The 40,701-nt window shown below is 34.7% G+C and carries 42 protein-coding genes, 2 pseudogenes and 1 riboswitch; of the genes and pseudogenes, 10 read left to right on the top strand and 34 right to left on the bottom strand.

Annotation, left to right across the window (positions count from 1 at the left end):
• The 4 genes and pseudogenes from BAU23_RS04870 to BAU23_RS30115 all read right to left on the bottom strand — a co-directional run.
• Positions 1 to 198: pseudogene (locus BAU23_RS04870) on the bottom strand (type 2 isopentenyl-diphosphate Delta-isomerase); the annotation flags it as partial.
• A gap of 12 nt (positions 199 to 210) precedes the next feature.
• Positions 211 to 1,359, bottom strand: a complete 1,149-nt coding sequence (gene rpsA, locus BAU23_RS04865; protein ID WP_000229578.1) for a 30S ribosomal protein S1 — start codon at positions 1,357 to 1,359, stop codon at positions 211 to 213.
• A gap of 330 nt (positions 1,360 to 1,689) precedes the next feature.
• A complete protein-coding gene (cmk, locus tag BAU23_RS04860) occupies positions 1,690 to 2,367 on the bottom strand; it encodes a (d)CMP kinase (RefSeq protein WP_000361260.1) in 678 nt (225 codons plus the stop codon).
• Between the two features lie 130 nt (positions 2,368 to 2,497).
• Entirely contained in the window at positions 2,498 to 2,671 is a 174-nt protein-coding gene (locus BAU23_RS30115) for a YpfB family protein (protein WP_000738046.1), read from the bottom strand.
• A 180-nt stretch (positions 2,672 to 2,851) separates the two neighbouring features.
• On the opposite strand from BAU23_RS30115, the gene ansA reads away from it, so the two are divergent.
• On the top strand, positions 2,852 to 3,826 hold the full coding sequence (gene ansA / locus BAU23_RS04855) for an asparaginase (protein WP_000822015.1): 975 nt from the start codon (positions 2,852 to 2,854) through the stop codon (positions 3,824 to 3,826).
• A 36-nt stretch (positions 3,827 to 3,862) separates the two neighbouring features.
• Here ansA and BAU23_RS04850 read toward each other — a convergent pair whose 3' ends face one another.
• From BAU23_RS04850 to BAU23_RS04795, 12 genes and pseudogenes are all read right to left on the bottom strand, one after another.
• The gene (locus BAU23_RS04850) at positions 3,863 to 4,843 is read right to left on the bottom strand and encodes a YpdA family putative bacillithiol disulfide reductase (RefSeq protein WP_001168498.1); all 981 of its coding nucleotides are present in this window, start codon (positions 4,841 to 4,843) and stop codon (positions 3,863 to 3,865) included.
• A gap of 109 nt (positions 4,844 to 4,952) precedes the next feature.
• Positions 4,953 to 5,483 carry a peptidoglycan recognition protein family protein gene (locus BAU23_RS04845; protein ID WP_001240649.1) on the bottom strand — a complete coding sequence of 177 codons (531 nt, stop codon included), beginning with the start codon at positions 5,481 to 5,483 and terminating at the stop codon, positions 4,953 to 4,955.
• A gap of 77 nt (positions 5,484 to 5,560) precedes the next feature.
• Positions 5,561 to 5,797 (bottom strand): DUF3961 domain-containing protein, encoded by a 237-nt coding sequence (locus tag BAU23_RS04840; protein WP_071733675.1) that lies wholly within the window; start codon positions 5,795 to 5,797, stop codon positions 5,561 to 5,563.
• Positions 5,798 to 5,892: 95 nt separating this feature from the next.
• Positions 5,893 to 6,101: pseudogene (locus tag BAU23_RS04835) on the bottom strand (hypothetical protein).
• Between the two features lie 80 nt (positions 6,102 to 6,181).
• Complete coding sequence (gene gudB / locus BAU23_RS04830; protein ID WP_000225168.1) at positions 6,182 to 7,468, bottom strand: NAD-specific glutamate dehydrogenase; 1,287 nt, start codon at positions 7,466 to 7,468, stop codon at positions 6,182 to 6,184.
• Positions 7,469 to 7,793: 325 nt separating this feature from the next.
• Positions 7,794 to 8,402 carry a genetic competence negative regulator gene (locus BAU23_RS04825; protein ID WP_001235405.1) on the bottom strand — a complete coding sequence of 203 codons (609 nt, stop codon included), beginning with the start codon at positions 8,400 to 8,402 and terminating at the stop codon, positions 7,794 to 7,796.
• Positions 8,403 to 8,479: 77 nt separating this feature from the next.
• Positions 8,480 to 9,355, bottom strand: coding sequence for a MerR family transcriptional regulator (locus tag BAU23_RS04820; RefSeq protein ID WP_001143289.1), 876 nt, complete (start codon positions 9,353 to 9,355; stop codon positions 8,480 to 8,482).
• Complete coding sequence (locus BAU23_RS04815) at positions 9,355 to 10,131, bottom strand: metallophosphoesterase (protein ID WP_071733672.1); 777 nt, start codon at positions 10,129 to 10,131, stop codon at positions 9,355 to 9,357. The genes BAU23_RS04820 and BAU23_RS04815 overlap by 1 nt, the downstream gene beginning before the upstream one ends.
• 83 nt (positions 10,132 to 10,214) lie before the next feature.
• Positions 10,215 to 10,685 carry a LysM peptidoglycan-binding domain-containing protein gene (locus BAU23_RS04810; protein ID WP_001231537.1) on the bottom strand — a complete coding sequence of 157 codons (471 nt, stop codon included), beginning with the start codon at positions 10,683 to 10,685 and terminating at the stop codon, positions 10,215 to 10,217.
• 22 nt (positions 10,686 to 10,707) lie between these two features.
• Entirely contained in the window at positions 10,708 to 11,271 is a 564-nt protein-coding gene (locus BAU23_RS04805; protein WP_001025786.1) for a CPBP family intramembrane glutamic endopeptidase, read from the bottom strand.
• Positions 11,271 to 12,800, bottom strand: a complete 1,530-nt coding sequence (locus tag BAU23_RS04800) for a RecQ family ATP-dependent DNA helicase (protein ID WP_000762983.1) — start codon at positions 12,798 to 12,800, stop codon at positions 11,271 to 11,273. The genes BAU23_RS04805 and BAU23_RS04800 overlap by 1 nt, the downstream gene beginning before the upstream one ends.
• A complete protein-coding gene (locus tag BAU23_RS04795; protein ID WP_016129020.1) occupies positions 12,790 to 13,851 on the bottom strand; it encodes a YpbB family protein in 1,062 nt (353 codons plus the stop codon). The genes BAU23_RS04800 and BAU23_RS04795 overlap by 11 nt, the downstream gene beginning before the upstream one ends.
• A gap of 281 nt (positions 13,852 to 14,132) precedes the next feature.
• On the opposite strand from BAU23_RS04795, the gene BAU23_RS04785 reads away from it, so the two are divergent.
• Positions 14,133 to 14,381, top strand: coding sequence for a ferredoxin (locus tag BAU23_RS04785; protein ID WP_001151994.1), 249 nt, complete (start codon positions 14,133 to 14,135; stop codon positions 14,379 to 14,381).
• A 274-nt stretch (positions 14,382 to 14,655) separates the two neighbouring features.
• Here the strand turns inward: BAU23_RS04785 and BAU23_RS04780 are convergent, their stop codons facing one another.
• Positions 14,656 to 15,234: an ECF transporter S component gene (locus BAU23_RS04780; protein WP_000810848.1), complete on the bottom strand. Its 579-nt coding sequence runs from the start codon at positions 15,232 to 15,234 to the stop codon at positions 14,656 to 14,658.
• Positions 15,235 to 15,398: 164 nt separating this feature from the next.
• A riboswitch (FMN riboswitch) is annotated at positions 15,399 to 15,538 on the bottom strand.
• Between the two features lie 400 nt (positions 15,539 to 15,938).
• Here BAU23_RS04780 and BAU23_RS04775 point away from each other — a divergent pair.
• The gene (locus tag BAU23_RS04775; RefSeq protein ID WP_000710840.1) at positions 15,939 to 16,625 is read left to right on the top strand and encodes a hypothetical protein; all 687 of its coding nucleotides are present in this window, start codon (positions 15,939 to 15,941) and stop codon (positions 16,623 to 16,625) included.
• Between the two features lie 170 nt (positions 16,626 to 16,795).
• Here BAU23_RS04775 and BAU23_RS04770 read toward each other — a convergent pair whose 3' ends face one another.
• The 14 genes from BAU23_RS04770 to BAU23_RS04705 form a co-directional block, all read right to left on the bottom strand.
• Positions 16,796 to 17,410 carry a peptidoglycan DD-metalloendopeptidase family protein gene (locus BAU23_RS04770; protein WP_000645529.1) on the bottom strand — a complete coding sequence of 205 codons (615 nt, stop codon included), beginning with the start codon at positions 17,408 to 17,410 and terminating at the stop codon, positions 16,796 to 16,798.
• An 84-nt stretch (positions 17,411 to 17,494) separates the two neighbouring features.
• Positions 17,495 to 18,076 (bottom strand): cob(I)yrinic acid a,c-diamide adenosyltransferase, encoded by a 582-nt coding sequence (locus BAU23_RS04765; protein WP_000781249.1) that lies wholly within the window; start codon positions 18,074 to 18,076, stop codon positions 17,495 to 17,497.
• Between the two features lie 135 nt (positions 18,077 to 18,211).
• Entirely contained in the window at positions 18,212 to 19,987 is a 1,776-nt protein-coding gene (gene resE, locus BAU23_RS04760) for a sensor histidine kinase ResE (RefSeq protein WP_080119866.1), read from the bottom strand.
• Positions 19,987 to 20,703: a DNA-binding response regulator ResD gene (gene resD, locus BAU23_RS04755; protein WP_000426861.1), complete on the bottom strand. Its 717-nt coding sequence runs from the start codon at positions 20,701 to 20,703 to the stop codon at positions 19,987 to 19,989. The genes resE and resD overlap by 1 nt, the downstream gene beginning before the upstream one ends.
• 301 nt (positions 20,704 to 21,004) lie before the next feature.
• Entirely contained in the window at positions 21,005 to 22,162 is a 1,158-nt protein-coding gene (resC, locus tag BAU23_RS04750) for a cytochrome c biogenesis protein ResC (protein WP_000250068.1), read from the bottom strand.
• A gap of 14 nt (positions 22,163 to 22,176) precedes the next feature.
• Positions 22,177 to 23,802, bottom strand: coding sequence for a cytochrome c biogenesis protein ResB (gene resB, locus BAU23_RS04745; RefSeq protein WP_000910542.1), 1,626 nt, complete (start codon positions 23,800 to 23,802; stop codon positions 22,177 to 22,179).
• Positions 23,803 to 23,923: 121 nt separating this feature from the next.
• Entirely contained in the window at positions 23,924 to 24,445 is a 522-nt protein-coding gene (resA, locus tag BAU23_RS04740) for a thiol-disulfide oxidoreductase ResA (RefSeq protein WP_000742204.1), read from the bottom strand.
• A 106-nt stretch (positions 24,446 to 24,551) separates the two neighbouring features.
• Positions 24,552 to 25,280, bottom strand: coding sequence for a 23S rRNA pseudouridine(2605) synthase RluB (rluB, locus tag BAU23_RS04735; protein WP_000440549.1), 729 nt, complete (start codon positions 25,278 to 25,280; stop codon positions 24,552 to 24,554).
• 289 nt (positions 25,281 to 25,569) lie between these two features.
• The gene (gene spmB / locus BAU23_RS04730) at positions 25,570 to 26,100 is read right to left on the bottom strand and encodes a spore maturation protein SpmB (protein ID WP_000029515.1); all 531 of its coding nucleotides are present in this window, start codon (positions 26,098 to 26,100) and stop codon (positions 25,570 to 25,572) included.
• On the bottom strand, positions 26,097 to 26,693 hold the full coding sequence (spmA, locus tag BAU23_RS04725; protein WP_000247803.1) for a spore maturation protein SpmA: 597 nt from the start codon (positions 26,691 to 26,693) through the stop codon (positions 26,097 to 26,099). Before spmA ends, spmB begins: the two co-directional genes overlap by 4 nt.
• Entirely contained in the window at positions 26,686 to 27,810 is a 1,125-nt protein-coding gene (locus BAU23_RS04720) for a D-alanyl-D-alanine carboxypeptidase family protein (RefSeq protein WP_001252604.1), read from the bottom strand. The genes spmA and BAU23_RS04720 overlap by 8 nt, the downstream gene beginning before the upstream one ends.
• A 112-nt stretch (positions 27,811 to 27,922) precedes the next feature.
• Positions 27,923 to 28,837, bottom strand: coding sequence for a superoxide dismutase (locus BAU23_RS04715; protein ID WP_016129018.1), 915 nt, complete (start codon positions 28,835 to 28,837; stop codon positions 27,923 to 27,925).
• 106 nt (positions 28,838 to 28,943) lie between these two features.
• Entirely contained in the window at positions 28,944 to 29,435 is a 492-nt protein-coding gene (locus BAU23_RS04710) for a YpuI family protein (RefSeq protein WP_016129017.1), read from the bottom strand.
• Between the two features lie 22 nt (positions 29,436 to 29,457).
• Entirely contained in the window at positions 29,458 to 29,847 is a 390-nt protein-coding gene (locus tag BAU23_RS04705; protein WP_016129016.1) for a hypothetical protein, read from the bottom strand.
• 186 nt (positions 29,848 to 30,033) lie between these two features.
• On the opposite strand from BAU23_RS04705, the gene mprF reads away from it, so the two are divergent.
• On the top strand, positions 30,034 to 32,619 hold the full coding sequence (mprF, locus tag BAU23_RS04700; RefSeq protein ID WP_000010885.1) for a bifunctional lysylphosphatidylglycerol flippase/synthetase MprF: 2,586 nt from the start codon (positions 30,034 to 30,036) through the stop codon (positions 32,617 to 32,619).
• Positions 32,620 to 32,623: 4 nt separating this feature from the next.
• On the opposite strand, the gene BAU23_RS04695 is transcribed toward mprF, so the two are convergent.
• The gene (locus tag BAU23_RS04695; protein ID WP_000232585.1) at positions 32,624 to 33,418 is read right to left on the bottom strand and encodes a hypothetical protein; all 795 of its coding nucleotides are present in this window, start codon (positions 33,416 to 33,418) and stop codon (positions 32,624 to 32,626) included.
• A 175-nt stretch (positions 33,419 to 33,593) separates the two neighbouring features.
• Here BAU23_RS04695 and deoD point away from each other — a divergent pair, with 175 nt between their 5' ends.
• From deoD to BAU23_RS04675, 4 genes are all read left to right on the top strand, one after another.
• Positions 33,594 to 34,301, top strand: a complete 708-nt coding sequence (gene deoD, locus BAU23_RS04690; protein ID WP_000110707.1) for a purine-nucleoside phosphorylase — start codon at positions 33,594 to 33,596, stop codon at positions 34,299 to 34,301.
• Positions 34,302 to 34,502: 201 nt separating this feature from the next.
• Positions 34,503 to 36,320: a sensor histidine kinase gene (locus BAU23_RS04685; RefSeq protein WP_016129015.1), complete on the top strand. Its 1,818-nt coding sequence runs from the start codon at positions 34,503 to 34,505 to the stop codon at positions 36,318 to 36,320.
• Between the two features lie 107 nt (positions 36,321 to 36,427).
• Positions 36,428 to 36,958, top strand: a complete 531-nt coding sequence (locus BAU23_RS04680; RefSeq protein WP_000806230.1) for a tyrosine-type recombinase/integrase — start codon at positions 36,428 to 36,430, stop codon at positions 36,956 to 36,958.
• Between the two features lie 121 nt (positions 36,959 to 37,079).
• The gene (locus tag BAU23_RS04675) at positions 37,080 to 37,274 is read left to right on the top strand and encodes a DUF3924 family protein (RefSeq protein WP_001094855.1); all 195 of its coding nucleotides are present in this window, start codon (positions 37,080 to 37,082) and stop codon (positions 37,272 to 37,274) included.
• Positions 37,275 to 37,418: 144 nt separating this feature from the next.
• On the opposite strand, the gene BAU23_RS30780 is transcribed toward BAU23_RS04675, so the two are convergent.
• Both BAU23_RS30780 and BAU23_RS04670 read right to left on the bottom strand, forming a co-directional pair.
• Positions 37,419 to 37,544, bottom strand: a complete 126-nt coding sequence (locus BAU23_RS30780) for a hypothetical protein (protein ID WP_001117482.1) — start codon at positions 37,542 to 37,544, stop codon at positions 37,419 to 37,421.
• Positions 37,545 to 37,586: 42 nt separating this feature from the next.
• A complete protein-coding gene (locus BAU23_RS04670) occupies positions 37,587 to 38,432 on the bottom strand; it encodes a DUF72 domain-containing protein (RefSeq protein ID WP_016129014.1) in 846 nt (281 codons plus the stop codon).
• 161 nt (positions 38,433 to 38,593) lie between these two features.
• Between BAU23_RS04670 and BAU23_RS04665 the strand changes: the two genes are divergently transcribed.
• Both BAU23_RS04665 and BAU23_RS04660 read left to right on the top strand, forming a co-directional pair.
• The gene (locus BAU23_RS04665) at positions 38,594 to 39,844 is read left to right on the top strand and encodes an ATP-binding protein (RefSeq protein WP_000937266.1); all 1,251 of its coding nucleotides are present in this window, start codon (positions 38,594 to 38,596) and stop codon (positions 39,842 to 39,844) included.
• A gap of 309 nt (positions 39,845 to 40,153) precedes the next feature.
• A partial coding sequence (locus BAU23_RS04660; RefSeq protein WP_116733273.1) for a collagen-like repeat preface domain-containing protein occupies positions 40,154 to 40,701 on the top strand: 548 nt, incomplete at its 3' end.

The following is a 40,701-nucleotide window of genomic DNA, read 5'->3' as shown; positions in this document are numbered from 1 at the left end:
ACCACCAGTCATCGCATTGATAAAAATCGGCGAACTTAGTGAAAGTTCGCCGATTTTTGTTTCACATGTTATAGTGTCATAACTTGAATTTGGCAAGCTTTGATGCACAAAATCAATATCATGAAAGCCATGCGTACGAGACTGACCAGTAGAAAGAGCATATTCAATATGATCTAATTTACGTTTTGCCCTTACCACTTGTACCCCTCTTTATTTCTTTAATTTTTTCAGTTGTTCACCAATAATATCACTTAACTGGAAAGTAGCCGAATCAGCATTTGGCTCATATTGGCTATAATCTTCTGTTACATTATTTTCTTCAAGCGTTTCTTTTATGCTTAAAGAAATACGTTTTTCTGCTACATGGACTTCAAGCACTTTCACTTTTACTTCTTGTCCCATTTCCAATACTTCATTTGGATTTTTCACGTGACGATTTGCAATTTGAGATACATGTACAAGCCCTTCAACACCAGGTAAAATTTCAACAAACGCACCGAATGTAACAAGGCGTTTTACTACTCCCTCACGAATATCTCCAGCTTTTATTTCGCCAGCAACATTTTCCCAAGGTCCTGGCTGAGCTGCTTTAATTGATAAAGAAATACGTTGTGTATCGGCATCAACAGATAGCACCTTTACTTTTACCTTTTGACCTTGCTCTAATACCTCAGAAGGTTGTTCTACACGTTCATGTGAAATTTGTGAAATGTGAACTAAACCATCCACACCACCAACGTTAACGAAAGCACCAAAATCCGTTAATCGTTGTACTGTCCCTTCAACAACATCTCCTTCTTTTAACGAAGAGATGGCTTCTTTTTTCTTAGAATCTAGTTCTAGTTCTACTACGGCTTTATGCGAAAGGATTACACGATTTTTTTCACGGTCTAATTCAACAATTTTCACCGCTAATGTTTTCCCTTTATAGTCAGCAAAGTCTTCTACATAATGTACTTCTACAAGTGAAGCTGGGATAAAACCACGAACACCAAGGTCCACAACTAATCCACCATTCACGATATCTTTTACAGTAACATCAAATACATAACCAGAATTAAATTTCTCTTGTAATTCTACCCACGCTTTTTCTGCGTCAACAGCACGTTTAGATAAAACAAGATCATCTTCTTCTAATTTAATAATTTTTAATTCAAGTGTTTGATCTAATTCTACAACATCGCTTGCTTTTTCAATATGAACGTTAGCTAATTCACTAATTGGAATTACGCCATCTGTTTTGTATCCAACATTTACAAGAACTTGTTTCTCTTCAACTTTCGTTACAGAACCTGTAACAACGTCACCAACTTGTAATTCTTTTGAATTCATAACTTCTTCATTCATTTTCTCTACCATGGAAATACCTCCCTACAGAATTGACAAAGCATTTTTATGTATATACGAAATGAAAACAAATGTTTTCATTTGCATGTTTAAGAATTTATCATCACATATTCTGTTTCAATACAGTTCACAAGAAACTATATTAAATCTATATAAATAGTATACAGCAAAATCATCTTGAAGAAAGTATGATTTGAAATATAATAGCGAATATATTCTGACAGTTTTTTTCCTCTGTAACTAACTTCTTACAAATTAGCCCATTTGTCAAGAAAAGAGACTTATAATTCACGTATCCTTTACATTTCAAAAAAAATAAAGAAAGAGGATAGTCCTCTTTCTTTATTTCGCAAATACTCCTGAAACAATACCCATAATTTTTTGGACAACTTCTTCAATTGATAAAGAAGTTGTATCTAATTCCAATGCATCATCAGCTTTTTTCAAAGGAGAAACTTCACGTTCTGAATCTAATTTATCACGCCTAGCAATTTCTTCTTTTAACTGCTCTAAATTAGAATCGAAACCTTTATTCATATTTTCTAAATGTCTTCTTTCTGCTCTTTCTTCTACAGAAGCAAGCATAAAGATTTTCACTTCAGCATCTGGTAGTACATGTGTACCAATATCACGACCATCCATTACTACGCCGCCCTTTTCAGCTAATTCTTGTTGACGACGTACCATTTCTTCACGAACAAGACGATGCTTTGCTACAATAGATACGCGATTCGTCACATCAGGTGTACGAATCACTTCAGAAACATCTTGTCCATTTAAAAATACAAGTTGTGTATTTTCCCCTTGTTGAAATTCAATATTCACATTTTTTACAACTTCCATTAACTTTTCTTCATTTTCAATATCCACTTTTTGTTCAAGGGCTGCATATGTAATAGCACGGTACATTGCGCCTGTATCAATGTAAACATATGAAAGTTTTTTTGCAACAACTTTTGCAACTGTACTTTTCCCAGCAGCTGCTGGACCATCTATAGCAATCGAAATTCGTTTATCCATTGTAACACCTCATTTTTCACTTATAAAACAAAACGAAAAGCAGGTATTCTCCCCCTGCTTCTTCCCATTTGCTTCACGTCATTAAATCCTCAATTATTGTAGCATAATCCACCATAGAAGAAAATGAAAACTACTTATTCACCTGTAAGATTTCCGCCCTATTTTTCGTGACGACACCTTCGTAATAAACAATTTTCGATAAATATTTCACTGATGATTTATGTATAAATAACAATTGCACAACACAAAGACAAATGAATTGTATTACTAATATACGAATAAAAATTTTCTCCATCTTTTTCAACGTAATTGCTACCTCCTATCCTATATTTACACATTTCGTTTCGTGATTTTATGCATCGTACATATAGTAGCTAACTTTATTGTCATTTTCGAGGCATACTTTTATACATTTCCATTGTCGAATTTACTCAAAACATGTTATGTTCTAAATGTATTTTTCAACTTGAAAGGGGTATAAGCATTGAAAAGAATCCTAGTTTTACACACAGGCGGAACAATTGCAATGGAGGAAGATAAAGAAACTGGGGTCGTACAACCAGGTGAAAAAAATCCTCTTTTAAAATTCATTCCTGATTTAGAAGGCGATGTTGATTTAATCGTTGAAGATGTCTTCCATCTACCATCTCCTCATATGACACCGAGCGAAATGTTACAATTACAAGTCATCATTGATGAAAGAGTAAAACAAGACAACATTCATGGCGTAGTCATTACGCATGGTACGGATACATTAGAAGAAACAGCCTATTTCTTAGATTTAACAGTGCAAGCAACTATTCCAATCGTTGTAACAGGCGCAATGCGTTCTAGTAATGAATTAGGTGCTGATGGTCTATATAACTTCTTATCGGCTGTAAAAGTAGCTAGCTGTAGTGAAGCTGCTGAAAAAGGTGTTTTAGTCGTATTAAACGACGAAATCCATTGCGCTACAAATGTAACGAAAACACATACAAGTAACGTGGCAACATTCCAGAGTCCACAGTATGGACCAATTGGTATGGTAACAAAGCGCGGCGTTGTATTCCATCACGCTTTAGTACATCATGAAACATATTCAGTAAATAAGGTTTCTAAAAACGTAGTTGTTCTAAAAGCATACGCTGGTATGGACGATACATTGTTAGCAGCAATTGAAAACCTTCCAGTAGACGGGATTGTTATTGAAGCACTTGGACAAGGTAATTTACCTCCAAGAACACTTCCTAGTCTAGAACGATTAATCAACAAAGGAATTCCTGTTGTATTAGTGTCTCGCTGTTTCAACGGCATCGTGCAAGATGTATATTCGTATGAAGGCGGGGGCAAACAATTAAAAGATATGGGTATTGTATTCACATACGGTTTAAATGCTCAAAAAGCACGTATTAAATTATTAGTTGCATTAGAGAATACAAATTCTCATGAAACAATCCAAAATATGTTTATGCACAATTAAAAAGAAGCTGTCGAAGTTTATTTCGACAGCTTCTTTTTATATTTCCCTTGATGCAATGGTTTGCGCAATCGCATCCCCATGAAATCTACCGTTCTCGATAAATATTTCATTTGCATTATTCCCAGCAGCAATTACACCTGCAATGAAAATATTTTCAGCGTTTGTTTCCATTGTATCCTCTGTATAAATCGGACGCCCTGTTTCTTCATCAATCCGAACACCCATCTTCGTTAAGAAGCTATGATCAGGATGGTAACCAGTCATCGCAAATACAAAATCATTTTGGATTGTATATGCCTCATCATCAACTGTATACGTTAATGTATGTTCAGTAATTTCTTTCACATGAGACTGGAAATGCATTTGAATTGTGCCGTTTCGTACTAATGCCTCAAACTCCGGCAGAATCCATGGCTTTATGCTTGATGAATACTCACTTCCGCGATATAGTACCGTTACACGCGCACCTGCTTTAACAAGTTCTAACGCGGCATCTACACTCGAGTTTTTCCCACCTATAACTACCACGTCTCGATCAAAATAAGGATGTCCCTCTTTAAAATAGTGCGCTACTTTCTCAAGTTTCTCACCTGGAACATTCATATAATTTGGATTGTCATAATATCCAGTTGCTATAACAATATATTTCGCGATATATATTTCTTTACTTCCGTCACGCTTTGTCGTCTCAACCCGAAAAACTTCTCCATCTTTTTGAACTTTCTCCACTCGTTCAAATGCATTTACACGTACAGATTTACGCTTTACTACTTCACGATAATACGCGAGCGCTTGGTTACGAAATGGCTTACGATTTTCTGTAATAAATGCAACTTCACCAATTTCTAATTTTTCACTAGATGAGAAAAATGTTTGATGAGTTGGATAATTATAAATTGCATTTACAATGTTTCCTTTTTCAATTACTAACGGATTTATCCCTACTTTTTGCAACGAAATTGCTGCTGCTAATCCGCACGGACCGCCTCCAATTATGATAGCTGTTTCTTTCTGCATACTCAGCTCACTCCTAGTCTTCTACCAATACACTATTTATAAAAACAAGAAAAAACCTACTTACAGCAGTAGGCACCTATCTTTATTGTATTCATTTTTCATATATTTGTCATCTAAACGAAACATACATCCGATAGACATCTGCTAAAAACTGCTGAAATTTAATGCCTTGTTTCCCTAATACATTCTCAGGATCAATCTTTCTAGCTGGATCAAGTGTTTTATGTGATACGATATCTTTTTTCGGATTCAAACCGAAGTTTTGGCATAAATACGCATGATACCACGTAAAACGAGTATATGCTTCCCAAAAGTTAACCTCACCGCCATAACAAAGTTCTACCCCAATGGCAGCCTTATTCGCATCATAACCATATAAGTCATTATCCGTCGGCACACCATATCTAACATGATACGCAACTTCATTTATAGGAACAATTTCCAATATCGTTTTGTCATCTATAAATGTATGCGCCGAAGCTTTCGGTTGTATTTCATTAAAGTAATCTCGATTCCCTATCGCATTGCTACCAGGATTCCCCGTATCATGACTTACAATAAACCTTACTTTAGAAAGAGGAATTCCCGGTCGTGAACTTCCATATCCAATATAGTTACGCTCTATAGGAAACATCGCCATTACTACCAACTCCCGCTGTAGAAAATTACCTTACTTCCTTATATGTATTCGGTAGCAATGTCCTTATAGCATATTTCTTATGCGAAGATAAAATCGAAAATATTTGATGTGAATACCATAAATAATAAAATACTTACAGCCACTCCATAAAAACCGTAAAACCAAACACAATCTTCTTTCGTATCTAAACCGAAAAATTTATTTACCGATTGTAATAATGTGCCACGCTTACTTTGTTTTTTTCGTAATACTTCCACTCGTTCTACAACATCTGCTGGCATCATAAATCTTTGGTCTACTGTCATTTTCATCATTTATCTCTCCTTAAAATCATTTCCGTTTTGCTTATCTAAGGAAAGTATAGCACGTTTGTTCGTGTAGAACAAGCGTTCTTTTTTTATTTTTTATTCTATTTTTCAACAAGCCAAGTAATAATTGTGAATATAAACGCGATAATTGGTCCAACTACAAATGCACCAAATATTAAAACAATAATCCTTCGCCGAACACCCGAACGATACTTGTCTTTCGGGCTCTCTTAACTCTTGCAAGTTCACCCTCTAACACCTTAACCTTTTCTTCTAATTGGTCTACCCGTTCCATCATTTCATTCCCCATATACAACACCTCATTTAATACTTCAACAAAAAAACGCGATTCCCTCGAAAGGAAATCACGCTTTCTCAAAACATTATATATTATACCCAACCTCTGAAGCGACTAGCCTCAGCCATTTTACGAACACCAATCATGTATGCAGCTAAGCGCATGTTCACTTTACGAACTTGTGATGTTTCATAGATTGAATCGAATGATTTTACCATTACTTTTTCTAAACGTTGTTCTACTTCTTCCTCAGTCCAGTAGTAACCTTGGTTATTTTGTACCCACTCAAAGTAAGATACTGTAACGCCACCAGCACTTGCTAATACGTCTGGAACAAGTAAAATACCACGATCTGTTAAGATTTTTGTTGCTTCTAATGTAGTTGGGCCATTTGCAGCTTCAACCACAATCTTCGCTTTAATCTTATCAGCATTTTCTTCTGTAATTTGGTTCTCAATTGCAGCAGGAACTAAAATGTCACAATCAAGTTCTAACAGTTCTGTATTTGAAATTGTATTATTAAATAGTTTTGTTACAGTACCGAAGCTATCGCGACGATCTAGTAAATAGTCAATATCTAATCCATTTGGATCATGTAGTGCACCGTAAGCATCTGAAATTGCAATTACTTTCGCGCCTGCATCATGCATAAATTTAGCTAAGAAGCTACCTGCGTTACCGAATCCTTGAACAACAACGCGTGCACCTTTAATATCAATGTCACGTTTTTTCGCAGCTTCACGAATACAAATTGTTACACCTTTTGCAGTCGCTGTTTCACGTCCGTGTGATCCACCTAATACAAGTGGTTTACCTGTAATAAATCCTGGTGAATTAAATTCATCGATACGGCTATACTCATCCATCATCCATGCCATAATTTGTGAGTTTGTAAATACATCTGGAGCCGGAATATCTTTTGTCGGACCAACAATTTGGCTAATTGCTCGTACATAACCGCGGCTTAATCTTTCTAATTCACGGAAAGACATTTCACGTGGGTCACAAATGATTCCACCTTTACCTCCACCATATGGTAAATCAACAATACCACATTTTAAACTCATCCAAATAGAAAGTGCTTTCACTTCATTTTCTGTTACGTTTGGATGGAAGCGAATTCCACCTTTCGTTGGACCAACAGCATCATTATGTTGTGCACGATATCCTGTAAATATTTTAACAGTCCCGTCATCCATACGAACTGGAATTTTCACTGTCATCATACGAATTGGTTCTTTCAATAATTCATATACTTCGTTTGGATAACCCAATTTTTCTAATGCTTCATTAATTACAATTTGTGTTGAATTTAACAATTCAAAATGTTGTTCCCCTTGTTGTTGTGTTTTCGTTTGAGTTCCCTTTTCGGCTACCATAGTAAGTAAACCCCCTGTAATTTCACTTGTTTAGTAAACCTTCATTGCCTAGTATACACCGTTAAATTTGGAATGCAATAGAAAACGCTAACAAATATATACAAACTATTTTGTGTTGCAAGCGTTTTCACTATTATTATAGTCCTTTTATTGCTTTTAGAAAAGTAAAATACTTAAATATTTAAATATTTTTTATTTTCATCAAAAAATACTGATCCAATCTTCAAATACAGGTCGGCTAGTCTTGTTGCCTAAACTTCGCTTTATAGATTTTAGATTTTCCAATCTTCAGCTGAATAAAAATAAAACCTCAAGCTAAGTTACATTAGCTGAGGTTTTGCTTTTTCACAAAGTAATTGTATATTTGTTCAATTGCTTGAGAATCCATTAATTCTTTACCATATTCCATTATGCGGTAAATTGTTGCTGTTGACGGATTACCGTATTCCGCTAAAATAGCTATAAAATCTGCCTTTAATAATTGAAATTGCTCTTCTTCTTCTATCCAAAGATAAAAACGATTATCCCATGTATACAACTTCCCATCAGTTACACCAAGGTTATATAAGCGATTTGACAAATTAATTACATCATCTAATGTAGCAAACTCGTAAAGTATATGTTCACTTTCATCAAGAGTCACTTGCATTTCAATAAACTCGTCACGGAACTCATCTTCTGTGTCCACTTCTTGATTTTCTTTCGTTACAATTACAACCATACCTTGAGCTTGTAGAGAAAATACTTCCACAGCAATCGGACCATCCGCTTCAAACCCTAATTCTTTATTTGCTTCTTGCATCATATCACGGAATAGTTGCTGTACTTTCGGTGCATTTCTCCACAAATCTTCTTTCGTTAATCCTCGTTCTGATAAATCATCAAATGTTAGGAAAATTTTGATCTTATTGTAATTTAAACGTTCCAGTCTCATCTCATACCCTCCCTACGTAACCATTGCATCTAATTTTTATTATATGAAATAGAAAATAGATGGTTCTTTTCGAACAACTATTCTGACATTCTTAACCATCCATCCCATTCTTCTTTCGTGTTACCAATAAGGATATTTTGAAGATTTAATTGATCCCCAATGCTTTTTCTTCCTATAAAACCAACAAAGAGATTTTTATTTTTTGCTTGCAACAAATCAATAAATCTTACTGCCTCTTCAAGTTCTCGCTCATCATCAAAAGATATAAACAAATACTTAGGTTGCAATTGTTCAATAGCTTGTAAAATACCTTCTTCATCTAAACTTGTCCCCATATACATTGCTTGATATCCTTTTATTCGTAAATACGTCGCGAAAATAAATCCTTTTAATATATTATTTTCTAAAACGAAAACTTTGTTAACGGAAGAATACACTGATGCATTATGATAAATCATTCCTAGACGTGTTTGTAAGAATGATACAACATATTTGAATTGTGACATTGTAATCTCATTATTATTTTTTAAAATTAACAACTTGTTTGCCACTTGAAGAATGATACTTATAACAACCTTTTCCGTTGAATATATACTAAAAACCTCGTTTAATAATACAGAAGTTGTAATTTCATCAAATTCTAACAAAGCTTGTAGTATATCGTCCACTAAAACAACTTCTTTATCAGTAATTTTTTCTATTTGAATGTTGTTCTGCAACCGATTCTCTTCTAATAACTGAACGGCTTGTCCAATCATCATCCCCCCAGAAACTTTGTTCATTAACCATTTCAAAATATGAATATGCTCTTCTGTATACAAACGATGCCCCGCATGATTTCTCTTTGGGGCAATAATATGATAACGTCTTTCCCATGCGCGGAGTGTACTCGGTTGAATTCCGAGTATATTCGAAACAGCTTTTATATTATAGTTTCCATTTGAAGTTGGCATTATTTCCCTCCACACAACGTAATGATATGTGTTTGAGAAGGTGCCCGAAAACGAAGAGGAAACAATGTTGTTCCATACCCATTACTAACAAAGAGTGTCATATTAAAATGCTTATATATACCACCCTTTAAATGTTTTTCAGATGGAAACAACCGAATTTGTCCTCCATGTGTATGTCCACTTAACACAAGCGAAATTTGTTCTTTACCGGACATTTTCTTTATTATATCAGGGTTGTGACTAATTAAAATGCGAAAACCTTCTTCTTTACAATCAGCCAATGCTAAATCTAAACGATCTCGTTCTAATCCAACATCATCGATACCGAGCAAGCAAATTTTCTCACCCACTTCAGACTCAAATACAACTCTTGTATTATCTAATACCTTCACATTATTCTCTAACAATAAAGCATCTAATTCGTGATATTCAATTTCATAATCATTATTTCCCCATACAAAATATACAGGGGCTACTTCTCTTAATTTTTGAATATTTAAAGAGATTTGCGATAAAGGTACTCCTTTTTCAGCTAAATCACCGCCAATAATTACGATATCTGCTTTCCCTTTTACTCGTTCAATTAGCGAGCTAGAAATGAACCTTCTATGAATATCCGAAATAAAAAAAATATTAACTTTTTGAAAACTTTCCGGAAATTCTTCGAATACTAATGTATGTTCCAGCACAGTATTACGCATCGCTTCTTTATACATTCCAAGAAGACATACAAAACCAATGCATATGAGAGTACATAATAATATAATCCATGTCATATATTTTTTACTCTCCCTCCTCGTAAAGTATAGTCCTTCATTTTATATGCAGCTATTATATATCACTCATTTAACTAGCTCTCTTACTTCGCAGACTTATCTTTTATAGGAATTTTTAATTCTTGTCCTACTCTCACTTCGTCTTCTTGTAAATCATTATATTTTTTAATTACTTCCATCCCGTTTTCATCTGAGAAATATTGCTTCGCTATACTTTCTAAACTTTCTCCATCTTTCACAATATGAGTTGCTACTTTCTCAGACTGCTTTTGAGATTCAGTCTTAGCTGAATCAAAGAAAATTACTTCAAACGCACTTTTCCCAGCATTATTACTATCACTTTTCACCTGTGTATATTTATCTGTATACCATAGAATACTAATAGGTAACAATATGAATAAAAATGTTAAAACTCGGACGAAAATATGATTCATTTTAAATTTTGGTTTTTTCTCTTTATTTCTACGAATTTCACTACGCGGCGGTAAACCTTCATCTTCTTCCACTCGCTCAACTTCTAACTCCTCTTCAAAATCAGGAATTCGTTTTCTCATGTTGTTCACCACCACCTTCCATTTATTTTCTTAATTGGAGTCCCATTATAAAATCAACAAGAAAGTGTGCAAAGATTGTAATAAACAAATTTCCTGTCCACTCGAATACATAACCAAAAACAAAGCTAATAAAGCAGACGAAACAAAACAAAAAAGGCTTCGTTATATACCGAATATGTAACACGGCAAAAATTAAACTCGCTATTACAATTCCAAAATGAGTCTGCACTACACCTCTAAATAAAAACTCTTCCGCAAAGCCAATAATAAACGTGATAACGAGTAAATGCATGACAGAGATTCCTTGAAACATTCTATCGTTAATGCCACCATCATCAAACCAAGATTCTGGAAACACTCGCATTGCAACATAATCTAATAACACAATACATATCGCTAATAAGCCACCTAGTACAAGTATAGAAATCGGTTCCCATTTCCACAAACTATAAACTTCTCTTTTATCTTGAAATAATATGTATGCTAATAAACAACCGATACCAATAATAATTAGTTGTGTTATGTATAGATTCAGTCTTATTTCCCTCGGACTCATATCTTCAACATTTTGCCTTTGAATGTTCATCATTCCTCCATCTTCCCTAGGCCGAAAAGCTTTTGTAACTCTGTTTCCCAATTATAGTCGAAAACTGACTGTTGCGCTCGTCTTTTTTTATAATCTATTTTTGTAATACCACAGTAATCACAACAGTTTTCTATCTCTTTTTCCTTTCTATAACCGAACTGTTGTAATAAATATTCACGCCTACATCCTTGAACTTGTATCCATGACTTCATATTTTCTAGCTCACTATATTTATTACGCAGTCTTACTTCCACTTCCGCTATTAATCTGTGCATTATTTCATCTGACAAGCTCTCTAGCAGAAGATTTCGCTGTTGTATGATTCCAAGATGTTCGAGATGATAACGGATAAAACGCCAATATTGTTCATTAAATCTTGCTGCATTATAACAAATTTCTTCTACATCTTCTATTGGTAATACTTTCGTTTGAAACATTCTTTCTTGTAGTAACGAAAATAAAAATTGTATTTGTGATTTACTTGGCAATTCATCTTCAATGATTGAAATTGGTAAATCATGATCCAATGGACTACATAACAAAATAGCTATACTCGGTTCACCATCCCTCCCCGCTCTTCCAATTTCTTGTAAATAGGAGGCTACATTTGTCGGATATTGAAAATGAATAATATATCTTGTATTCGCCTTATTGACCCCCATCCCAAAAGCACTTGTACATATTACAATTTGCAACTGGTCATTCATAAACTGTTGTTGAATTAACATACGCTCTTCATGTTCCATACCACCATGATAAAAAGCTACACCTGTAATTCCTTTTCCTCTTAAATACTCGGTTAAACGCTCTGTCCAGGCCCTACTTGAGCAATAAACAATACCAGGCCCTTGCAAATACATTATATGCTCAAAAAGCGCCTCTTTTTTTTCTTCTATCGTTTCCACAAATTGCACTTCCATCGCAATATTTGGACGATCAATTGAATACACATGCTCAGCGATATTTTTTAGATTTAAACTTTCCGCTATATCTCGCAGTACATCCTTTGTAGCAGTTGCTGTTAATGCTAGTACATTTGGAGATCCGATACTCTCAATTACTTTATCTAATTTTTTATAATCTGGCCGGAAATCATATCCCCATTGTGAAATACAATGCGCTTCATCTACGACAAATAATGAAATATGTATTTTTTTCAATTCTCTTATTAGAAGTTCCGACTGCAACATCTCTGGTGATACGAAAACAAATTTATAAAAAGATAGCTTTTTCATCGCTTCTCTTTTTTCACTTAACGTCCGAAAACTATTAAATGCAATAACTCGATTTTTCACGACATACTTTAATTGCGTAACTTGGTCTTCCATTAAAGATAATAATGGTGATACAACAAGCACCGTCCCCTCTTGCAGAAGCCCTGGAAGTTGATAACACATTGACTTTCCCCTTCCAGTCGGAAGCATTGCTACAACATCTTTTCCTTCCAATAAGTCCGTAATAACTCCTTTTTGCCCCGGACGAAATTCAGAATATCCAAACCACTTATATAAATATTCCTCAAGCTTCATTAATACCCTCCATCCGTGCCAATACAAGACGGACTTCAAAATAAGAGATCCCCTCTCCAACCGCTTGCTTCAACACACGCAATTTACGTGTTTGTAATGCTTCAATTACTTTTGATACTTTTTCTATTTTTTCTTTTTCCATAAACATCTCAATAGAAAATTCTTTTTCTCGTAAAGCAATCTCCACAAAATGATCTTCTATCGTGGCAACCTTTAAATTCCGAATTGTCGCTATTTCTTCTAAAGAGCGTCCTTGTCTCCAAAAATTATATGTTTTTTTCGTTGATAAGCTAAATAAATCAGCTTTCTCATTTGGATAAGAAATAATTTCAACTAATAATGGAAATTCATTTTCTTTATTGCGAACTTCTTGAATAAGGAAATGAATTGTACCCCAAAATAAAAAGTACACTCGAAATACATCTTGTTTCGTAATCTCCGCTAATTGTTGTAAAGTACACCCGATACGTTCATAGCCAGTTAACCGATATGTTATGATTGTCGCTTCTACTGAATTATTTTTTTGTAAAAGAGTATCCATCTCCTTCCACAATCTTTTAGCCAATTCATTTCTCGTATATGGTATTCCCGTGAGAAAACGTTTTACCCACATCATTATTTCTGTATCCTGTTGAATTGGAATAAATTTCGCATTCGCCTGTTGTATATTCGAAATGGTTTGAACGATTAATGATAATCTCTTCCAAAACGTTTCACCTATTTCACCATAGTGTAAACCATGTAAATACGTCGGAAAGGCAAATTCATCTTCCCATTTGTTTAATTGCATGATACCCGCAGTCGTTAACACGTATGTATTATCATCTATAGATTGAACTAAATCCGTCTGTAACAACTTGGCAACTTCTTGATCATAATCAGCTCTATTTAATGATTTATAAATCCCAAACAAAAAAGAAATTTGAAACATATTCCCATCTTGTAATGTTTGCGACGATCTCTTTCCTTTTAACAAATAATAAATCGAAGAAACGGTTCTTTCACCATTCAATTGTTTTAAACAATATAATAAAGTATATTGTAGCTGCATTACCGCTTCCACCTTTCAGTCTAACTTCATTCCTTTTTCAATACGATCGCATTTAACTTATCATATTCACACTACATGCTTGTATATATTCTATTGTATCAAACGAAATAACATTTAAGTATTTTGAAAATCTTATGAAATTATTCAAAAACAAGTTGACACCCTAATTGATAAGCATTATCATTATAATTTTATGTTGAAAAGTTTTAAAAACCGTTTTACAATAAGGTTATAATTTTTTGACGAACTTTTCACATACATATTATTAGGAGGGAAAAAAGATGGCAAAATATACAATCGTTGATAAAGATACTTGTATTGCATGTGGTGCTTGTGGCGCTGCTGCACCAGACATTTATGACTATGATGATGAAGGTATTGCATTTGTAACATTAGACGATAACCAAGGTATTGTTGAAATTCCAGATGTATTAATTGAAGATATGATGGATGCATTCGAAGGCTGTCCAACTGACTCAATTAAAGTTGCTGACGAATCATTTGATGGCGACTCTTTAAAATTCGAATAGTCTTTTATTAACTTCAAAAAATGCCCCTCATATGGATGAGGGGTATTTTTTGTTTTCTATTTTCATTCTATTTAATAAAAAACCATTAGTAGTCCATACTACTAATGGTTTTTTTATCCCGCTATTTGCGGGCAGTAAGACCCCTACCTCAAAATTCAACGAAAGCAAAGAAGTTAGGTGAGGGGCGGGCTGCCCGTAAATGCCCGATTGGTGAAGGCTAATAATCAGTGGGAGATGAACAAAGCCCCCACTGATTAAAGTTTCACTTTATATTTTATGCATTATTCATTTTTGCAAACACCCATACTTTCAGGCGTGAGAACAACGCTACAAATACAATTGTCACTACAATTCCTTTAATCAAATTAAATGGTAAGATTGCCGTTACAACAGTTGTTTTTATAGCATCACTAGACATAGCTGGTGAATTTAAAAACCAAGTGTAAGCTGGGAATATGATGATGTAGTTTAATACACTCATGATTAACGCCATTGTAATTGTCCCTAGCATTAATCCTGTAGTTAAACTCTTTACAGTACGATACTTTCTAAATAAGAAAGCTGCTGGTCCAATAAATAAACATCCTGCAATAAAGTTTGCAATTTCTCCAACTGGCACTCCCGTTAAGCTTCCTTGAATCCCGTAATGTAAAATATTTTTTATCGCTTCTACAATTACTCCTGCAATCGGTCCAAAAATAATCGCCGCAATTAAAGCTGGCACATCACTAAAATCAATTTTTAAAAATGGCGGAAGCCCTGGGAATGGAAAATCCAACATCATTAGTAAATACGCAATACTACTTAGCATCGCTACACTCACCATCTGCACTACACTGTTTTTTTGTTTCATCTTTCTCTCTCCTTTTCCATCGATCTTCTCATGGAAAGTGGAAAGGTTCTGCTATGCCTATTTTTTCATAGAACGAAAAAACCCCTTTGCGATTTACACAAAGGGAGAGTTTTAAGGCACATCAAACAGACGTTCAAATACTTATCTTTTTTGAACGCTTGAACCTCCATCTTCTCCCATCCAGACTATACTGTCGGCTTTGGAATCACACCAAATCCTGCCTTAACGGCTCGCGGGCTTAGAACGAAATTATTAACTGTTCATCACCGCCGGTCGGGATTTTCACCCTGCCCCGAAGATAGACCGATATTCTATTTTCCACTTCATTATACAACAACATGATCGTATTGTGAACAAAAAAAGTGTAACTTATTAAAAATAAGTTATTAACTTTATATAACAAAAAATACAATCAATATATTTTACAATATAACCCATATTTTTTATCCCGCATTAACGGGCAGTAAGACTCCCACCTCGAAATTCGGCGAATGCGAGGAAGTTAGGCAGGAGTCGGGCTGCCCGTAAAAGCCCGATTGGTTCAACTAATAATCAGTGGGGGATGGAAAAAACCCCCACTGATTAAAGTTTCACTTTATAATTCGGTATTTCTCTTATGAATCCCCCTAGTCATATATCGTTAAAAGTGATAAGATGTTGAATTGTTAAGATAAGAACATTTTCTGAGTTATGGAGGAAATGTCATGAAGAAAGATAAAAGACACTCTATTCGAGAAGCAATGAAAAAGAACTTAAGAAAAGAATACTTTTATTTGAAAAAAGAATTACTTTTCTACTGTCCAATTGATCTAGGCACATTCTCAAGAGAGACATACTACGCTACTTTTGACCAAGATGGCATAAGTATTTATCAGTACGATAAAAAAACAGAAAGTAAATTAAAATTGTGTGAGCGTCATCCATGGAAGAGTTGGAATAAGGTAAAAGTTGATCACTATTTAACAACTTCTCAATTTATTTTCCAAGGTGAGCGAAACTGGATTTTATCCCTTTTCCAAAAAGGAAAAGAAGCTCAAAAAATAATTGAAGAACATACATCTTTACAAATTGAAGTTGTTTCCCGTCCTTTTTCCAAGAAACTTCCTGGTTTCCGTTCTAATACACCATTGAATAAATACATCGGTAGCATTTGTTACACTGCACTTATTGCATTTTTATTAAAATGGATGATTCCATTTCAAGCACCACAAATCGCCCTGTATTCTCTTTCAATTGGCTTTATGCTTCTTGGTTTACTTTGTCTTACAATTGGTCTAATCGAACCAAGTATCGTACTATTTCGGACAAAAGAGAAAACAAGAACAAAAGTCTTTTACTTATATAGCTACTTAGCTATTTCTGGATTTATATGTGTCTTTATTTTTTGGTAAAAGAAACCGTCCCAAAAGATTTTTTGGGACGGTTTTTCATTAGGAATAGGTTACTCTTATCTTCGTATGTTATTGCTAAGTCAACATTTCTTGTCGAAACGTCGATATAAATTCATTTACTATCATATTCTTAAAAATCTATTCAAAAGTTATACTTCGGGAAGTTTCCTTTACTTAACGTATAGTTGTTGGTTCGGATAGATTCGCTCTTGTTGTAATCCATTTTTCACTTTGATTTCCTCAACTGTCATACTAAATCTCCGAGCAATACTAACTAAAGTATCACCTTTTTGTACAACATATAATGATGATGACACGACTTGATTTCTTTGTTCATTTAAAACAAGCAACGGATTCATCGCATTCCTTTTCTCCATCGTCCATCTTCCTTGATGCACTTCTAAATGCAAATGCGCTCCTCGCGATTCTCCTGTATTCCCTACCTCTCCAATTCGCTCTCCTTTTGAAATATTATCCCCTTGAACTACATATCTCTTATTTAAATGCGCATAAACAGCCTCATATTCTCCATGTTTAATAAACACAACATTTCCATAACTACTTGAAAAATAAGACTTTGTCACCTTACCATTTTGAATAGCTGCAACAGGCGTTCCAATGGACGCAGCTATATCAATACCATAGTGTTTCCCATGTCTTGTCCCAAAATAATCACTTACCTGCCCATCAACAGGCCATATCCACTGATTCTCTTCAGCGTAAACATGTAATTGAGATGAAAATAATATACTCAATATCACCACGCCACATTTTAACGCTTTCATATACATCCTCCGTTTTCTAATAACCGTCATACCTTCTCTATTGTGGGATATTACAGAAGAAAGTATACAAAAAAAGGAAGTGAATTACTCCACTTCCTTCTCTTTTTTATTGCGAAAAACAAGTGCACTGCGGTTATATTCCACATCTTTCACTTGTAAACGCGCATTTATTACTCTAGCTACCGCAAACAAATAATCAGATAACCTATTTACATACTTTAGAACAATGTCATTGGTTTCTCCTTCTTTTTGCAATGACACTATACAACGTTCTGCTCTTCTTATAACTGTACGTGCAATGTGTATTGCAGCTGATCCCTCGCTACCACCTGGTAAAATAAAACGTTCTAATGGCGGCGCTTCTTCTGTATAAGAATCAATTCTTCTCTCTAAATACTCGACCATCTCTATCGTTACTTTATAGGGGATTTTCTTCTCTACTATTGCTAAATCTCCTCCACAATCAAATAGTTCATGTTGAATATTTTCAAGCTCGTTATAAATGTCACGAAAACATTCCTCTTGCAATTTTGACAGCGCGTATCCGATATGAGAATTCGCCTCATCAATTGTGCCATAAGCTTCTACACGTATATGATCTTTATCCACTCGGCCACCTATTACACTCGTTTCCCCTTTATCTCCTGTTTTTGTATAAAGTTTCATTTCATTATGACACCTCTCTTTTTCATACTGATTATTAAAGAAAAAAACTCTACCATTCTTTATTTAATTGAACTTACAAAAAAATAAAAAACAGTAGAGCTTTTATTCATTATCACTTTTAAAAAACATATATATCTAAATTATACGATTTGGTAAATATACAGAGAATGTAGTTCCTTCTCCAACGACACTCGATACAGAAATCTTTCCATCATGACCTTGAACAATATTTTTAGCAATCGCAAGTCCGAGTCCAGTTCCAACCTTTTTCCCACGCGTTCTCGCTTTGTCAGCTTTATAGAACCGATCGAACAAGAACGGAATATCTTCTTCTGGAATACCCGCACCTGAATCCTGCACTTCAAAAGTAAGGCCACTATTTTCTGTATTAATTACAAGTGTAACATGTCCACCCGCATTTGTATGACGGATTGCATTATCAATTAAATTCGTCAATACCTGCTCCATACGATCTGCATCAAACGGATATTGTTCAATTGGGCTTTGGAAATCAACTGTTAATTGAACTTCTTTATCCTTTGCAATCCCTTGGAATTTACGGCCAATTTTTTCGACAAATGGATGAATATCTACTTCACCAATATGTAACTCTACGTGACCACTTTCCATACGAGCTAAATCTAATAATTCATTTACAAGCTTACCTAAACGAACGGATTCATCATAAATGATTTGAACAAACTCATTAATTTCCTCTTTCGTTTGCACAATATCATCTAAAATCGCTTCACTATACCCTTGAAGCATGACCATCGGTGTACGAAGTTCATGTGATACATTCGCGATAAAGTCTTGACGCATCTTCTCAAGACGACGTTCTTCCGTCATATCACGCAACACTGCTACAGCCCCACGAATTTTCGTTTGATTGTAAAGCGGCGTCATAAGAACTACGTAGTTACCTTTTTGCAAATTAATTTCAACAACTTGTTGTTGCTCACTTTCTACAACAAGATGGAATAACTCAACAAGTTCAGAAGGTAGTTTTTTACTTAGCTCTATCTCTTTTTCTTCTTGCCACACTTGTAAGAAATGTTCGGCCGGTGGATTAATAACTACGACTGCCCCTTCTTGATTTAACGTAATAACCCCATCTGCCATACTACTCAAAATACTAGCTAACTGTTCTTTTTCTTGCTGCAAAGCATTCATATTAAACTTCAACTGTTTCCCCATTTGATTTAAGGCCGTTGCAAGCTCACCAATTTCATCCTGAGAAACCATAGGAGCCTTTGCATCAAACTTCCCACGTGCCACCTCAAAAGCAACCTCACGCATTTTACGAAGCGGTGCTGTAATTCGAGTAGATAAGAAGAACGCAAAGAAGGTTGTTAATATAATCGCAATCCCAGCCGATAAGAAAATAAAATCAGTCGTTCTCTCCATACCTTGTATCGGCACTTGTAATGATTCATATACGAACACTGCACTTTGATTTTTTGATTGCACCGGTTTTCCGACGATCATAATATCATTTTCAGTATTTTTATTCTTCCTGCTATTAGAAGCTTTTCTAATGTTATTTTTAATTTCTTTTTTGTCTTTAAATACAGCAGCTAATTCTTTATCTTCTTTTAAATCATCTATTGTTAGAGTAACTAACCCTTCTTGTTTCGGAGAAGAGGAAATCTCCTTACCATCTTCTACAATAATGATTCTTGAAAGTGGATCAGAGAATTTGTACGCGATATTCTCAATCGTTTTTACATCGGCACCTTCTTCAATTAGCTCTGAAACACTAGTTGCAACTTTTTGAAGCCTAGCTTCACTCATATCAACATAATATGTTCTAAAAAACTGCGAAAGTAAAATCGCAACAAATCCAAGAACAAACGAAACGAGAAGTAATATGGTCATCCATAACTTCCCTACTACACTTCTCCAAAGCATCAGTCGTTCACAACCTCAAACTTGTAACCAACGCCCCAAACGGTAACAATCATCTTCGCAGCATCTGGTGATTTTTTACTTAACTTCTCACGTAAACGCTTTACATGCGTATCAACTGTACGTAAATCTCCGAAGAATTCGTATTGCCATACTTCTTTTAACAATTGCTCACGGTCAAACACTTTATCTGGAGCTTTCGCTAAAAATAATAGTAATTCATACTCTTTCGGTGTTAAATTCACTTCATTACCATCTGCTGTAACACGGTGTGCATCATTATCAATTGTTAAATGAGGGAACACAGTAACATCTTTTGTCGTTGTATCTTGTGTAAAGAATGTTGTTGGTACAGCACGGCGTAATACTGCTTTCACACGAAGCACTACTTCACGAGGGCTAAATGGTTTCACGATATAATCATCAGTTCCTACCTCAAACCCTTGTACCCGATTCACTTCTTCACCTTTTGCTGTCAGCATAATAATTGGTGTCGCTTTCTTCTCACGAACCCCTTTGCACACTTCGATACCATCTTTACCAGGCATCATAAGATCTAACAAGATTAAATCATAATCATTTTGTAAGGCCATTTCTAAAGCTGTATCACCATTATCTGCTTCTTCAATTGTGTATTGCTCTCTTTCTAAATACATTTTCAATAAGCGACGAATACGATCCTCATCGTCTACAATTAATATTCTTGATTCATTTTCCATTTCTACCCGCTACGCATTTTAGCGCAACGGTTCACACCTACCCTTCTACAATATAATGTTGCACTTATTCTCATTTAACAAAATATTTTTTGAACGTTTCACTTTCCATATTATGCTTCACAAGAATAATAAAGTTTGTTCATTTTTTTTCCAAAACTATGTATTTTTTTTGAACAGTCTATTTGGTCCTCGACATCATTTTACAAAATCGACCGCTACTTTGTCATGTTTTTCTCAAAAAAGAAGAAAAGTTGACAAAAATAAAATAGGAAAGTGACATACACTCTCCTATTTTATTTCTCTATGCATATGAATGTAAACCCGCAATAATTAAGTTTACTACAATAAAGTTAAACATAATGATTGCAAAACCAATTACTGCAAGCCAAGCAGACTTTTCTCCATGCCATCCTTTAGATAAACGTAAATGTAATACCGCAGCATAAAAGAGCCATGTAATAAGTGCCCAAACTTCTTTGGGATCCCAACCCCAAAAGCGCGTCCAAGCAATTTGAGCCCAGATCATTGCAAAGATTAACGCTCCTAACGTAAACACTGGGAACCCTATCGCAATAGAACGATATCCGATTTCATCTAGTAAATCACTATTCGTATTCTTTACTAACGGCTGAAGTGCCGCTGATACTCGCTTACGCAAAACAAGTCTTAATACAATATAAAGTAGTGTTCCGACTAACACTGACCAAATAACAGTATTTAATTTTTTCGCATTTACAATTGCAGGGACTTCAACTGTTGGCTCTAATTTATTTTCTGTCATTAATTTCCCTTCATGCGGTCCAACTAAAGCCGGAAGATTGTACTTCATCTCCACTTGTTGTTCATTTTTATCAATCCATTGAAAATTCGCTTCATATTTCATACTAGAGAATACCGTTGTGATTGCAATAAATCCAACTGTACAAACAAGCGTATATACTACTGTCTCTAACCAAAAAGTTCGCTTACTTCTTGTCGATTGATCTACATTCTTCAGTAAGTACATTACGCCCGTAATAAAACTAATTGCTAAAATCGCTTGTCCTGCTGCCGCCGTCGTCACGTGAATATGTAACCAATTACTTTTTAAAGATGGAATAAGCGGAGATATTTCCCTTGGAAACATACTCGCATAAGCAATTAATAAAAGAGCAACTGGTAATGCAAATAATCCGATTATACTTACACGGTACATAAAATACATGACAATAAATGCTCCGACAAGCATCATGCCGAAAAATGTACCGAATTCAAAAAAGTTACTAACTGGCGCATGCCCTGATGCAATCCATCTTGTAACAAAATATACTGTTTGTGCAATAAACCCTAAAATTGTAATCGTTATTCCTATATTTGCCCATTTATTACCCTTTTCTTTAATTGCTCCTCCAAAAAATAAAGTTGCAATTAAATATAAGATGAACGCAGCGAACAGAAAATTACTACTTATTTGCACCATATCGTTTCCCCACCTTAACTAATTTTTTTATCATTCATTTTATCGTTTGGTTGTGGAATCGCTGTTCCTTCTAGTACTCTTTCAATATCTTTCTTTAAACTGAACCAATTTTTATTCGTATGGCCTGCAATCCACCATTCATCATTAACACGTTGTATCCAAATACGGCGATGATTCCAATACATACCTTGAATCACACCAACCATAAATATAAATCCACCTATACCAAGAATCCAAAGTGTTAAATCTTTCCTTACAGTAAGCGCTGTTGCATTTTGCATTTCCACACCTGCAAAGGACATTTTATACTTATTATTTCCATCAGGTTCTATATTTTGCTGAATTCCAACAAAACTCACTTCACCATCTGGTGTTTCTGGCGTAAACATTTTAAACACAAATGCAGGATTGTTTGGTAATTTCGTTTTTGTATTTGGTCTTCCATTCTCATCAAAATAAAAATCTGGGAAATAGCTTAATAATTCTAGAGAATACCCATTTCCTAAATCGTATTTTTCTGTAGGGTCTGCTAAATTCACTTTAATTGGTCCCCACTTTTGATTATTATCTTTGTTTTGCAAATGGAAGGACATGCTTTTAAATTCACTTTCTTTGTAATCCACCTGATAAACAGCAAATTGATCAAATTTCAGTGGTTCATTCACTCGAATTTCCGCTTCTTTTACTTTTTCCAGTTTCGGTTTTTGTCCTGCTATATTCTCGCCGACTGCTTTATACAATACAGCATTTGTTTGGAAATTTTTCGCAATCATTTTATCACCTACACGGTCAATTGCTTCATCAAAAACTTCCTTGTCCTTACTTTTATCGTAAACTTCCTTTATAAATTTCTCGTTTTTTAAATAGTATTGACCATGCGTTCCCGGTATTTCTTTCGTTTCGCCATCACGTAACCAAAGTGCTTCGTCTACGTACATACTCGGTAAAAAACGGAGCATTGCACCGAATAAAAAGATAATGAGACCTATATGATTCACATATGGACCCCAGCGTGAAAACCGTCCCTTTTCAGCTAAAATGTTTCCGTCTTCCACTTTCACATTATAGTTCGTTTTCTTTAAATTCATTTGGACTCTTTCCAAATCACCATCTTGCGGTGTACCAGTGCCGTATAATCTCTGCCTCTTTAAAAAGCTAGGGTGTCTTTTCACCCCTTGCTTCTTTAAAGCTTTATAAAGGGGAATGACACGATCTAAACTACATATCACAAGTGAAATACCAATTGAAGCAATTAAAATCATATACCACCATGAACCGTATAAATTATTAAATCCTAATTGATAGTACAATTGCCCTAAAAATCCGTATTCTTGTTTATAATATTCAGCTGGTGCAATCCCTGGAGTTATGTACATTTCTTGCGGAAAAATAGTTCCAATCGCCGATGCAGCTAAAGTAATTACAATGAGCCATACACCCACTTTTACAGAAGAGAAAAAGCTCCAAATTTTATCAACTATCGTTTTTGTTTGCGTGAGAGATCTCCGAGCACTCCCCTCATAGCGCATATCCAATAGTTTTATATTTTCATTGCTTTCAAATGGTTTCCCACAAGCTTCACAAAAAACAGTTCCTATTGGATTAACATGTCCACATTCACACTTAATTTCTTTCAACACTCTCACCGCCCCTGTATCTATATGTACTATTGTATATTCTAACCTCGAGTTACCGCAATACTCAGAATTTTTAAACCGAAGGCGCTATAGGTAAGCACCTCTTATGTAAAGGCTTTCTTTATTACGGAGTAATCTTCTTTAAATATCCTTCTAACTGTTCTTTCGTTTGTTCACCTATAATTTGTTCGACTACTATTCCATCTTTATCAATCAAAAAGCTTGTCGGTAATGGTCCTACCCCATATGTGCCTATGATTTTTGTTCCTTTATCAATAGCAACTGGGAATTTCAAATCATATTGTTTCACAAAGTTCTTAACAGCAATATCCGTTTCATCTGCATCTAACGCAATAATTTCAACGCCTTTTTCTTTATACTTTGGATATAGTTCATTCATATAAGGCATTTCTTTCTCACAAGGTTTACACCAAGTGCCCCAAAAGTTTAAAAATACACCTTTTCCCTTTAAATCTTTTAATTCAATTTTCTTTCCTTCTAAATCTGTCACAACAAAGTTGGGTGCTTCTTTTCCAATTTGCATTTTCTCTTTATCAGCAAAGAATCCTTGATAAAGTGTAAATCCTACAGCACCGCTTAAAATGAGCAGAATAATAACGCGAAATAATAAGCGATTTTTTTTCATATTACCTCTCCTCTCCTCGGTAAATGATATGTATTCTCTTCTGTAAATGTTGTATTGAATAAATCACCAGCAGAGTACTCCACTGGTGAAATTTTAACTCTATAACTTATCTTGGCTTTGTAGAAGCAAGTGCGCGTAATTGTTTCACCTCATGAGGTGTCAATTCTCTCGCATCACCAGGTCGCAGACTTCCTACTTCTAAGAAAGCATAACGTTCACGCTTTAATTTTACTACTTTACAGTCTAACGCTTCAAACATACGACGTACTTGACGGTTACGTCCTTCATGAATCGTTAATTGTACAATTGCCGTCTCTTTACGCTTGTCCCAAGAAGTAATTTTCACATTTGCTGGTGCTGTTTTCCCGTCTTCTAACATAACACCTCGCTCTAACATGCGAATTTTCTCACCTGTTAATGGCCCTTTAATTTTTGCAACATATGTTTTTTCAACTTTATATCTCGGGTGCATTAATACATTGGCGAAATCTCCATCGTTTGTCATCAATAATACGCCAGACGTATCATAATCTAAACGCCCGATTGGGAATAAACGTTGTCTGATTTCAGGGAAAAAGTCTGTTACAACACTTCTTCCTTTATCATCTGATACACTCGAAATTACACCAGTTGGTTTATATAGTAAAAAATAAATAGGTTCTTCTTTTTCAAGAGGGATGTTATTTACTTCTACTTTATCTTGAGGAGTTACTTTTGTTCCTAACTCCTTCACTATTTTCCCATTAACTTTCACTTTTCCTTGCTGAATTAATTCCTCAGCCTTTCTTCTCGATGCAATACCTGCTTGCGCAATCACTTTTTGTAATCGTTCCATTTCTTTTTTTCACCTCGAATTTATCTTACCTTACATTAGAAAGACTTGGCAACCGCATACGCTTTACGGCTATTCGCTCCTTCTCACTTAAACAACATAGCGATGATAATAAACATATAAAGGGCAAATCATGTTTTTACCCTTTATTATTGTCCATATTTTTCATATTTCTCACAATAAAAGTTCATCATTTTGTCAAAAATACCGCATAAAAAAACCACTATTAAACTACACGTTAATAGTGGTCGTATACGTATTATAAGCGAAATAGCGCAAAAAATGAATAGCATTACTGAAACAATAGAGAAACAAACACAATCGAGCAAATAATTCCGATTAAATCTGCAAAAAGTCCTACCTTTAATGCGTCTCCCATTTTTCTAATACCAACAGCCCCAAAGTATACTGTTAAAATATAAAAGGTCGTATCTGTGCTACCTTGCATCGTTGAAGCTAATCTTCCAATAAACGAATCTGGCCCATATGTAGCGATTAAATCAGTCGTAATACTTAAACCAGCAGAGCCAGAAATCGGACGAATAAGTGCAAGTGGGACAATTTCGGCTGGTACATGAATTAAATCTAACATCGGCTTCATTACCGATATCATCGCATCTAGAGCACCCGATGCCCGGAAAATAGAAATAGATACAAGCATTCCTACCATAAACGGCAAAATGGAAACTGCAATTTGAATTCCTTCTTTTCCGCCCTCTACGAACGATTCATACGTCGGAACTTTCTTTATCGTGCCATATAAAAGGATAAAACCAATTACACAAGGGATTACCCATAATGAAATTGTATTTACAATACTCATTTTTTCCGCCCCTTTCTACTCCTTCTTCGGTAAAAATAGCGGTCAATCCAAATTGCTCCGATCATCGATAACACTTGTGCTATAAATGTTACGCCAACAATTTCAGTAGGATTTGCTGATTCATAGGTCATTCGAATCGAAATGACTGTAGTAGGGATTAAAGTAATAGCTGATGTATTTAATGCTAGAAACGTCACCATAGAGCGACTGGCCGAATCCTTCCCTCCATTTAACTCTTTCAGTTGTTCCATCGCTTTAATACCAAGAGGGGTTGCTGCATTACCAAGTCCAAAAAAGTTCGCCATCATATTTGATAGAATAAATCCCATTGACGGATGATCCTTCGGTATTTCTGGAAACAATCTTTTTACTATCGGCATAAAAAGTGTAACTAACTTTTTTAACAACCCTGCTTCCTCTGCAATTTTCATTAAGCCAAGCCAAAATACTAAAACGCTAATAAGTCCAATACAAATCGTTACCGCATCTTTTGACCCTTCAAATACAGCTTTAGTTACTTCTTCCATCGTTCCGTTTATCATGGCATACACAATCCCTATGACCGCCATCGCTGCCCAGACGAGATTAACCATCTATCCCAACACCTATCATATAAGAAAAGATTTCTTTTACGTTATTCCAATACATTCCCGTTGTAGCTACTAACTTTCGTTTACTGTAAAACAAATTACGTTCTCCAACTTTCTCATTTCCTACATAAATTTCGGTCTTTCCAATCTTTACCCCATCCGTAAGTTTTGCACTTTTATCGAGCTCAACTTTTAATAACACGCTTTTTCTTTCCTCTTCAGTTAAAGGAACAGAAAAACTATTTTTCGTATAAACATGATTGGCGTATTTCTTTTCATTTATTTCAGCTAACGCTCCTTGTCCTAAAACTGTAGTTTGCTTGAAATGTTCAAAACCTTTGTCAAACAAATTCATATGATCATCCCAATCACTAGAAGCACTCAAAGTTACGACAATTAAATCTAGTCCATCTTTTGAAGCTGTTGTAACAAGTGTCCGTCCTGCTTTCTTCGTAAAACCTGTCTTTCCTCCTGTTGCAAATTCATAATAAGATGTCACAAGCTTATGTTTATTTTTCCATGGATAATCCCAAGAATCTGATTTATACGTTTTTGTTCCAAAAATTTTCTTAAAGGTCTCGTTCCCCATTGCATATTTCGTTAATAATGCCATATCATAAGCCGACGAATAATGCGATCCATCCCCATCCAAGCCATGCGGGTTTGAGAAGTGCGTATCTTTCATTCCGATTTCTTTCGCTTTTTCATTCATTAAATATACGAACCCTTCTATACTCCCTCCCACATTTTCAGCAATTACTTGTGCTGCATCATTACCTGATCTAAGCATTAACCCGTAGACTAAATCTTCTAACTTCACTTTTTGTCCAGGTTTTAAATAAATTGCTGATCCTTCTACTCGTACTGCTTCATTACTAACCGATACTAGTTCTTTCATTTTTCCTGATTCAGCAGCTAACAATGCTGTCATAATTTTTGTTATACTAGCAATTTTTTGTGGCTCATGTTCTAATTTCCCATAAAGTACACGACCAGATTGCTGTTCCATTAAAACTGCGTTACGAGCACTGACACCACCGTTCAATTTTGCATATGTAGGAATCGGCATAACACTTGCGTACATTATAATTAGCGTAATTATTATACAAATTCGTCTCATATTTCCCCCCACGTCCTTTTGGCACTTTTTGTACAAGTGTATGCTTGGCCTTTTAAAATATGAACGAAATCTTCCTTCCACCTCCAATAAAAAAGACGCATGGGATATGCGTCTAATACGGCGTCCATTCAATTTGCTTTGCACTTCCAAATCTCTTTTCTACATCAGGCCAATTTACAACATTCCACCAATTTTTAATATATTCATCTTTTCGATTTTGATATTGTAAATAATACGCATGTTCCCATACATCAAGTACAAGGAGTGGTATCGTATCCCACTGTGTAAACAATTGATGAAGCGTGCTTTGCAAAATTTCTAACCTTCCTGAACGGGGTACCCATACAAGAATCGCCCATCCTGAACCTTCCACTTTAGAAGCGGCTTCCGTAAAATGCTTTTGAAAACGTAAAAAACTTCCGAAATCTTGCTCAATTTGTTGTGAAAAAGCCCCTCTCGGACTTCCACCACCATCTTTTTTCATGTTATTCCAAAATATCGTGTGTAAGTAATGACCTGATCCATGAAAAGCTGCTTCTCTTTCCCAATGCTTAATTAAATCAAATTGATTTGTTTTTCTCGCTTCTTCCATCATCTTCTCTGCTTTATTTAATCCTTCCACGTAACTACGATGATGTTTATCATGGTGTAACATCATAATTTCTCGTGAAATGTACGGTTCTAACGCATTATATGGATAAGGTAATGGCGGGAGTGTATGCCCCCCAATCGGAACAGCTCGTTCGCTATCCCCTCTTTCACATAGTTCATATTCCTCTCCTTCTTGCACAAATACTTCCTGTAAATGGTGTTGAATATGTTCTACATCATCACTTATTTCATACATAAACTCGGCATCTGTGTCGTATTCATGCTCTTTCATACGCTCTAATAACGTTTGAATTTTATAAGCAAGCATATGGACATCATACACTTCCATTGCACGGCTATCTAATACTTGAAGAACACTTTCACACCAGCTTTCTACTTCATGAAAGTAATCTGTAAATACACCTTGCTGACTCATGTCACACCTCCTTGATGCTATTCACTTTAACTATATTCAATTAAAATCCCTTATATAACTGGACAAAAGGAAAAGAAGCTAAGTGTCCTTAGCTTCTTTTCCTTAATTAATATTTGTGCAGCATTTTTGTTTGATAATCTGTCTCATAATATTCTAGTTCTTCACGCATCAATTGAAATTTCCCTTCTAAATCCTTCATCATTCGTTCTATAGATCCAGGTGGTGTTTGCTGAAAAACAATAGAATTTTTCCCTGTATAAGCGGAACGACTATTTTCATACCAATGATCATTCTTTGGCGAAAAAAACTCTGCAATTACTTGATGATAAATCTTATATAAAACTTTTTCAGCTGCTGTCTTTCGAAATGGCTGGCTATTCAGCAAAACAAAACATGCATCAAGTCCTTCTTCACAAAAAACAAGAAGTCTTCTTATTGACCCTAATATCCCTTTATAATATCGCTCGTTTCCTGTTGGTGTTTCCTCCAATAAAGAAGGTAACGTATGATAATTTACATAATTAGTTATTAAGGAAATAACATCTTCTAAAAATATAGAAACTTGTTCTGTTTGATTTTCAACCATCAAATTAGACATGGCTTCTCTCTCCTTTGCCGTTTTACGCTATTTCTACTCTTTTATTTTTATGTAATTCAGCTAATATTTCTTGTACTTTCACCACTGTTCCTTCGTCAAAGTATCGTTGAAAGTCTGTTACTTCATTGAGATACAAGCGCTTCTGCGCGCGTAGCTCTTTATTGTTCACTAAACAAGCGATTGCTACAATATCTCGTAAATATACGTCTTGTTCTTCTACTTTATAAACTGGATTTCCTTCAAAAGGGGTAATTTCTTGTAATATTTCTTCAAAATATCTAACATATAAGACAGAAAAGGTTTTCTCTTGATTATTTAATACATATGTCACTTCAGATCTATTAAAAAAATCTTCTGATGTATTCGGTTTTGCTTTTTCTAACTCATATCCTGCATAACCTATTATAATCATCAACTTCCCCTCTCTTCCTTCTTCCACCTTATTTTAACCTAATTTTCTGATAAACGAAATATTCTTTTAAGTATAACCTATATAAAAAATAGCTTCCCTATACAGGAATTTACCTTTTTATTTTTCTTGAAGTTTGTCATAATAATATTATTGTCTCAGTTTTCTTACACAAGGAGAGTTGTATTTATGTCGTTTTCATGGAAACGTTTCTTACAAATCGGGAAAATACTCTTCCCATTTGTTGTCTTAACAATTGTTTTCTTTCAGGCCAAAAAAGAATTAGCAGGCATTTCTTTTTTAGAAGCGATTGAAACAATTAAAAACATTCCAACTGGTGGAGTATTTTTAGCGATTACACTCGGTGCATTTGCCGTTTCAACAATGTTCTTTTATGACTTTGTTATGCTTCGTTACTTAAAAGCCGATATACCTGTACAAAAGATTTTCCGCATCTCATGGATTGCAAACACTTTAAATGGATTTATCGGTTTTGGTGGTCTTGTTGGTGCTGGTGTACGTACAATGTTATATCGTCCGCATATAAAAGATAATGGAAAACTTATTAAAAGCATTGCTTGGATGACAACCGCTTTTATTAACGGATTAGCCATTCTTTCGTTCCTCGGCCTTATTGGAATATTAGACACTAGTTTTATTCTGCATGAAAAACCGTGGTTATGGCCTGTTCTTATCTTCTTTGCTCTTTTCGTTCCTATATATATTGGATTTTCTAAAATTAAAAATAGAAAAACAAAACAGCTAGACGGACAAGAGGATGAAGAAGAAGAGAAAAATCCAACTGTTTTATATTCATTAGTTTCATTAGTTGAGTGGGTATCTGCTGGTATCGTTATGTACGTCATTTTAATATTGTTTGGAATTGATATTGAATTTCAAAAGTTTTTAGGTGTTTATGTAATTGCAGCCTTAGCCGGTGTCGTAAGTCTTGTCCCTGGTGGCCTTGGTTCATTTGATCTTGTTTTCATAACTGGACTCGGACAATACGGCATTGATACAGGTGTATTACTACCTGCTATGTTATTATATCGCCTTGTCTATTACATCTTACCATTCTGCCTTGGTCTCATTTTTGCAGCCTTTGAAATGACAGGAGCAGCCATTAAAAAAATTGAAGATAAACCATTTATTGCACCTGCATTAGAAACAACTGGTGTAATTTGGACTTTACAACGTGATTTTCTAGGGAAATTAGGTTCATGGGCATCCGCCGCTTTAACAGTCTTCGCTGGCTTGATGGTTATTCTATCAACAATATTACCAACTAGTATTAACCGAGCTCACGCCTTACATATTTTAGCTCCCAAGCACCTTATTCAATTTTCTTTTAGCTTATCATTAACATTCGGTATTCTCCTCCTGATTCTTTCGCGAGGAATATATTACGGAACAAAGCGTTCTTACTATATGACGATTGTTTCTTTAATTGGAGCAGCAATCTTTAATACCCTAAAAGGAATTGATATTGAAGAAACCTTTATTTTATTAATCGTACTTGCTGTGTTGTATATGCTTCGTAAAAGATTTGTGCGCGAGAAAATGGAAGTCTCTCTTTCTGATATCGTAAAAGTATTTATCTTCTTATTGCTTACGTTATATTTATATAAAAACTTAGGCATTTTATTTGCAGGCGCAAAAGAAGCATTCCAACCCGATTTTGTCGTTCGAAATATTACACAGGTTAAACGAAGTGCATTAGCAGCCGCCTTTTTCGTTCCCACTTTTTTACTTATCGGTTCACTAATTGCCAATCGTTATCGTAGTGAATTTCCCGGGCAACCAGCTAATGATAAAAGGTTAGAAAACTTCTTAGAGGAACATGGCGGGAATGTACTTAGTCATTTAGGTTTTTTAGGAGATAAACAGTTCTTCTTTAGTAGTGATGGAAAAGCACTTCTTCTCTTTTCAATTACTGGGAAACGTCTTGTTGTACTTGGTGATCCAATTGGTGATCCATCCTCCTACCGTACTGTGTTACAAGAATTTTTAGCTGAAGCTGATCGATTTGGGTATATTTGCGTATTTTATCAAATTGAAAGTAAATGGATGAGCTTATACCACGATTTCGGCTATAACTTCTTTAAACTTGGCGAAGAGGCTGTCGTTGATTTAAATACGTTTACAATAACAGGGAAAAAACGTGCTGGTATGCGAGCTACTTTCAACCGTTTTGAACGAGAAGGTTATACATTCTCTATTCATGAGCCACCATTCTCAGACGAATTATACGAGGAATTAAAGAAAGTGTCTGATGCTTGGCTTGGCGGAAAAAAAGAAAAAGGATTTTCACTTGGGTACTTCGATCGTGAGTATATTAGCCGTGCCCCTATCGCTACTTTATCTGATGCAGAAGGTAAAATAATTGCCTTTACAACCTTTATGCCAGTATATCAAAATGGCATATTATCTGTTGATTTAATGCGTTATTATCCAGACGCTCCTAGCGGCATCATGGATGCAATTTTTATCCACCTGTTCCACTGGGCAAAAGAAAATGAATACCATTCCTTTAATATTGGTATGGCACCACTCTCAAATGTCGGTTTATCAACGCAATCGTTCTGGTCTGAACGAGTTGCCGCTGCAATATTTAATAACGTTCGTTACACATATAGCTTCAGCGGTTTACGACATTTCAAAGAAAAATACAAACCTGCATGGAGTGGAAAATATTTAGCATTTCGAAAGAATCATTCTTTACCAATTACAATGCTCTCTGTAACAAAGTTAATAGGAAAAAGAAAAAACAGCTAAGTACTTAGCTGTTTTTTCTTTTTTGCACTTGTATACTAAACTCTTTTGTATACTTCTTACCATTTATATAGAAATCTCCCCATATTTTATATGTTCCTTCTTCAGGAAATGTAATTCTATATTGTAATTGTTCATCCGTATCAACAGGAATGGCGTATAAAAAATGCTCCCTCGTCTCCTCAACGATATAAAGAGCGTTGACTTCACCTCTCCCTGAATTTAATTTCAGCTTTTCTCCCTTTTTCGCTTGAAACTGAAATGTTAATGTTGTTGCCTCATTCGGGTGTAATGCACCAAATAAAAGAGACACTTGATGCTCTCCTATATTTTTTGTAAGTACAGTATCAACAGGTAGTTTCTTTTTATTCTTGTCCTTGTTTTTCTCCTTTTTTTCTTCACCAAAATTTTTCTCAGAAAATGATTCTACGGACTTGTTTTCATCTTCATACAAAAATATCGTGTACTCTTCACCTTTCGCTACATCTGAAGAAAGCTTATACGATCCATTTCCAGCAAATATAGGCTTCGTTTGTTGTATGTTTTTCAAATTCCCATCTACTATCACTGCTCGAATTTGATCGTTCACACCACGAACTTCATTATTCATTTTATTTAGCAATTGAAACGAAATATCGGCTTTTTCATTTCCCTTTTTATTTTTCACATCCCATTTCACTTCTTGAACATCTCCGGTCGTTTCTACAGTTTCTTGATATTTTTTTATGTAAAATCCTCCTGCCACAATAAGTACTAGTGCAATAAGCCCAATGACAAGATTTTTCAAAATATCACCTACCATTTTTATTGTCTCTATCCATGCAAAACCTCTTAAGTATATATTCTAGATGATGATTCATGAAATCCTCCTATTTTGTACACATTACAAATATTAAAAAGGTTTTGATTGACAGGATTCGTAGTGTATAATGCAAATGATATTGATTTCTATCAATACATAATAAGGAGGACTTTTCATGAGTGTACATATTGAAGCAAAACAAGGCGAAATCGCTGAATCTATTCTATTACCTGGTGATCCATTACGTGCAAAATATATTGCTGAAACATTTTTAGAGGACGTTACTTGCTATAATAACGTGCGTGGTATGTTAGGTTTCACTGGAACTTATAAAGGAAAACGCGTATCTGTTCAAGGTACAGGTATGGGTGTTCCTTCTATTTCTATTTATGTAAACGAATTAATCCAAAGCTACGGAGTTAAAAATTTAATTCGCGTTGGAACTTGCGGTGCCATTCAAAAAGACGTAAAAGTACGTGACGTTATTATTGCGATGACGGCTTGTACGGATTCTAATATGAACCGTTTAACATTCCCTGGTTTTGATTTTGCACCAGCTGCAAACTTTGACCTTTTAAAGAAAGCTTACGATGCTGGGACTGAAAAAGGCTTACACGTTCGTGTTGGTAACGTTTTAACAGCAGATGTATTTTACCGTGAAAGCATGGACATGGTTAAAAAACTTGGAGATTACGGTGTACTAGCAGTAGAAATGGAAACAACTGCTCTTTACACATTAGCAGCTAAATACGGTGTAAATGCATTATCTGTATTAACGGTAAGCGACCATATCTTCACTGGTGAAGAAACAACATCTGAAGAGCGTCAAACTACATTTAACGAAATGATTGAAATCGCTTTAGATGCAGCAATTCAGCAATAGTACACTAAAGAACTCGTCATACGTCTGGCGAGTTCTTTTTTATGCTACAATACTTCGACAGTCACCGCACCTTCTCTTTATGTGACTTTCTATAAAAAACTACTTTAGAGAGAGACAGATTTCTCCCCTCTACTTTTTTGTAACCTTTGTTATAATTAAGAAATCATTTAAATTACAGTATTTTTCATACGAGGTGAAACAGTGAAGAACAGAAGCATCGTCTTTAAACTATTTTTATTAACGTCAACTTTATTTACAATTATATTTCTCCTTTTTTTCCTTGGACAATCTCTATTTTTAGAGAAGTTTTATATTAATAAGAAAGTAAAAACCGTTCAAACGGCTTTTGAAAAATTCGTAGATAATTACGAAAAAAGCGCCCAAGACTTTGAGGACACTAGAAAATTAAAACAAGAATTTCATGATAAAACAAATGCTGAAATCCAATTTTTAGATTCTAACGGGATTATTAAAAGTGATTACAGTTTTTCCATTGATGTGATTAACCCTAAAAATAATAAAACCTATTCCATCCCCCTTAACAACCTTTTAACACCTGAAGAATATAATAAATTCGTAAACTTAGGATTAAAAAAAGATGGAATAATTTATGTAGACGGACTACTCCGACCGAATGATATAATAACACCTCAAGAATTAATAACTAATAATACTAGATGGATAAATGAACAATTCAATTCAGATTTTCAATCCATTAGTGGTAATCCATCTAAAAATAAACTTAAAAATCGATATGATAATACGGGTTCTCCAATCGAGTTCACTGGGATAATATCTAAATTACAGCTTCCTTCCAAGACTGAGATTCGTCTTGCAAAGGATTTTGAAACATTACAAGCTGTTCAATATTTTGCAAGAACTATTAGGCAAGGTACTTCTAATTCAAATCAATTAAACACGTATATTTTAGATAGTGGGGAAAATATAAAAAACAGTGTCTTTGTAAAGCCTATTATGAAAAACGGAGAAATTAAGGAATACGCTTTTGCGATAGCATCTTTACAACCTGTTAATGAAGCGATGCTCGTTTTAAAAGATTATTATGTCTATGCCTTAATTATCGTGTTTCTCGTTATTATTTTGTTATCCTTCTACTACTCAAAAATCATCGTTAAACCATTAATTAAGATAAATCGCGTTACAAAAAAAATGGCCAACTTTGATTTTAGCGAGAAGTTACCTGTTGCAGCAGATGATGAAATTGGTGGATTATCAGGTAGTATTAATACACTCTCTGTAAATTTAAAAGATCGAATCGACCGATTAAATGTTGCCAATACAAAATTACAACAAGATATTGAACGTGAACGTCAATTGGAAAAAACGAGAAAAGAATTCATTTCTGGTGTATCTCATGAATTAAAAACACCGCTTAGTGTTATTCGTAGCTTCGCTGAAGGTATACAAGATGGCGTAAGTAAAGATACGACATATTATACAAATGTTATTTTAGAAGAAACAGAAAATATGAACAGGCTTATTGTTGAAATGTTAGAATTAGCAAAACTTGAATCTGGTACGTACAAACTAGAAATGTCGACATTCTCAATCGGTGAATTAATTCAACAAGTCTATACAAAATTATTATTTAGCATGGAGGAAAAACATTTACAAGTGGACATCCACGCTGACTCTTCTCTATTTGTTAAAGCAAATCGTAGCCGTATTGAGCAAGTAGTTGTGAACTTGCTTAGCAATGCAATTCGATATACTCCAGATGGTGAAAGAATACACGTCTCTGTTGTAGAAACGGAAGATACAGTGAAAATCGAAATTGAAAACACAGGCAATCCTATTCCAGAAGAAAGTCTTGAAAAAATTTGGGATCGCTTCTACCGTTTAGATGCTTCTCGTAGCCGTCATACTGGAGGTACCGGCCTTGGGTTATCTATTGTAAAAAACATTTTAGACTTACACCGCGCTGAATACGGTGTGTATAATACAACTAATAGTGTTGTATTTTATTTTAATTTACAAAAAGTAAAAGAAGTCAAATAATTTGTCTTAATTTCACTAGGAGTTCACATGAAATTCACACTCTCCCTTTATAGTTAGAAACAAGTTAATCCTTTCCTTTACACATACAAAAGAGGAGAGTGCGTGAAATGAAACAAGCAGGACAACCAATTCAAAACGAAAAACAATTAGAAACTATCAAAAATATACTTTTACAATCTTCGAAACGTGATGGCTTATTATTCGTATTAGCTGTAAATTCTGGCTTGAAAGTAAGTGAAATCTTACAATTAAAAGTTAGTGATGTAATTGATGAAGACGAAAATGTTCGCCATTCCATTTTATTTTACAATGAAAAAGTAAAGAAACATAAATGGTTTGCTGTAAATGAAGACTTACAGCACGCAATCGAAGACTACATGAAAGAACGTAAAACTTGGAAACGTAATGAGCCATTATTAAAGTCTCAAAAAGGGACAAAGTCTATTACGAGACAGCATGCATGGTACATTTTAAACAAAGCTGCAAAAGAAGTTGGATTAGAAGGGATTAGCTCACATACACTTCGAAAAACTTGGGGCTATTGTGCATACAAATCAGGTGTTGATATCGCATTTTTACAACACTTCTTTGACCACAGTACTCCATCAAAAACTTTAAAGTATATCGGTATTGCTTAATAACTCTTATACATAAAAAAGGTTACCATTTATAAATCTGGTAACCTTTTTTATGTTTCATATTCTCTTTTCTTGTCTCTCCTATACTGTAGTGGTACTCTAATAGTAAGGGGGAGAAATTATGAACACATTAACAATTGAATTACCGAAAGAAACGGCTGAAAAACTTGATTTATTAAAGAAAGCTTATCAAAAGAAAACGGGTGCTACTATTTCTGAAAGCACTCTCGTTCAAACACTTATCTCAAAGGAATTTATCCAAGCGATAACTCCTTTTGATTTACAACAAATCATCAATGGAAAAGAACAGCAGTAATTGCTGTTCTTTTTTTATTACTATTTAAAATATAAAGTGAAGGCGTTTACGGGCAGCGGGGCTCCCACCTAACTTCTTTGCTCCAGCCGAATTTTGAGGTAGGAGTTTTACTGCCCACAAATAGCAGGATAAAAAGTTTTTTACTTATTTTCCGAAAAACCATTGACAATGATAATGATAACCATTATCATTTATTACGAAGCCAACAATTGATGAATCAACCAAACGCTCAGTAACATTGTTACCCCTCTTTTTCATATAGAAAGGCACTGTACATTCCCCCTGTTTGTACAGTGCCTTTCTTGTTTATCATCATTCAAACAAATTTAATTGCTCAGGCTTCGGCTCACCATATGTAATGTTCATCAATTTCATAAGCTGTTTCGCATTATCCGCTGCATCTCCGCCCGAATTATTGTTAAATAGTACATATATGCCCTTTGTCTTCTTTTTTAATTGCTCTAGTCTCTCTACCCATTCTTCTAGTTCTTTATTGTTGTAGCGATATAAACAGCGAACCGCTCTCCAATTTTCCCCTTTATCCAGCCAACCATGAACATTTCGGCCATGAAAACGTAATAACGCCATGTCCGAGTTTGTTGCCTCTAATACAAGTGGTACTGATCCTATTCCTGCCTGAGGCTCATCGCAAATTGTATGAATCCATTTTTCTTTTTCTAAAAACTGTAACGTCTTATCTCTCATTTCTGGATAAAACCATGTTTGATTTCGAAATTCTATTGCACACGGTAAATCTTCCATTTTTTCTTTCGTGTATCGAAGTAAATCTACATTCTTCACTTTACAATCAAACCATGGTGGATATTGAAATAAAATCATTTTTAATTTATTCGCTTCTATTAAAGGAAGAATGGATTGTTTATACACATCAAACATCTCATCGAACGTAGAAAAAGGGATTTCCCCTTTCATATGTCCTGTCATTCCTTGATAGGCTTTTACTATAAAAGAAAAATCTTTCGGCGTTTCCATCGCCCATTTTGTATAATTCCGCGCAGGTTGCATCGCATAAAATGAACTATCTACTTCCACAATGGGAAAATGTTCACTATAAGTTCGCAATTTATTTCTATTTTCATAGGGATTTATATATAAAGAATCATGATCTCCCCATCCCGTTACTCCAATAAAAAGCAAACGAATTCCTCCCTTCTCAACTTCAGCCTACACTCATTCTATATTACTTCACAAAAATACCATCCGACCAATTTCACAAAGTAGCTCTTTCTTTAAGAGTATCCGTATAAAAATATGATATACTAAATGGAAGAATTTTTAAATTGAGGGGTTATTTATTTATGCTTCCAAACGATGGTATTGTATCTTATGAAAAACGAATAGAAGAACTAGAAAATAAAGTGCGGTTATATGAAGAGCTTGTGAATCAATTACCACATCATTTCACATACAAAAATCCACATATTGGTTTACAAATAAAGAAAACGAGAACGACTCATTCTATTCAAAACATACAAAAAGAGAATAAAAAGGCTGATTTTCAACTTACTTGCGATTCATTATTTTTATTTGAACAACTTGAAACATACTTTGTTCATATTTTTGATGCTTTTTCACATCATGTCACCTTTGTTGATAGTAAAGGAAATATAACTTTATGTAATCAAGCTGCAGCAGATGATTTTGGTGTAGTACGAAATGATATAATTGGAAAGCCAATTCAACAATTACTAAACTTGCCAGAAGAACAAATTAAAGCGATTGAAACATTAAGAACAGGAACAGAAATATATAATGAAGAAGTGTTAGACAAAAACTATGGTATTTTAAACAATCGAATTATTCGGGATTATAACGGAGAGATTTTTAGAGTTATTAGTGTCTTCCATTATTTAAACACAGAACGTGATGCAGAAAAATTTTCATTAGCAGGACGAATCGCAGCTGGGATTGCTCATGAAGTACGAAATCCCCTTACAACGGTACGTGGGTACTTGCAATTTCTACAAGATAGCGTTTCTCCATCCAATAAAGAATTGTTTAAAAGTCTACTCATTCCTGAACTAGATCGTGCAAATAGTATTATCACAAAATTTTTAGCCATTTCAAAAACGCGTGAATTTACTAGAGAACCTTTTCGGATCAATACGTTTTTACGCGAATATATTCAACAACTACTTGCTAGTGAAGTTTTTTTGCACAACATTTCTATTGACTATGATTTTTCTACGGAATTAGATGGCGTACTCGTCAATATTGATCGCCATGAACTCGTGCAAGTTTTTTTAAATTTATTTCAAAATGCTGTCGATGCTCAAGGTGAAGAACCTCTTTCTATTCAAATTACTAGTTATCGCTTAGATAATTTTGTTCGTATTACTTTCAAAGATAATGGAACCGGCATTCCTCCAGCTATTCAAGAATATATATTTGATCCGTTTTTCTCTACAAAAGACTCAGGAACGGGACTGGGATTATCAGTAACGAAGAAAATTATTCAAAATCATAACGGTACATTAAAAGTTTCTAGTGATCACAGTGGGACAACTTTTACAATATCTATCCCCTCGTTGCCCAAAAGAGATAATTAAAGTGTCGATAAACAAAAACAGTGGGGGCAGTTAAAAACTGCCCCCACTGTTTTTGTTTAACTCATCATTTTCCTAAAAAACTATACAAAATGAAACTTTAATCAGCGTTTTTTGCATCTCCTACTGCTGATTAACCCTAACTAATCAGCCTTTTGCTAGATAGAAATCCTTCAATCTCTTTAATTCCCCTTACTAAGTAGGTAAAACCCTTATTTTTTTTGAAATAGTAGTTTGTCCATCACGAATTTAGTTTTATTTTCATTTTATTATATTGAGACTATTTATTCTATAAAAGAAAGGAATGAAAAGATGAACAATAAAAATAGAGGGAAAGTATTCTTCGGTAACGATTGTTGCGAAGTCCGTGCTTGTAGTTTTATTAACATCTCTAAATCTGAACTTAAAGAATTTATTAAAATCCTTCAAGCTCTTGGACAAAATATTAAAGATATATTCCAAAATCCTTCCCAAAGTAATATTGATAAACTTATAGCTACCCTAGATAATCTACAAAAATTCCTCAAATGTTTAGACTTATCACCTGCACAAGAAAAAATCGGAACTTCTATTATTACTCACCTATTAACTATTCTAAAAACAAAACCTTTCTCGTGCGGAGCATTATACGTTGAACTACAAAGCCTGCTTAATTTTTTACTGTATATCGCTAAGTTATTTAAAGTTAATTGCTGTACTATAGACAAACTTATTAAGCTGATTATAGAAATCCAAACCATTTTAGTTAAATATGGCTCTGGTTGCCTTGGTGGAGGCGCTACTGGCGCTACCGGTGCTACTGGTGCTACCGGTGCTACTGGACCTCAAGGACTTCGTGGCGTTACTGGCGCTACCGGCGC

The organism is Bacillus nitratireducens, from assembly GCF_001884135.1.
Lineage (GTDB): Bacteria > Bacillota > Bacilli > Bacillales > Bacillaceae_G > Bacillus_A > Bacillus_A nitratireducens.
Note: the sequence above shows the minus strand (reverse complement) of the source record. Positions and strands in the feature narration are given on the sequence as shown.

What these genes read in the sequence shown, in the direction of transcription:
- resD (WP_000426861.1), bottom strand. Translation starts at nt 20,703, where the DNA reads ATGGAAAATGAATCAAGAATATTAATTGTAGACGATGAGGATCGTATT.
- resE (WP_080119866.1), bottom strand. Translation starts at nt 19,987, where the DNA reads ATGCTTTGGAGAAGTGTAGTAGGGAAGTTATGGATGACCATATTACTT.
- deoD (WP_000110707.1), top strand. Translation starts at nt 33,594, where the DNA reads ATGAGTGTACATATTGAAGCAAAACAAGGCGAAATCGCTGAATCTATT.
- BAU23_RS04820 (WP_001143289.1), bottom strand. Translation starts at nt 9,355, where the DNA reads ATGCCAACTTCAAATGGAAACTATAATATAAAAGCTGTTTCGAATATA.
- BAU23_RS04710 (WP_016129017.1), bottom strand. Translation starts at nt 29,435, where the DNA reads ATGTCTAATTTGATGGTTGAAAATCAAACAGAACAAGTTTCTATATTT.
- BAU23_RS04705 (WP_016129016.1), bottom strand. Translation starts at nt 29,847, where the DNA reads ATGATTATAATAGGTTATGCAGGATATGAGTTAGAAAAAGCAAAACCG.
- BAU23_RS04795 (WP_016129020.1), bottom strand. Translation starts at nt 13,851, where the DNA reads ATGCAGCTACAATATACTTTATTATATTGTTTAAAACAATTGAATGGT.
- BAU23_RS04785 (WP_001151994.1), top strand. Translation starts at nt 14,133, where the DNA reads ATGGCAAAATATACAATCGTTGATAAAGATACTTGTATTGCATGTGGT.
- spmB (WP_000029515.1), bottom strand. Translation starts at nt 26,100, where the DNA reads ATGAGTATTGTAAATACAATTTCATTATGGGTAATCCCTTGTGTAATT.
- spmA (WP_000247803.1), bottom strand. Translation starts at nt 26,693, where the DNA reads ATGGTTAATCTCGTCTGGGCAGCGATGGCGGTCATAGGGATTGTGTAT.
- BAU23_RS04825 (WP_001235405.1), bottom strand. Translation starts at nt 8,402, where the DNA reads ATGAGACTGGAACGTTTAAATTACAATAAGATCAAAATTTTCCTAACA.
- BAU23_RS04845 (WP_001240649.1), bottom strand. Translation starts at nt 5,483, where the DNA reads ATGGCGATGTTTCCTATAGAGCGTAACTATATTGGATATGGAAGTTCA.
- mprF (WP_000010885.1), top strand. Translation starts at nt 30,034, where the DNA reads ATGTCGTTTTCATGGAAACGTTTCTTACAAATCGGGAAAATACTCTTC.
- BAU23_RS04715 (WP_016129018.1), bottom strand. Translation starts at nt 28,837, where the DNA reads ATGAGTCAGCAAGGTGTATTTACAGATTACTTTCATGAAGTAGAAAGC.
- BAU23_RS04850 (WP_001168498.1), bottom strand. Translation starts at nt 4,843, where the DNA reads ATGCAGAAAGAAACAGCTATCATAATTGGAGGCGGTCCGTGCGGATTA.
- BAU23_RS04800 (WP_000762983.1), bottom strand. Translation starts at nt 12,800, where the DNA reads ATGAAGCTTGAGGAATATTTATATAAGTGGTTTGGATATTCTGAATTT.
- gudB (WP_000225168.1), bottom strand. Translation starts at nt 7,468, where the DNA reads ATGGTAGCCGAAAAGGGAACTCAAACGAAAACACAACAACAAGGGGAA.
- BAU23_RS04815 (WP_071733672.1), bottom strand. Translation starts at nt 10,131, where the DNA reads ATGACATGGATTATATTATTATGTACTCTCATATGCATTGGTTTTGTA.
- BAU23_RS04775 (WP_000710840.1), top strand. Translation starts at nt 15,939, where the DNA reads ATGAAGAAAGATAAAAGACACTCTATTCGAGAAGCAATGAAAAAGAAC.
- BAU23_RS04765 (WP_000781249.1), bottom strand. Translation starts at nt 18,076, where the DNA reads ATGAAACTTTATACAAAAACAGGAGATAAAGGGGAAACGAGTGTAATA.
- rluB (WP_000440549.1), bottom strand. Translation starts at nt 25,280, where the DNA reads ATGGAACGATTACAAAAAGTGATTGCGCAAGCAGGTATTGCATCGAGA.
- BAU23_RS04680 (WP_000806230.1), top strand. Translation starts at nt 36,428, where the DNA reads ATGAAACAAGCAGGACAACCAATTCAAAACGAAAAACAATTAGAAACT.
- BAU23_RS04720 (WP_001252604.1), bottom strand. Translation starts at nt 27,810, where the DNA reads ATGAGACGAATTTGTATAATAATTACGCTAATTATAATGTACGCAAGT.
- BAU23_RS04840 (WP_071733675.1), bottom strand. Translation starts at nt 5,797, where the DNA reads ATGATGAAAATGACAGTAGACCAAAGATTTATGATGCCAGCAGATGTT.
- cmk (WP_000361260.1), bottom strand. Translation starts at nt 2,367, where the DNA reads ATGGATAAACGAATTTCGATTGCTATAGATGGTCCAGCAGCTGCTGGG.
- resC (WP_000250068.1), bottom strand. Translation starts at nt 22,162, where the DNA reads ATGGTGCAAATAAGTAGTAATTTTCTGTTCGCTGCGTTCATCTTATAT.
- BAU23_RS04810 (WP_001231537.1), bottom strand. Translation starts at nt 10,685, where the DNA reads ATGAGAAAACGAATTCCTGATTTTGAAGAGGAGTTAGAAGTTGAGCGA.
- BAU23_RS04805 (WP_001025786.1), bottom strand. Translation starts at nt 11,271, where the DNA reads ATGAACATTCAAAGGCAAAATGTTGAAGATATGAGTCCGAGGGAAATA.
- BAU23_RS04770 (WP_000645529.1), bottom strand. Translation starts at nt 17,410, where the DNA reads ATGAAAGCGTTAAAATGTGGCGTGGTGATATTGAGTATATTATTTTCA.
- resA (WP_000742204.1), bottom strand. Translation starts at nt 24,445, where the DNA reads ATGAAAAAAAATCGCTTATTATTTCGCGTTATTATTCTGCTCATTTTA.
- rpsA (WP_000229578.1), bottom strand. Translation starts at nt 1,359, where the DNA reads ATGGTAGAGAAAATGAATGAAGAAGTTATGAATTCAAAAGAATTACAA.
- BAU23_RS04675 (WP_001094855.1), top strand. Translation starts at nt 37,080, where the DNA reads ATGAACACATTAACAATTGAATTACCGAAAGAAACGGCTGAAAAACTT.
- BAU23_RS04695 (WP_000232585.1), bottom strand. Translation starts at nt 33,418, where the DNA reads ATGGTAGGTGATATTTTGAAAAATCTTGTCATTGGGCTTATTGCACTA.
- BAU23_RS04780 (WP_000810848.1), bottom strand. Translation starts at nt 15,234, where the DNA reads ATGAAACAAAAAAACAGTGTAGTGCAGATGGTGAGTGTAGCGATGCTA.
- BAU23_RS04665 (WP_000937266.1), top strand. Translation starts at nt 38,594, where the DNA reads ATGCTTCCAAACGATGGTATTGTATCTTATGAAAAACGAATAGAAGAA.